General features: G+C 70.8%; 54 protein-coding genes, 1 tRNA gene and 1 other RNA gene (2 of these 56 cut by a window edge). 42 read left to right on the forward strand and 14 right to left on the reverse strand.

From position 1 onward, the window contains the following. Window positions 1-602, reverse strand: partial view of an FAD-binding protein gene (locus DNK54_RS15150; protein WP_110207819.1) — the start only. It extends 853 nt beyond the left edge of the window; 602 of the gene's 1,455 nt are visible here — the first part of the coding sequence; its start codon is at window positions 600-602; its stop codon lies off the left edge, out of view. Between the two features lie 87 nt (window positions 603-689). Between DNK54_RS15150 and DNK54_RS15155 the strand changes: the two genes are divergently transcribed. Next, a complete protein-coding gene (locus DNK54_RS15155) occupies window positions 690-2,198 on the forward strand; it encodes a potassium/proton antiporter (RefSeq protein ID WP_110207910.1) in 1,509 nt (502 codons plus the stop codon). Window positions 2,199-2,210: 12 nt separating this feature from the next. On the opposite strand, the gene DNK54_RS15160 is transcribed toward DNK54_RS15155, so the two are convergent. After that, window positions 2,211-2,729 (reverse strand): LytR C-terminal domain-containing protein, encoded by a 519-nt coding sequence (locus DNK54_RS15160; protein ID WP_110207820.1) that lies wholly within the window; start codon window positions 2,727-2,729, stop codon window positions 2,211-2,213. 4 nt (window positions 2,730-2,733) lie between these two features. Next, window positions 2,734-3,030 (reverse strand): type II toxin-antitoxin system VapB family antitoxin, encoded by a 297-nt coding sequence (locus DNK54_RS15165; RefSeq protein ID WP_110207821.1) that lies wholly within the window; start codon window positions 3,028-3,030, stop codon window positions 2,734-2,736. A gap of 57 nt (window positions 3,031-3,087) precedes the next feature. Here DNK54_RS15165 and DNK54_RS15170 point away from each other — a divergent pair, with 57 nt between their 5' ends. The 3 genes from DNK54_RS15170 (at window position 3,088) to DNK54_RS15180 (ending at window position 6,171) form a co-directional block, all read left to right on the forward strand. After that, a complete protein-coding gene (locus tag DNK54_RS15170) occupies window positions 3,088-4,692 on the forward strand; it encodes a helicase HerA-like domain-containing protein (protein ID WP_110207822.1) in 1,605 nt (534 codons plus the stop codon). Further along, the gene (locus DNK54_RS15175) at window positions 4,689-5,123 is read left to right on the forward strand and encodes a nuclear transport factor 2 family protein (protein ID WP_110207823.1); all 435 of its coding nucleotides are present in this window, start codon (window positions 4,689-4,691) and stop codon (window positions 5,121-5,123) included. Before DNK54_RS15170 ends, DNK54_RS15175 begins: the two co-directional genes overlap by 4 nt. A 226-nt stretch (window positions 5,124-5,349) precedes the next feature. Further along, complete coding sequence (locus DNK54_RS15180; protein ID WP_110207824.1) at window positions 5,350-6,171, forward strand: hypothetical protein; 822 nt, start codon at window positions 5,350-5,352, stop codon at window positions 6,169-6,171. A gap of 71 nt (window positions 6,172-6,242) precedes the next feature. Here DNK54_RS15180 and eccCa read toward each other — a convergent pair whose 3' ends face one another. Beyond that, entirely contained in the window at window positions 6,243-10,217 is a 3,975-nt protein-coding gene (gene eccCa, locus DNK54_RS15185) for a type VII secretion protein EccCa (protein ID WP_239460118.1), read from the reverse strand. A gap of 188 nt (window positions 10,218-10,405) precedes the next feature. On the opposite strand from eccCa, the gene DNK54_RS15190 reads away from it, so the two are divergent. Continuing rightward, window positions 10,406-11,773 carry a ubiquitin family protein gene (locus tag DNK54_RS15190; RefSeq protein WP_110207826.1) on the forward strand — a complete coding sequence of 456 codons (1,368 nt, stop codon included), beginning with the start codon at window positions 10,406-10,408 and terminating at the stop codon, window positions 11,771-11,773. Window positions 11,774-11,822: 49 nt separating this feature from the next. Here the strand turns inward: DNK54_RS15190 and DNK54_RS15195 are convergent, their stop codons facing one another. Continuing rightward, entirely contained in the window at window positions 11,823-12,422 is a 600-nt protein-coding gene (locus DNK54_RS15195) for a hypothetical protein (RefSeq protein ID WP_110207827.1), read from the reverse strand. Window positions 12,423-12,650: 228 nt separating this feature from the next. Between DNK54_RS15195 and DNK54_RS15200 the strand changes: the two genes are divergently transcribed. The 7 genes from DNK54_RS15200 to DNK54_RS15230 all read left to right on the forward strand — a co-directional run bounded on the left by DNK54_RS15200 (window position 12,651) and on the right by DNK54_RS15230 (window position 19,296). Continuing rightward, a complete protein-coding gene (locus DNK54_RS15200; protein WP_110207828.1) occupies window positions 12,651-12,956 on the forward strand; it encodes a WXG100 family type VII secretion target in 306 nt (101 codons plus the stop codon). Window positions 12,957-12,980: 24 nt separating this feature from the next. Then, entirely contained in the window at window positions 12,981-13,277 is a 297-nt protein-coding gene (locus tag DNK54_RS15205) for a WXG100 family type VII secretion target (RefSeq protein WP_110207829.1), read from the forward strand. Between the two features lie 141 nt (window positions 13,278-13,418). Further along, entirely contained in the window at window positions 13,419-13,880 is a 462-nt protein-coding gene (locus tag DNK54_RS15210; RefSeq protein ID WP_162602484.1) for a hypothetical protein, read from the forward strand. Next, on the forward strand, window positions 13,877-15,145 hold the full coding sequence (locus DNK54_RS15215) for a hypothetical protein (RefSeq protein WP_110207831.1): 1,269 nt from the start codon (window positions 13,877-13,879) through the stop codon (window positions 15,143-15,145). The genes DNK54_RS15210 and DNK54_RS15215 overlap by 4 nt, the downstream gene beginning before the upstream one ends. 124 nt (window positions 15,146-15,269) lie before the next feature. Beyond that, window positions 15,270-16,625, forward strand: coding sequence for a type VII secretion integral membrane protein EccD (eccD, locus tag DNK54_RS15220; RefSeq protein WP_110207832.1), 1,356 nt, complete (start codon window positions 15,270-15,272; stop codon window positions 16,623-16,625). Then, entirely contained in the window at window positions 16,625-18,013 is a 1,389-nt protein-coding gene (locus DNK54_RS15225; RefSeq protein WP_110207833.1) for a type VII secretion protein EccB, read from the forward strand. The genes eccD and DNK54_RS15225 overlap by 1 nt, the downstream gene beginning before the upstream one ends. Next, a complete protein-coding gene (locus DNK54_RS15230; protein WP_110207834.1) occupies window positions 18,004-19,296 on the forward strand; it encodes a S8 family serine peptidase in 1,293 nt (430 codons plus the stop codon). The genes DNK54_RS15225 and DNK54_RS15230 overlap by 10 nt, the downstream gene beginning before the upstream one ends. 76 nt (window positions 19,297-19,372) lie before the next feature. Here the strand turns inward: DNK54_RS15230 and ffs are convergent. Beyond that, window positions 19,373-19,463, reverse strand: an RNA gene (gene ffs / locus DNK54_RS15235) — signal recognition particle sRNA small type. A 160-nt stretch (window positions 19,464-19,623) separates the two neighbouring features. Between ffs and DNK54_RS15240 the strand changes: the two genes are divergently transcribed. The 10 genes from DNK54_RS15240 to DNK54_RS15285 all read left to right on the forward strand — a co-directional run bounded on the left by DNK54_RS15240 (window position 19,624) and on the right by DNK54_RS15285 (window position 29,190). Then, window positions 19,624-19,711: transfer RNA gene (locus DNK54_RS15240), tRNA-Ser, on the forward strand. Window positions 19,712-19,829: 118 nt separating this feature from the next. Further along, complete coding sequence (locus DNK54_RS15245) at window positions 19,830-20,441, forward strand: TetR/AcrR family transcriptional regulator (protein WP_110207835.1); 612 nt, start codon at window positions 19,830-19,832, stop codon at window positions 20,439-20,441. Between the two features lie 103 nt (window positions 20,442-20,544). After that, the gene (locus DNK54_RS15250; RefSeq protein WP_110207836.1) at window positions 20,545-21,843 is read left to right on the forward strand and encodes a flavin monoamine oxidase family protein; all 1,299 of its coding nucleotides are present in this window, start codon (window positions 20,545-20,547) and stop codon (window positions 21,841-21,843) included. 68 nt (window positions 21,844-21,911) lie between these two features. Beyond that, on the forward strand, window positions 21,912-22,865 hold the full coding sequence (locus DNK54_RS15255; protein ID WP_110207837.1) for a glycoside hydrolase family 25 domain-containing protein: 954 nt from the start codon (window positions 21,912-21,914) through the stop codon (window positions 22,863-22,865). A 45-nt stretch (window positions 22,866-22,910) separates the two neighbouring features. Beyond that, entirely contained in the window at window positions 22,911-25,142 is a 2,232-nt protein-coding gene (locus tag DNK54_RS15260; RefSeq protein ID WP_110207838.1) for a DNA polymerase III subunit gamma and tau, read from the forward strand. A gap of 42 nt (window positions 25,143-25,184) precedes the next feature. Next, window positions 25,185-25,559, forward strand: coding sequence for a YbaB/EbfC family nucleoid-associated protein (locus DNK54_RS15265; protein WP_110207839.1), 375 nt, complete (start codon window positions 25,185-25,187; stop codon window positions 25,557-25,559). Window positions 25,560-25,562: 3 nt separating this feature from the next. After that, window positions 25,563-26,159, forward strand: coding sequence for a recombination mediator RecR (gene recR, locus DNK54_RS15270; protein ID WP_110207840.1), 597 nt, complete (start codon window positions 25,563-25,565; stop codon window positions 26,157-26,159). Next, on the forward strand, window positions 26,156-26,737 hold the full coding sequence (locus DNK54_RS15275; protein ID WP_110207841.1) for a DUF5063 domain-containing protein: 582 nt from the start codon (window positions 26,156-26,158) through the stop codon (window positions 26,735-26,737). Before recR ends, DNK54_RS15275 begins: the two co-directional genes overlap by 4 nt. A 132-nt stretch (window positions 26,738-26,869) precedes the next feature. Next, window positions 26,870-28,141, forward strand: coding sequence for an aspartate kinase (locus DNK54_RS15280; protein WP_110207842.1), 1,272 nt, complete (start codon window positions 26,870-26,872; stop codon window positions 28,139-28,141). Beyond that, complete coding sequence (locus DNK54_RS15285) at window positions 28,138-29,190, forward strand: aspartate-semialdehyde dehydrogenase (protein WP_110207843.1); 1,053 nt, start codon at window positions 28,138-28,140, stop codon at window positions 29,188-29,190. Before DNK54_RS15280 ends, DNK54_RS15285 begins: the two co-directional genes overlap by 4 nt. An 80-nt stretch (window positions 29,191-29,270) precedes the next feature. Here DNK54_RS15285 and DNK54_RS15290 read toward each other — a convergent pair whose 3' ends face one another. The 4 genes from DNK54_RS15290 to DNK54_RS15305 all read right to left on the reverse strand — a co-directional run bounded on the left by DNK54_RS15290 (window position 29,271) and on the right by DNK54_RS15305 (window position 32,664). Next, on the reverse strand, window positions 29,271-30,380 hold the full coding sequence (locus tag DNK54_RS15290; protein WP_162602485.1) for a hypothetical protein: 1,110 nt from the start codon (window positions 30,378-30,380) through the stop codon (window positions 29,271-29,273). A gap of 85 nt (window positions 30,381-30,465) precedes the next feature. Continuing rightward, window positions 30,466-31,248, reverse strand: a complete 783-nt coding sequence (locus DNK54_RS15295) for a class I SAM-dependent methyltransferase (RefSeq protein ID WP_239460119.1) — start codon at window positions 31,246-31,248, stop codon at window positions 30,466-30,468. Continuing rightward, window positions 31,173-31,811: a VOC family protein gene (locus DNK54_RS15300; protein ID WP_110207845.1), complete on the reverse strand. Its 639-nt coding sequence runs from the start codon at window positions 31,809-31,811 to the stop codon at window positions 31,173-31,175. The genes DNK54_RS15295 and DNK54_RS15300 overlap by 76 nt, the downstream gene beginning before the upstream one ends. 91 nt (window positions 31,812-31,902) lie before the next feature. Beyond that, entirely contained in the window at window positions 31,903-32,664 is a 762-nt protein-coding gene (locus DNK54_RS15305; RefSeq protein ID WP_110207846.1) for a DUF3109 family protein, read from the reverse strand. A gap of 40 nt (window positions 32,665-32,704) precedes the next feature. Between DNK54_RS15305 and DNK54_RS15310 the strand changes: the two genes are divergently transcribed. From DNK54_RS15310 to DNK54_RS15350, 9 genes are all read left to right on the forward strand, one after another. After that, window positions 32,705-33,727, forward strand: a complete 1,023-nt coding sequence (locus DNK54_RS15310) for a Ppx/GppA family phosphatase (RefSeq protein ID WP_110207847.1) — start codon at window positions 32,705-32,707, stop codon at window positions 33,725-33,727. Window positions 33,728-33,743: 16 nt separating this feature from the next. Continuing rightward, complete coding sequence (locus DNK54_RS15315; RefSeq protein WP_420846383.1) at window positions 33,744-34,532, forward strand: sugar phosphate isomerase/epimerase family protein; 789 nt, start codon at window positions 33,744-33,746, stop codon at window positions 34,530-34,532. Then, complete coding sequence (locus DNK54_RS15320; protein WP_110207849.1) at window positions 34,532-35,254, forward strand: ABC transporter ATP-binding protein; 723 nt, start codon at window positions 34,532-34,534, stop codon at window positions 35,252-35,254. Before DNK54_RS15315 ends, DNK54_RS15320 begins: the two co-directional genes overlap by 1 nt. Further along, window positions 35,251-35,988: an ABC transporter permease gene (locus tag DNK54_RS15325; protein WP_110207850.1), complete on the forward strand. Its 738-nt coding sequence runs from the start codon at window positions 35,251-35,253 to the stop codon at window positions 35,986-35,988. Before DNK54_RS15320 ends, DNK54_RS15325 begins: the two co-directional genes overlap by 4 nt. A gap of 104 nt (window positions 35,989-36,092) precedes the next feature. Then, window positions 36,093-36,896 carry a pyrroline-5-carboxylate reductase gene (gene proC / locus DNK54_RS15330; protein ID WP_204164621.1) on the forward strand — a complete coding sequence of 268 codons (804 nt, stop codon included), beginning with the start codon at window positions 36,093-36,095 and terminating at the stop codon, window positions 36,894-36,896. Window positions 36,897-37,069: 173 nt separating this feature from the next. Further along, the gene (locus DNK54_RS15335; protein ID WP_110207851.1) at window positions 37,070-37,273 is read left to right on the forward strand and encodes a helix-turn-helix domain-containing protein; all 204 of its coding nucleotides are present in this window, start codon (window positions 37,070-37,072) and stop codon (window positions 37,271-37,273) included. A 251-nt stretch (window positions 37,274-37,524) separates the two neighbouring features. Beyond that, entirely contained in the window at window positions 37,525-37,626 is a 102-nt protein-coding gene (locus DNK54_RS15340; RefSeq protein WP_008356322.1) for a 30S ribosomal protein bS22, read from the forward strand. A gap of 15 nt (window positions 37,627-37,641) precedes the next feature. Beyond that, window positions 37,642-38,679 (forward strand): NAD-dependent epimerase/dehydratase family protein, encoded by a 1,038-nt coding sequence (locus tag DNK54_RS15345; protein ID WP_110207852.1) that lies wholly within the window; start codon window positions 37,642-37,644, stop codon window positions 38,677-38,679. After that, window positions 38,672-39,775 carry a lysophospholipid acyltransferase family protein gene (locus tag DNK54_RS15350; protein ID WP_239460120.1) on the forward strand — a complete coding sequence of 368 codons (1,104 nt, stop codon included), beginning with the start codon at window positions 38,672-38,674 and terminating at the stop codon, window positions 39,773-39,775. Before DNK54_RS15345 ends, DNK54_RS15350 begins: the two co-directional genes overlap by 8 nt. 62 nt (window positions 39,776-39,837) lie before the next feature. On the opposite strand, the gene DNK54_RS15355 is transcribed toward DNK54_RS15350, so the two are convergent. From DNK54_RS15355 to DNK54_RS15365, 3 genes are all read right to left on the reverse strand, one after another. After that, window positions 39,838-40,953 (reverse strand): DUF5667 domain-containing protein, encoded by a 1,116-nt coding sequence (locus DNK54_RS15355; RefSeq protein ID WP_110207854.1) that lies wholly within the window; start codon window positions 40,951-40,953, stop codon window positions 39,838-39,840. Window positions 40,954-41,065: 112 nt separating this feature from the next. Then, window positions 41,066-41,821: a sigma-70 family RNA polymerase sigma factor gene (locus DNK54_RS15360; RefSeq protein ID WP_239460121.1), complete on the reverse strand. Its 756-nt coding sequence runs from the start codon at window positions 41,819-41,821 to the stop codon at window positions 41,066-41,068. Window positions 41,822-42,020: 199 nt separating this feature from the next. Then, complete coding sequence (locus DNK54_RS15365) at window positions 42,021-42,911, reverse strand: HAD family hydrolase (protein WP_110207855.1); 891 nt, start codon at window positions 42,909-42,911, stop codon at window positions 42,021-42,023. A 172-nt stretch (window positions 42,912-43,083) separates the two neighbouring features. Here DNK54_RS15365 and DNK54_RS15370 point away from each other — a divergent pair, with 172 nt between their 5' ends. The 7 genes from DNK54_RS15370 to hemB all read left to right on the forward strand — a co-directional run bounded on the left by DNK54_RS15370 (window position 43,084) and on the right by hemB (window position 50,962). Continuing rightward, the gene (locus DNK54_RS15370) at window positions 43,084-44,634 is read left to right on the forward strand and encodes a class I adenylate-forming enzyme family protein (RefSeq protein WP_110207856.1); all 1,551 of its coding nucleotides are present in this window, start codon (window positions 43,084-43,086) and stop codon (window positions 44,632-44,634) included. Next, on the forward strand, window positions 44,631-44,870 hold the full coding sequence (locus tag DNK54_RS15375; RefSeq protein ID WP_110207857.1) for a glutaredoxin family protein: 240 nt from the start codon (window positions 44,631-44,633) through the stop codon (window positions 44,868-44,870). The genes DNK54_RS15370 and DNK54_RS15375 overlap by 4 nt, the downstream gene beginning before the upstream one ends. A 373-nt stretch (window positions 44,871-45,243) precedes the next feature. Continuing rightward, window positions 45,244-45,933, forward strand: coding sequence for a redox-sensing transcriptional repressor Rex (locus DNK54_RS15380; protein WP_110207914.1), 690 nt, complete (start codon window positions 45,244-45,246; stop codon window positions 45,931-45,933). After that, window positions 45,930-47,219, forward strand: coding sequence for a glutamyl-tRNA reductase (locus tag DNK54_RS15385; protein WP_110207858.1), 1,290 nt, complete (start codon window positions 45,930-45,932; stop codon window positions 47,217-47,219). Before DNK54_RS15380 ends, DNK54_RS15385 begins: the two co-directional genes overlap by 4 nt. After that, the gene (gene hemC, locus DNK54_RS15390) at window positions 47,216-48,154 is read left to right on the forward strand and encodes a hydroxymethylbilane synthase (RefSeq protein WP_110207859.1); all 939 of its coding nucleotides are present in this window, start codon (window positions 47,216-47,218) and stop codon (window positions 48,152-48,154) included. The genes DNK54_RS15385 and hemC overlap by 4 nt, the downstream gene beginning before the upstream one ends. After that, window positions 48,154-49,827 carry a bifunctional uroporphyrinogen-III C-methyltransferase/uroporphyrinogen-III synthase gene (locus tag DNK54_RS15395; protein ID WP_110207860.1) on the forward strand — a complete coding sequence of 558 codons (1,674 nt, stop codon included), beginning with the start codon at window positions 48,154-48,156 and terminating at the stop codon, window positions 49,825-49,827. The genes hemC and DNK54_RS15395 overlap by 1 nt, the downstream gene beginning before the upstream one ends. A 157-nt stretch (window positions 49,828-49,984) precedes the next feature. Further along, a complete protein-coding gene (gene hemB, locus DNK54_RS15400) occupies window positions 49,985-50,962 on the forward strand; it encodes a porphobilinogen synthase (protein WP_110207861.1) in 978 nt (325 codons plus the stop codon). Window positions 50,963-51,128: 166 nt separating this feature from the next. On the opposite strand, the gene DNK54_RS15405 is transcribed toward hemB, so the two are convergent. Next, window positions 51,129-52,361 (reverse strand): lytic transglycosylase domain-containing protein, encoded by a 1,233-nt coding sequence (locus DNK54_RS15405; RefSeq protein WP_110207862.1) that lies wholly within the window; start codon window positions 52,359-52,361, stop codon window positions 51,129-51,131. Between the two features lie 341 nt (window positions 52,362-52,702). Between DNK54_RS15405 and hemL the strand changes: the two genes are divergently transcribed. The 4 genes in view from hemL to DNK54_RS15425 are tightly spaced (at most 10 nt apart) and all read left to right on the forward strand, a layout consistent with a single transcriptional unit that may run on beyond the window. Next, window positions 52,703-53,971 (forward strand): glutamate-1-semialdehyde 2,1-aminomutase, encoded by a 1,269-nt coding sequence (gene hemL / locus DNK54_RS15410; protein ID WP_239460126.1) that lies wholly within the window; start codon window positions 52,703-52,705, stop codon window positions 53,969-53,971. A 10-nt stretch (window positions 53,972-53,981) separates the two neighbouring features. Continuing rightward, window positions 53,982-54,656 (forward strand): histidine phosphatase family protein, encoded by a 675-nt coding sequence (locus DNK54_RS15415; protein ID WP_110207864.1) that lies wholly within the window; start codon window positions 53,982-53,984, stop codon window positions 54,654-54,656. 1 nt (window position 54,657) lies between these two features. Continuing rightward, complete coding sequence (locus DNK54_RS15420) at window positions 54,658-55,275, forward strand: TlpA disulfide reductase family protein (protein WP_110207865.1); 618 nt, start codon at window positions 54,658-54,660, stop codon at window positions 55,273-55,275. After that, window positions 55,268-55,713, forward strand: partial view of a cytochrome c biogenesis CcdA family protein gene (locus tag DNK54_RS15425; protein WP_110207866.1) — the 5' portion only. Its footprint extends 310 nt past the window's final position; the window shows 446 of its 756 coding nt (coding positions 1-446); the start codon lies at window positions 55,268-55,270; its stop codon lies beyond the right edge, outside the window. Before DNK54_RS15420 ends, DNK54_RS15425 begins: the two co-directional genes overlap by 8 nt.

The following is a 55,713-nucleotide window of genomic DNA, read 5'->3' on the forward strand; positions in this document are numbered from 1 at the left end:
GCCTGCGCGCCGGTCTCGTAGCGGACCTCGGCAGTGGTCTCCGCGAGCCTGTCGCGGAGCAGGTCCATCACCAGCTTGGTGCCTTCGGTGTCGCCGGCGACGGGCACCTTGTGGCCCCGGGGGGCGGGAACGGCCTGCTCCAGGAACGGCCAGACCTTCTCGTTGCCGGTGTACATCAGCCCCTCGGTGCCGGGCTGGATGACCGCTTTCCTGTCGTAGTAGCTCCGCTCGAACTCGAAGCCGAGAGCCTCCAGCCAGGTGAAGTGCTCGACGCTGCCCTCGCAGTAGGCGCGGATCTTGTCGGCGTCCGGGTCGCGCGAGACCGCGGTCAGGTAACGCATCATCTCCTCGACGCTGTCCTCGTGGCCGGTCGCCTGCTGCACCGCGGTGCCGCCACCGAGATAGAAGGCTCCGCCACTCATTGAGGAGGTGCCACCGTGGACCGCCGCCCGCTCGAGGAGCAGTACCCGTGCTCCGGACCGGGCGGCCTCCAGGGCCGCGCAGCCGCCGGAGATGCCGAAGCCGACGACCACGACGTCGTACTCCTCGGCGTCGGCGGGGAGGGCGCTGGATGGCAGGACTTCGGGGAGCTCGGTGGTCATGGCGACAGGCTAGGCAATATCTAGAACAAGTTCTAGATATTGCGGCCGGTAGAATTCACGACGACCCTCACGACCTGGACGGTGCACTTGACCTTCGACCTTCATCAGCTGGACGAGTTCCTGCTGCTGGGGTCCGTGGTCACCCTGGTCGCCATCCTTGCGGTGCGGGTCACCGCTGGTGCCGGTCTGCCCAGCCTCCTGGTCTATCTGTTCATCGGTGTCGCGCTCGGCGACGGTGGCCTCGGAATCAGGTTCGACGATGCCGAACTCGCCCACGCGCTCGGCTTCGCGGCCCTCGTGCTGATCCTCGCGGAGGGTGGCATCACCACCAAGTGGTCGGAGATCCGACCACTCATCCGCATGGGTACGGCGCTCGCCACGATCGGGGTCCTGGTGAGCGTCTCGGTGGTGGCGGTCCTCGCTCACTACCTGCTCGGCTTCTCGTGGCAGCTGTCGATCCTGCTCGGCGCTGTCTGCTCGCCGACCGACGCCGCGGCGGTCTTCTCCGTGCTCCGCGTCGTGCCTCTGCCCCGGCGCATCTCCGGCACGCTGGAGGCGGAGTCCGGCTTGAACGATGCTCCGACCGTGGTGCTGGTCTCGCTGGTCGCGAGCGGCGCCTTCGCCGAGAAGAGCATCGTCTGGGTCGCCGCGATCATCAGCTACGAGTTGATCGTCGGCGCCCTGCTCGGCGCGCTCGTCGGGTACGCCGGGGCCTGGCTCATGCGTCGCGTCGCGCTGCCCGCGCCCGGCCTGTATCCGCTCGCCATCTTCTCCCTGGCGGTCGGCTCCTATGCCTCCGGCGCAGCGGTCCATGCCAGCGGCTTCGCCGCCGTCTACGTGGCGACGCTGATCCTCGGCAACTCCGACCTGCCGCACCGAGGCGCCACTCGTTCCTTCGTCGAGGGCATCGCCTGGTTGGCGCAGATCGGGCTCTTCGTGATGCTCGGCCTGCTGCTCTCGCCCGAACGGATCAGCCTGAGCGTCGTCGGCCTGGCCCTGGCCGCCGGGATGCTGTTGACCTTCGTGGCCCGGCCGCTCTCGGTCCTGGTCAGCGCCATCGCCCAGCCGATGCGGATCGCCGATCTGACGTTCATCTCCTGGGCGGGGTTGCGTGGCGCGGTGCCTATCGTGCTCACCACGATTCCGTTGGCCGAAGGGGTGGACGACGCCGAGCGGCTCTTCGACATCGTCTTCGTGATGGTGGTGGTGTGGACGCTGCTGACCGGACCGACCCTGCCGATCACGGCACGCTGGCTCGGCCTGACCGGACCCACGCACCAGCCTGAGCTCGACGTCGAAGCAGCACCGCTGGAGCGCATCGCCGCCGATCTGTTGCAAGTGCGGATCGGCGTCGACTCACGGATGCACGGGGTCGAGGTGGGGGAGTTGCGCCTGCCCCACGGGGCCTCGGTGGCCCTGGTCATCCGGGACGGCGAGACGATGGTGCCCGAGCGGCGTACCGTGTTGCGGAGAGGTGACGACCTGCTGGTGGTCACGCCGCGGAAGCTGCGCTCGCTGACCGACCGGCGACTCGCGGAGGTCTCCCAGGGTGGTCGCCTGGCGCACTGGTTGCGCGGCGACCCGGAGCCCGAGTAGAGATCGCCCGGCTCAGGTCACCGGCGGGCTGCAGAAGCTGGCCGCGGACTGAGCGGTCACCGAGGCGGGCGCGTCCTTCGGCATCGGCTGGATCTTCGGTCCGATCACGACGACGACCCCGATGCCGGGCAGGGTCTTGTCGGTGACGATCTTCGTGGCAGGACCGAACTGCTTCGCGACCAGCTCGGCGGCCGGATTGTCCTTGGAGTCGGTCCACACCTGCACGAAGGCGACCTCGGGTGCCTTCACGTTGCCGGAGTTGCCCGGCGCGAAGCCGCGTTCGATCAGCTCTTGCATCGTCTTGCTCGCCATGCCGGCCCGGCCGCTGGCGTTGTAGACACTGACGGTGACCTCCTGCGGGCCCACCTTGGTGCCGGCGGAGATCTGCCGGGTCTCGCACGCTGGCTCGGGGTCGGCGACCAGGGACTGGTCCGGCACCGGAGCCGTCACCGCGCGCATCCCGAAGAAGAGGGCGAAGACACAGAGCGCGGCGAGCACACCCATCGTCAGGGTCTGGTGTTGACGCTGCACGGGGTCAGCCCTCCCACTCGTACACGCGGGCGTGGAGCACCTTGCGCTGGTGGAGCGCGGCGCGCAGTGCCCGATGTAGCCCGTCCTCCAGGTAGAGATCGCCGCGCCAGCGCACGACGTGGGCGAACAGGTCGCCGTAGAACGTCGACTCCTCGGCCAGCAGCGAGTCGAGGTGGAGCGTGTCCTTCACCGTCACCAGCTGGTCGAGACGGACCTGCGTCGGCGCGACCTGGGCCCAGGCGGCCGAGGTCATGTGGTGATCCGGGTAGGGACGCCCGGTGCCGATGCGCTTGAAGATCACCCGCAGGAGTCTACTGGGGCGCCGCTGAGCGGGAGCCCGCTCGTCTACGCTCCGACCATGACCGACACCCAGGCGGAGCAGGCGACTCCAGAACAGCATCCGATCCAGGCGGCGATCGCGCCCGGCTACCGGTTCGACCAGGCGGTGGTCGAGCTCGGGGCGCTCATGGTCGACGCCGAGACGGTCACCGACACGGCGATCCGGATCCCGCTGGCGATGTTCAACCGGCATGGACTCGTCGCCGGGGCGACCGGAACCGGCAAGACGAAGACGCTGCAGGTGCTGGCCGAGCAGCTGAGCGCTGCCGGCGTCGCGGTCTTCGCGGCCGATATCAAGGGCGATCTCTCCGGCCTGGGCATGCCGGGTGAGCAGAGCGACAAGATCGTCGCGCGGGCGGCGGGAGTCGGCCAGCAGTGGCAGCCGACCGGTTTCCCGGTGGAGTTCCTGGCGCTGGGCGGTCGTGGCGTCGGTACGCCGCTGCGGGTGACCATGAGCTCCTTCGGGCCGCTCCTGCTCTCCAAGGTGCTCGGCCTCAACGCCACCCAGGAGTCGTCGTTGGGCCTGGTCTTCCACTACGCGGACAAGGCCGGTCTGCCGTTGCTCGACCTCGCGGACCTACGCGCGGTCGTCCAGCACCTGACCAGTCCGGAGGGCAAGCCGGAGCTCAAGGAGCTCGGCGGCCTCTCCTCAGCGACGGCCGGAGTGATCCTGCGTGAGCTGATCGCCTTCGCCGATCAGGGCGCCGACGCGTTCTTCGGGGAGCCGGAGTTCGACTCGGCCGACCTGCTCCGGATCGACACGGACGGTCGCGGTGTCATCTCCCTGCTGGAGCTGCCGGACCTCGCCGACCGCCCCGCGGTCTTCTCCACCTTCCTGATGTGGCTGCTGGCCGACCTCTTCCACGACCTCCCCGAGGTCGGCGACCTCGACAAGCCCAAGCTGGTCTTCTTCTTCGACGAGGCGCACCTCCTCTTCAAGGACGCCTCCAAGGAGTTCCTGGCGCAGATCGCCCAGACAGTGCGTCTGATCCGCTCCAAGGGCGTCGGCGTCTTCTTCGTCACCCAGTCGCCGACGGACGTGCCGGACGACGTGCTCGCACAGCTCGGCTCCCGCGTGCAGCACCAGTTGCGTGCCCACACCCCCAACGACGCCAAGGCCCTCAAGCAGACCGTCAACACCTACCCGCACCCGGCGTACGCCGACCTCGGCCAGGTGCTGACCTCGCTCGGGATCGGCGAGGCGGTGGTGACGGTGATGAGCGACAAGGGCGCCCCGACCCCGGTCGCCTGGACACGGCTGCGGGCACCGGAGTCGTTGATGGCGCCCGCCGACGCCGCGTGGATGGACGCACGGGTGAGCTCCTCGCCGCTGCATGCCAGGTACGCCGACGCCATCGATCGTGAGTCCGCCCACGAGATCCTGGCGCAGCGCCTCGAGAAGGGCGCGGAGAAGGCCGCGGAGGAGAAGGCGAAGTCGGCCGACGACGGATTGGAGCCGCATCAGCGCGAGGCCGAGAAGCTCTCGAAGCGGCGTACTCCGACTCAGCGGAAACCCGAGAAGGACATCGTGGAGAAGGTCGTAGAGTCCGGCGCATTCAAGGACTTCATGCGGACGGCTGCGCGCGAGATCGCGCGGGGCATGTTCAAGACAGGACGACGATGACCGACTTCGAGGCGATCCACGAGATCAGCCAGCTCAAGTACCGCTACCTGCGCGCCTTCGACACCAAGGACTGGGAGCTGTTCCAGTCCTGCTTCGCCCCGGAAGCGACCTGCGCGTACGGCGGCCTCGACTTCGCGAACGTCACGGACCTGATGGCCTACATGCACAAGAACGTCCGCGAGGGCATGTCGACCATGCATCACGTGCACCACCCGGAGATCGAGGTCGACGGCGACACGGCCACCGGCACCTGGTACCTCACCGACAAGGTGATGTACCCCAAGTACGACTACGCGCTTGAGGGCACCGCCTTCTACGCCGACCGCTACCGCCGCACCGAGGACGGTTGGAAGATCACCCACACCGGCTACACGCGGGTGTGGGAGGCGACCTGGAAGCCTTCCGAGTTGCCCAGCTGGAAGCTCCAGTAGCTTCGGGGTTGGCCGGGCTGGCGGTCGTCGTCAGCTGTACGGATCCCCTGACCGGAACCTCTCAGGGTTACCGGTGGGCAATCACCCTGGGGAAGGAGCAGGTGCCCTCCCGAGGGTGAAGCCGACGTCGACGCGGCACTCCTAGCGTGTGACGGAGAACACTCGGCCTCCGCGCCGAGTGACGATCCGTGCCTCTGTTGAGGCCCGCCAGACGCCAGGAGAACGCATGGCACCCGATTCCGTTGTCGACCATCAACTCAATCTCGTCACTCAAGACGTCCTGACCTGGGGCAGCTGGGGACTGACCTTCGTCGTTCTCGGCGTTGCCATCCAGATGGGTCGCAGGGAGCGGACCCCGTTCTATGTGCTGATGGTGTTCGCCGCCGGCCTCGGAGCCTTCGCGGAGCCGATCTACGACATCTTGATGGCTTTGCACTTCTACTCCACCGACGGGATGTTCACGCACTACACCTCGTTCGACGTGGCTCAGCCGGTCTGGACCCACAGCGGCTACGTGGTGCTCTACGCCAGCGCGGCGATGGGGATCTCGCGGCTCATGTCGAAGGGCATGCTGACGCGCAACAAGCTCTTCGCCTTCGCGGGGATCGAGGTCGTCATGTCGTGCGTCTTCGAGATCTACGGCACCAGCATGGACGGCTACACCTATTGGGGGCCGCATGTCTTCCGCATCTTCGAGTACCCGATCGTCTGCGGTGTCCTCGAGGCGGCTCAGGTGATCACCTTCGCGCTGGCAGCGGCGGTGTTGCGCAAGCACGCCACGCAGACCTGGCACCTGCTTGGCCTGCTCGTGGTCTTCCCGTGCACCTTCTTCCTGGTCAACGTCGGCGCCGGGTGGCCCACCATGGTCGGCCTGCACCTGGAGGACACCTCGCGCACGATCGTCACCATCGGCACGTTGATGAGCTTCGGCCTCGCAGCGGCGGTGGTGCGTCTTGCCGGCGCGATGCTGCCCTACGCGGTTCTCACGCCGGCGCCGGTGCCTGCGTCGACGGAGAGTGAACCGCGGGAGGAGCGCACGCTCGTCTGACCGACGAACACGTGAGGCGCCACCGAGCTGGTCGGCCGGTGGCGCCTCAGCGCGTCGTGATCGTGGTGTCGTCAGGCCTGAGGCTCGGTCCACCCCAGCTGGATCACCTCGACGCCGCGCTCGCGGCTGATCATGCGCCCGCGGCCGTGCTGGGAGGGCTGCGGGCGGAGGTTGTTGAGGAGGCCGCCCTCCTCCGGGCTGCCCGAGAGCATGATGCCCGGCATCGCGAGGTCCCGGATCGACTGCAGCAGCGGGTCGTAGAGGCCGCGTGCGGCGCCGCCCATGCGACGGGTCACCACCACGTGGAAGCCCACATCGCGAGCCTGGGCGAGCAGCGGCACCAGGGCGTGCAGTGGGGAGCCGGCCTGCGTAGCCACCAGGTCGTAGTCATCCACGAGCACCCAAGCCTCGGCACCCGTCCACCAGGAGCGGTTGCGCAACTGGTCGGGAGTCACGTCGGGACCGGGCAGCCTGTTGGTCAGGTAGTCGGCCAGCTCCTTGAGCGCCGGCGTCGCCTGGGAGGCATTGGTCAGGTAGTCGAGCTGGTACTCCGCCGGGATCTCCCCCAGCAGTGAGCGCCGGTAGTCGACCGCGATGATCTGCGCCTGCTCCGGGCTCCGGGTCCGCGTGATCTCAGCGACCAGGCTGCGCAGCAGCGCGCTCTTGCCGGACTGCCCGTCGCCCAGCACCAGGAGGTGTGACTCCTGATCGGGGTCGAGGCCGACCGGGGCGAGCGCCCGCTCGTTGATGCCGAGCAGCAGCCGCTGCGAGTCCGGAGCGAGGCGCCGGAGCTCCTCAAGCGTGACCACGTCGGGAAGCAGCCGCAGCTTGGGTCCACTCGGGCCGTGCCAGGCGGCGGCCACCCGCGCAGCGAGATCGGCGGCGCCGTCGCCCACGGTCTGGGGATCCGGCGTGCCGTCGATGCGAGGCAACGCGCCCAGGAAGTGGAGCTTGCCGGGGATGAGGCCCCGACCTGGGCGCCCGGTGGGGACCAGGGCGGCGACCTTGCGGTCGACCTCGGAGTCGAGGGCGTCGCCGAGGCGCAGCTCCAGCCGGGTGCCGAAGAGGTCGCGCAACGAGGCGCGGAAGTCCGCCCAGCGTGACGCCGCCGCGACGAGGTGGACACCGAAGGTCAGGCCGCGCTGAGCAAGGGCCTGAAGCTCTATCTCCAGGTCGTCGAAGTCTGCGCGCAGCGTGCTCCAGCCGTCGACCAGGACGAAGATGTCGCCGTACCCGTCGTCGATGCGTCCCTCCGCCCGCCGCCGACGGTAGGTCTCGATGGAGTCGATGCCGTGCTCGGCGAAGAACGACTCCCGGTGGTCGACGATGGTCTTCACCTCCGCGACCACGCGGCGTACGACGTCGGGCTCGGCGCGGCTGCCGACACCGGCGAGGTGGGGCAGGTCCCGAAGGCCCGCGAACGTGCCGCCACCGAAGTCGAGGACGAAGAACTGCGTCTCCAACGGGGTGGTGGTCAAGGCCAGCGAGGTCACCAGGGTCCGCAGCAGCGTGCTCTTGCCGGTGCGCGGGCCGCCGACGACCGCGACGTGCCCGGCCGCGCCGGCGAGGGAGACCGTGAGGACGTCGCGACGCTGCTCCCGGGGTCGGTCGACGATGCCCAGCGGGACGGTCAGGCCGCCCGCCTGGCGCCAACGCGGCGAGACCAGGCCGAGGTGGGGTTGCTCGACCAGGTCGTCGAAGAAGGAGTCCAGCGTGTCGGGCACCTCGAGCGGAGGTAGCCAGACCCGGTGCGCGGGCGTGCCACGTCCGATCATCCGGCTGACCGCGACGTCGAGCAGCGACTCCTGGTCCTCGGCGGTCGGCGTCGGCACCGCGGGCTCTTCCTCCACCGGGTCGAGCGAGGTGACCTCGGCGATGGTGAAGGGCAGGATGCCGCGGAGGTTGCCACCTTCGTCGCGGCGTACCCGCACCCGGCCCGAGGGCGGACCGGAGACATAGGCGGCCTTGAAACGGAGCAACGTCGACTGGTCGGGCTTGAGATACCCGAGCCCGGGCACGGCAGGCAGCTCATAGGCGTCCGGGACGCCGAGCACGGTGCGTGACTCGACCGCGGAGAAGGTGCGCAGCCCGATCCGATAGGAGAGGTGGGACTCCAAGCCGCGGAGGCGCCCTTCCTCCAGCCGCTGGCTGGCCAGCAGCAGATGCAGTCCGAGTGAGCGGCCGAGCCGGCCGATCGCGACGAAGAGGTCGATGAACTCCGGCTTCGCGGTCAGCATCTCGGAGAACTCGTCGACCACGATGAAGAGCGACGGCAACGGGGCCAGCGGCTCACCGGAGGCACGCGCCTTCTCGTAGTCACGCACGGAGGCGAAGTTGCCGGCCGCCCGCAGGAGCTCCTGGCGGCGGACCATCTCGCCGGAGAGAGCATCCTGCATGCGGTCGACCAGGGTGAGCTCCTCGGCGAGGTTGGTGATCACCGCGGAGACGTGCGGCATCTCCGCCATCCCGGCGAAGGTGGCGCCGCCCTTGAAGTCGACGAGCACCATGTTGAGCTGCTCGGGCGAGTGGGTCATCGCCAAGCCGAGCACCAGGGTGCGGAGGAACTCGGACTTGCCGGAGCCGGTCGCGCCGATCACCAGGCCGTGCGGTCCCATGCCCTGCTGGGCGGACTCCTTGATGTCGAGGTGCACGGGCGCGCCGTTGTCGGCGACGCCGATCGGCACGCGCAGCCGGTCCCGCGCGGGGCGGGGGCGCCAGGCGCCCTCGGCCTCGAAGGTGTGGACGTCGCCCAGCCCCAGCAGGTCGGTGAACTCGCCGGCACCGGCGGACTCGCTGCTGCCCTCGCTGGCGGTGACCACGCCGAGCGGGGTGAGGCGTCGGGCGAACGCCTCGGCGGTGGCTTGGTCCATCTGGTCGGCCAGCCCCTTCACCGGTTCGGCGCGGAGTCGCAGCGCGGTGACGGGGCGCAGTCCGTCCTCGGTCGGGAGCTCCTCCAACTGCATACGGAGGCGGGACGGGTCGTCGAGCTCGTCCCAACGCTCGGGGAGGTCGACGACGGTGACGCCGTGCAGGCCGTCGGGCGGAATCAGATGGTTGCCCGGCGGCAGCGTCGCGCCGTCGAGGACCAGCAGGATGTGGGGCAGGCTGTGTGCCTCCTCGGCGCCGAACCTCGGTCGCTCGCTGAGCTCGCTGGGCAGCAGGAGACCGAGGTCGTCGAGGGAGGTGGTGACCATCCGCCGGGGCCCGACGGCGTCGCTCGCCTGGGTGCTCAGCGCGTGCGGCAGCCACTTCAGCCAGTCCCACGCGGGCAGGTGACGCTCGTGGGTGAGGACGGCGACCAGCAGGTGCTCAGGACTGTGGAACGCCGCCGCCGAGCAGAGCAGCGCACGGGCCTGGGCACGTGCGGCCTGCTCCTCGCCGGTCACCTCGATGCGGTCGAAGGCACGCAGGTCGATCGCGGCGGGCAGGTTGGGCTGCACCCGGTGGACGACGAGCAGACGGTGCAGTGCACTCGCCGCCGTCGGGTCGACTTGCTCCACCGGCGCCGACTCCGGCGGCACCAGCTCCAGCGAGAGGGGCTGGACGGAGAGTCCGTAGCGGACCTGGAGGAAGTGCTCGTCCCCCGGACCGAGCTCCCAGATCCGAGTGCGGTCCTCGGCGAGTGCCGGAAGCGCCTGGGGCGCCGGGTGGTGCCAGGTCAGCGCCGCGCGCTGCTGGCTGGCCGCGTCGCGGGCCACCTGTCGGATCGTGGCCAAGTAGCGCAGGTACTCGGTGCGGGAGCCGACCACCTGCTGCTGTCGCTGCTTGCGCTGCCGGTCGATCTGCACCGCGATGAAGCCGAGGGTGGCGAAGAGGAACATGCCGCCGGTGATGAAGAGGCGGGAGGAGGACGGCGCTCCCGAGCCGCCGGTGCTCATCGTGGCGACCAGGATGATCGAGCCGACGCTGCCGAGCATCGGGATCGCCATCATCATCGCCTGGCCAGGACCCTCGTGCGGCTGGATCTCGGGCGGGGCCTGCACCTTGATCTGCCCGCTGGGCATCTCCGGCGGGTCGAGCCGGACGCCGCTGCGCAGAGTCGTCAAGGGTCCCCCTTCGGGTGGCCGGTTTCCGAGACGCCCGAGAGCGTGCTCCGGGGCTGCGCCGATCATAAGGGCTCGCTCCGACGGGCCTGCCGGAGCGGAACGACGCGGGGCGGGCTCGGGGCGTCGAGGTCGCGGCCCGGTCGGCACGACGTACTACGCTGCCCGACACCGGCTGAAAGGGGTGTGTCGTGTCCGGTGTCGCCCACACCGACATGGTCTCGGTGACCGTCCACGGTCCGGCAGGCGCGCTGGACCTCATCGTGCCTGCGGGAGCCGCCGCCGACGACCTCACCCGCGAGTACGCCGAGCAGTCCGGTTGGCGGCAAGCCTGGGGACCCCAGCCGCTGCTGCTGGTGACGAGCGGAGGACGGCAGGTTCCGGGACGGTCCACGATGGCTGCCGCCGGCATCGTCTCGGGCGCAGTCCTGGTCGCCACGACGAGCGCTCCCGAACCCGCCCCCACCGCACCCTTGCCACCCGTGCGGGTGCCGGGTGGTGCCGCGGTGGGGCCGTGGCTGGTGGCCGCGGTCTCCGCCGTACTGGCGGTGGTGGCGGGTACCTTGGCCGCTGTCCGCCCCGACAGCACGGGCCACACCGTCACCGTGGCGCTGCTGGCGGTGGCCGCGGTGGGCTGCGTCGTGCCGCTCGGCGCGCACCGTGAGCAGCGCGCGATGGTGGCACCGGCCCTGGCTGGCGCTGCCGCCTTCGCGGTGATCCACGAGCCGGGTGCCGTCCACCTGCCGGTCACCGTTGGTCTGAGCGCGCTGGTGGCGAGCGTCGGCGCCGCCGTCGCGAGAGCCTCCGGTGCGGGAGCGCGGGAGCCGCTCAACGTCTGGATGGTGACCGGGCTGGTCTGGTTCGGGCTCTGCTCCGGCGTCACGCTGACGGGCGCGGCTCCGCAGGTCTACTGGGCCCTCCTGCTGCTCGGAGCGTTGCTGGCCAGTCGTTGGGTGCCCTCCGCAGCCGTCGACGTCCCTGACCGGATGCTGATCGATCTCGACCGGCTGGCGGTCACCGCCTGGTCGGCACGTGAGCGTCGTCCCGGCAAGCGCGGCCGCACCCTGGTTCCGCGTGCGGGGGTGGAGGAGCTGCTCGAGCACGGTGCCCGGGTCGTGGACGCGGGTGCGCTTGCCGTGCTTGCCACCGTCGTGGTGGCGACGCCGCAGGTCACCGCGACGGCCACCCTGGGCGTGGACGCCTGGGGCGCGACGTTGCTGTGCCTGGCCGTCGGGACGGCGTTGCTGCTGGTGGCGCGGAACCTCCGGCACCGGGTAGCGCGGGGCGCGCTGCGTCTGGCCGGGGCCGTGGCGCTCGTCGGCGGCGTGGTGCCGCGGCTCGATACCTTCTCGGAGCTGACGCTGGTGTGGTGCCTGGTCGCTGTGCTGGTCGTCTCGGGAGTGGTGATCGCGGCGGGCGTGGCGACCGGCCGTGGCTGGCGTTCGGTCACCTGGGCGCGACGCGCCGAGATCGTGGAGACGCTCGCCGGAGTGTGTGCGATCGCTGCGACGGTGGTCGCCAGCGGTTGGTTCCGGATGGTCTGGGAGTTCCGCGCCTGAGCGCGGGGCGCCGGTCGGCGCCGTCCAGCTACACGGGGGACCTCTGCCCTCAGCGGAGCACGAGGGAGGCGAGCACCTCACGAGCGATGTGCTCGACCTCGGAGGGAGGGGCAACCATGGTGAGCCGGATCGACACCTCGTAGCCGGGAGCCAGAAAGCCGAACTCCTGCATCGACTTCTTCCCGTCGGTGCCTGCCAGATGATAGGTCCGGCGCCCGAAGTGCTCCTCGTCCGGCAGACGGCGGATCTCCTCGAGGATCGACGCCTTCACCATGCTGTCGACGGCGAGGTCGAAGTCGATCTCGCCGGTCTCGACCGGCGTCGGGTCGCTGACCGCCAGATAGGCCGCGCAGCCGTCGGCGCAGCCGACGACCGCCTCCTCTCCGAGCGTGCCGGGTGGCATCTCCGTGAACCCGTCCGGGAGCCGGACCGTGTAGTGCGTGCGGCGAGCCTCCGGCCCGCTCGCCACCGGTGGCTGCGTCGGCGCCGTGCTCGGGTCGCTGGTGGACGGCGTCCCCGGCGTGGTCGGCGACGGCACGGTCGTCTGCTCGGCGCGCGGTGAGTCGCCCCCGGACTCGTCGGTGCAGGCCGCGCCCAGGAGCAGGACGAGTGCGCAGCCGCCGAGGAGCCGGGCGTGGGTCTGGCGCATGGGGACCTCCCGAGGTCGTCGTCCGTGGGCGCATCAGGAGACTAACCGCCCGCGCCGACTCCGGGCCCGGGCGCGCAGCGGGAGAAATTCACCTGTGGAATTCGATCGGGGCAGGTTTGCCGGGGTGACCCCCGGGTATCCAGCGATTGTGACGGTGCTGACCGTCGCGGCACCAGCGAAGTCATCTCGGGCGGAGCGCCTCCGCCGTTGGTTTGAAGGGATCAGCGCATGAGCATCTCGAAATCTGACCAAGTCCTCCTCGACTCGGCCAAGGACGTCCAGCAGGTCTATGACGACGTCAACAGCGACATCGCGGTCCTCCGCGGCAAGCTCTCCCGGCTCGAGGCCGAGTGGGTCGGTCGTGGCGGCACTGCCTTCCAGAGCACCATCCAGCGGTGGGACGACGCCGCGCGCCGCACTACCGCGGCACTGCTCCGCTTCAAGGAGGAGCTGGGCAACGTGGAATCCAACTACACCGTGACCGAAGACCAGGTCGAGCAGGTGTTCAACCGCTACGCAGCCGGACTCGGCTGAACGACGATCGGCTAGGAGAAGAGCATGGGACTGGGAGACCTCAAGGTCGGCTACGAGGCGCTCGACGCGAGCGCCGGAGACATCCTCAACGCCGCCGCACTGCTGGAGCAGAAGGTCAACGACATGGAGAAGCGCATGCAGGCGCGCAAGCCGGAGTGGAGTGGATCCGACTCCGACGCCTTCGATGCCTGCCGTCTCGAGTGGGACAAGGGCATGGCCGACATGCACATGGCTCTCCAGGCGATCGCCAAGGCCGTCAACCTCTCCAAGGAGGAATACATGTCGACCGAGGCCAACAACCGCAAGCGCTTCATCTGGTGATCCGTCCCGGCGGACATCGTTGACGGCATCGGGCCGCCCTTCTCGGGTCGGCCCGAGACCGTGTCCGGGCCACCTCGCTCCGGTGCCCCCGAGCACCGCTGAGCATTCGTCACGACAGCATCTTCACAGGGGGAGATGACCATGGTGTGGACCTCGCAGGCTCCGCTGCTCGCCACCGTCGCGGCCGATGTCGCCGCCGACGCCGGTGGCAGCGCCAGCACCGAGCTCGACCGCGAGCAGGTCGAGTCCGTCGCGGCCGACACGCTCAAGTTCGCTGAACAGCTCGAGGGGTCGACGGAGTTCAAGGACTCGGTCGCCCACGTGAGCAGTGTCGGTCTCGGAGGGCTCGACGAGTCCACGACGCTGGCGCAGCTGCACACGGCGGCGCACGTGATCGTCTTCGACACCCTCAAGGGGCTGCGCGCCGACATCGAGGGGTTCGCCGTCGGGCTCAACCAGGCAGTCGCCGCGGTCGACGAGAGCGACCAGCTGAGCGCCACCGTCCTGAACCAGATCGCCGCCATCGATGCGACCGACCACGCCGACCGGGCGCGGGCCGAGTCGCAGCAGGCGCATGCGCCGATCGGGGGAGCCGAGGCATGACTGCCAGCAACGTCGGTGACAACCCGGAGATGGGCCCGTACGAGCGCAGGCTCGCCGAGGTGATCGCCTCGGCGCAGCCCGGCGAGATCGACAAGGCGGCTGCTGCCTGGCTCTCGGGTGTGACCACGCTCGAGCAGGCGTCCGGCCAGATCGTGGCGCAGCAGACGAAGCTGCAGGACAAGCGCACCTTCGGAGAGCCCGGCCTCCGTGCCGGCGAGGCGTACGCCGTCGTCAACACCCAGGTCGCCGCCCGCCGCGCCGAGATGCAGGAGATCGCCGACGCACTCACCGCCGCCTCGGTAGCGCTCACCGCCGCGCAGTCCACCCAGCTGCCCGCCGTCCTGCCTGGTGCGGACCCCGAGGTGGTCCGCAACGCCGAGGCCGACAACGTCGCCATCCGCGAGCTCGCCAAGAACGATCAGCGCGCCTCCAGCCTCGATGCGCGCGAGCGAGAGTCGAAGAAGGCCCTGAAGTCGTTGCAGACCGCGCTCGACCAGGCGGCCGAGAAGATGCGGCCGGTCGTCGGGGAGTCGCGAGACACCGACCCGATCCCGACGCCCGTCGCTACCGGCCCGGGCACGCCGGGACGCACCCGCACGCCGGCTCCCGGCGTGATCGGCACGCCGACGCTGGTCACGCCGACGACGCCGACCACCCCGGTCACCCCGGTCACCCCGACGATCCCGACCGAGAACCCGCCGCCGGTCACGCACTTCCCGCCGACGAACCCCGCGCCCGACAACGACACGGCGGGCCCGCTTGCGCCCTTCGCGCCGTCGGCTCCGTCGACCGTGCCGGCAGCCACGACGCCCGGCACCACACCGGGAGTCCCTGGAACCAGCGCGGCAACGGGTGTCACCGCGGCACTGGCCAGTACGACGGCCGCGGTGGCGCTGACGCGAGGATCGTCTCCGCTGACCGGCCTGGCGCCCGGCACCTCGACCGCTCAGCTGGGACGTTCGGCCACCTCGGTTCCGCGGGGGACCCTGGGCCGTGCGGGGATGACACCGGGCCAGTCGGCGACCGGCGCACGCGGTACCTCGGCGGGCGCGCGAGGAGCCGCCTCAGGCGGACGCACCGGTATGGCGCCCGGCCAGAGCGGCACCCGAGGTGTCGCCGGGCGGCGCGGGCCGGCTGCGGCCGCGGGCACCGGGGGACGATCGGGTCGGCGGGAGCGCGACGAGGCCGAGCGTGAGGCCCTGGCGTACGACGACCGCGACGCCTGGCTCGACGACGACGATGCCAGCGGCGCGGTGCTCTCCTGACACGGTCGGTGCACTCCTGGGAAGGTGTGGACACGGCTCCCGCACCCTGTCGGTCCGGGCCAGTAGGGTGCAGGGCAGTCACTGGGCCGCGTGGCCCGCTTCTCGACAGGAGTGATGGGGACCGATGACGCAGCCCGGTATGTCGCCCAGCACCTCGGGCCTGGTCCGGGTCACCGTGGCCTCGGGCAGTCGCCGGATCGACCTGGTGCTTCCGGGGGCGGTCCCGGTCGCTGAGCTGGCACCTGAGCTCGCTCGCGGTGTCGGGCTGCTCGATGCCGCCACCGTGCATGGCGGCTACCACCTCACCGCGCCCGACGGCCGCCGACTCTCCGGCGATGCCGGCCTGATCCTCCAGGGCATCGAGGACGGCGCACTGCTGACCGTCGGCGCCGGGGTCAACGACGCGGCGCCACGCGTCTACGACGACGTGGTGGAGGCGATGGCAGACGCGGTGGAGCGCGACCTGCGTCCGTGGTCGCCGGCCGCCGGACGTCGTACCGCGCTCACCACGGCGACCGGGCTCCTGCTGGTCGGTGCGTTCGCTCTGCTCCTGCAGCGTGAGTCGGTGCTGGGCGCCGCCGCTGCCGCGGTGACGGCCTTCCTGCTGATCGTCGGAGGCATCACCTTGAGCCGGGCGCAACGGGAGCGCGAGGCCGCCGTCTGCCTCGCCTGGCTCGGCACCGGGTACGCCGCCGTCGCCGCGGTCATGGCCGTCTCCGACCATCCACTGACCGACCCGGTCACCCTCGCCGCAGGCGGAGGGGGAGCGCTGGTGGCGGGGCTGGTCGGTTTGGTCGGCCTCGACGCCGGGCGAGTGCTGCTCATCCCGGCCGTCGTGGTGGGCAGCATCCTGGCGGCCTGCGGCCTGGTGATGGACGCCGCTGGAGTCGACGAGGTCGCCGAGGCGTTCACCATCGTGCTGGTGGTCGTCGTGATCGCCGGCAGCCTGCTCCCCTGGCTCGCGCTCAGCTCGACCCGCACCCGCGTGGCCCAGGTCTACTCCACCGAAGACATCACGGCGGAGCCGCTGCCGATCCACGCCGACCAGGTCCGCCAGGACGCCCAGATCGGCCACGAGCTGCTACTCGCGGTCTCGGTCACCGTCGGGGCGCTGCTGGTGCTGATCGCGCCGATGGCGGTCTCCCTGGGGCTCTTCGGGAGCCTGGTCGTCGTCGCCGGGTGTGCCGTGGTGATGCTGCGCACTCGCCAGTACCGCTCGGGCAGCCACGTCCTGGTGGGCCTGGCCTCCGGCGTGCTCGGGCTCCTGGTGGCGGCGCTGTCGATCCTGGTCGTGCATCCGGACTGGCGGCCCTCGCTGGCCGTGGTGCTTGCGGCGACCGGCGCGCTGCTGCTGGCCTCGACCCTGGTGCCGAGCACGGAGTCGGTCCGGCGCGGCCGTGTCGGCGACGTCGCCGAGGTGGTCGCGCTTGTCGCGTTGCTGCCCCTGCTCCTGGTCGCCCTCGGTGTGGTCGGCGGCTGATGGCCAGCAAACGGGATCTCGTCGAGGCGCACGCCTTCAGCCGCCGCCGCCTGGTCACCGCCTTCCTGAGCGGAGCCCCGGGCGGCCGTGAGGTGGAGCCGGTCCGTCAGGGCCGCGCGCTGGTCGGAGGAATCGCGCTCTCGGTCCTGTTGCTGGCCGGTGCCGCGATCGCCGGCTTCTTCAAGACGCCGACGCCGGCGGACTGGCGTGATGCCGGCATCATCGTGGGGGAGCGCAACACCACCTACGTCATCCTGGAGGACGGCGCTCCACCCTTGCGCCTGGTCAACGTGACCTCGGGAATGCTGCTGCTCGGCAACGACGTCCAGCTGCGTTCAGTCGCGCAGGAGGAGATCAACAAGGCGGCCTCTGACCGGTTCATCGGAATCTTCGGGGCCCCCGACGATCCTCCGGCCGCGGACGACCTCGTCGACAGTGGGTGGACGGCGTGTGTGGCCGACGCCGGTGGGATGCGGCTGCGCATCGATGATGCGGCGACCGCGACGCCCGCACCGACCGGTGCGTTCTTCGCCCATGGCCCAGGCAAGGACTCCCACTACCTGGTGGTGGAGGGCGAGGGTGGCGCCCACCGGCTGCCGTTGCCGCGCGGCCAGCGCGTGCGCAACGACCTGGCAAGCGCACTGCGAGGGGTTCCCGACCTCGGCGAGGTCCCGGCCACGTGGCTGGACCTGTTGCCGGTCGGGGATGCCCTGACCGAGGAGACCTTCCCGGTCCGGACCTTCGGGGAGCCCGCCTCGTGGGCCCGCGAGGGTTCGCCTACGGTCGGTCAGGTCGTCTCCGTCAACGGGCAGCGTCAGTTGATCGGTGACGACGGGCCGATGCCGCTCGACGCCTTCGCGGAGGCCATCTACCGGACCTTGCTCGATGCACCCGAGGCGACCAGCAGCGGACCGCTCGGAGTCGCGCCGATCCCCGTGCCGGCCACCTGGCCGGCGCAACTGCCCGAGGCTACCGACGTCGACGCAGACGATGACGGCACTGCCGAGGGCTGCCTGGTGCTTGACGCGGCGCCGGGTCGCGCTGCGGTGAGCCGGCTCGCCGTCTCACCTGCGCCGCCGGCCAGTGCCGCCGAGACGGGCGGACGCACCCGGGTCGACGTCGCTGTCGGCCGGGGTGCCTACGTGCTCAGCGCCGACCATGGCGCTCGCGCCGGCGGCCAGCCGTGGCTGATCGACCGCTGGGGGCGCCGCTATGCACTCGGCGGGCCGGCCGGCGACACGGCGGAGCGCCTGGGCTATGGAGGGCACGAGCCGGTCACTGTCCCCGACGCTTGGCTCGAGCTGGTGAGCGACTGCGGCCCCGAGCTCTCCCAGCAACTGGCTCTCGGGGTCCCGGACCTGTCGCAGCAGCAGTCGTCATGCGAGTAGCCGCCACCGCCCCCTCGGGGCGGCGCGGTCGCCGCCTCCTGTTGCCCGGCCTGGTGCTGCTCACCTCGCAGCTGTGGGTGAGTCCGGCTACGGCCGATGTCGACGAGGACGAGGTGTGTGTCGTCGTACGCCCGGAGGGCGACTACCAGAGCCGGCCGCCGGACGCAGAGTCGTCGTCGGCGATCGCCGAGCCGTTGCGACTTGCCGAGGCGCACGGCTGGGCCACGGGCAAGGGGATCGGGGTGGCCGTCCTCGACACGGGTGTCGACCCGGCGGCGTCGACGCACCTCAGCATGCGGAGCCCGGTGAGCGTTCCCGGAGTGCAACGCAAGCTGTACGACGGGCACGGCACCTGGGTTGCCGGCCTGGTCGCCGGTCACGCCGAGGGCGAGGTGCTCGGCGTGGCGCCGGCCGCCCATGTCGTGCCCATCCGGGTGGCCGACGGCGGCCGCGAGCTGGTGGAGAGCTACAGCTCCCAGGTCGCGTTGACCGGCGTGACCGCAGACAACATCGCACGCGGGATCCGCGAGGCACTCGCTCGCCGCAGGGCGCAGAACATCCGCGTCATCAACATCTCGTTGTCGGTGCGTGAGGAGAGCCCGGCGCTGGAGCGGGCGGTGCGCGCTGCCGGCAAGGCGGGCGTGCTGGTCGTGGCGGCGGCCGGCAACCGCCCCCAGCCGGAGGCCGGGGCAACGGGCCCCGACGAGGATGCCTTCCAGCCCGGCGAGGACCGGGTGCCCTTCCCCGCGCGCTACGACGACGTGCTCGCGGTCACTGCGCTGGCGCCGGACCTCAGCCTGGCTCCCTCCTACGTCGAGACCGGTCCGGGTGTCGACGTCGCGGCGCCGGTCGTGGGAGCGAAGACCGTGGGTGCTGAGGGGCAGACCTGCCTCCTGCCCAGCGTCGCCACCAGCTGGGCGACCGCCGAGGTCAGCGGCCTGGCCGCCCTCGTCTTCGAGCGCTACCCCGACCTCACTGCCGCTCAGGTGCGCACCCGCATCGAGGCGACTGCTCGCGGCGTCACCTCGGCCCATGCCCTCGACGGCCACGGGATGGTGCAGCCGGTGGCCGCCCTCACCGCCGAGCTCGACATCGGCCGCGACGGGCGGCTCGTCAGGGGCGAGCCCGAGGTCGAGACGGTGCCTCCGTTGCGCGCGCCCGTTGCGGCGGAGGACGAGCTGGCGGACGCTCGCCGGCAGTTCCGTTGGTGGGGGCTCTTCGCCGGTGGCGCGCTGGTGCTCGCCCTGCTGCTGCGACCGCTGGCCCGTCGACAGCAGCGCTGAGACGCCAGCTTCGTCCGGTCGAGAAACCACAGCTCACGGCTGTTGCCGGCGTACGCACGACTGCGTCCAGAAAGAGAAAGGCCCCTCGTGCACCCGGTAGAGCCCGCCTGCCCTTGCTGCCTTCCGGCCCTGGGGGAGTTCAGCGAGATGCCGCCGCACGAGGGGTTGCCCCAACTCTAGACGATCTCCCGGAGCCACCCCACCTCCGGCTCCCTCCGCGACGGCCACGTCATGCTTTTCGCTCGCGTCGGCTCGCTGAACGCATGACGTCCGACGGCGGGGTGGGCGGATTTCATCCGTACGACGCCCACAGGTAGGCTCCTCCGCGGAGGTATCGCCTAGTGGCCTATGGCGCTCGCTTGGAAAGCGGGTTGGGTTAACGCCCTCGGGGGTTCGAATCCCCCTACCTCCGCCATCGGAACCGTCGTCCGGAATCGGGCGGCGGTTCTCTGCTTCTCCGGGCGGGAGGTGCGCTGGCCCTCAGCAGCGTGGTCGCGGACCGTGCGAGACTCGGCCGCCGAAGGAGGTGCCGCGTGGTGTACGTGAAGGCGACGGAGCGGGAGCAGCAGATCGTCGCTGCCGCGATCCGGGTCCTGGAGGAGGTGGGGGTGCCCGGCGCCACGATGCGTGCGGTGGCTGCTGCGGCAGACGTGCCGCTGGGCACGCTGCACTACGTCTTCCCTTCCAAGGATCAGCTCCTGGCGGCGGTCATCAGCACCGTGGTCGAGGAAGTCGCTGCCTCGCTGCGGTCCGAGGTCTCCCCCGAACACGGGCTGGAGCACGCGCTCAGACACGGCGTCACGCTCTTCTGGGAGGAGTTGCTCGCGAACCGGGTGGGTCTGCAGATCATGCAGTACGAGCTAGCGATGTATTCGGCGCGCAGCGATCGCGGTGGTGCGCTGGCCCGACTCGCGTTCCAGCGCTACACCGCGTTGCTGGCCGAGCTCTGCGAAGAGGCAGCGCGGGCTTCGGGGGAGCGGTGCGCGGTGGGGTTCGACGTGCTCGGACGCCTGCTGCTGGCCGTCCAGGACGGCCTCATCATCCAATACATCGCGTGCCCCGACGCTGATCGGGTGCGGGGTGACACCGCGTACGCCGTCGACATGGTGCTGCGGCTCGCGGACCCACGGCCGGCCGAGGGATAGCGCCGGGAGGACCGCTCGCCCCGGCACCCGGGCGGGCTTGTGGTCGACCGGCGCTGCGGCGTACGCTCTTAAGTCGGACGGACGTCCGACTTAAGGAGTCAGGATGGACAAGACGACGGTGGTCGTGGTGGGGGCCGGGTTGTCCGGGCTGGTCGCCGCCCGCGAACTGGTCAGCGCTGGCGTGGACGTGGTCGTCGCCGAGGCCGCTGATCGGGTTGGCGGGCGGACCCTCGCGGAGACGTCGGTGCTGGGCTCGCGACTCGACCTCGGCGGCACCTGGATCGGCCACGACCATCACCGGGTGACCGAGCTGGCTGCGGAGCTCGGCGCCACCGTCTTCCCGATGCACACCGGAGCGCTTCCGCTGGTGACCGACGGCGCACGTCGTACGACGCCACTCGTCCGAGCCGGCCTGCCGGCCGGTGCGGCGCTCGCGCTCCTGGCGCTCGCCGCTCGACGCGAGTCACGCGCGACGTGGCAGGACCTGACCGTCGCGTCCTGGCTGGGCCGCGTCCCGGGCCGGAGCGCCCGGCGGTTGCTCGAGGTGCTCACGCAGGTCTCGTGGACCACGGACCCTGATCGGCTCTCGGCGCGGACCATGATCGACCTGATCTCCCGGCAAGGTGGACTGCGCACGATGCTGTCGACGCGCGGAGGCGCTCAGGACTCCTTGGTGGCGGAGGGGGTCGGCACGCTCGCTGAGCGGATCGCCGACGAGCTCGGCGAACGCGTGCGCCTGGCACACCGGGTCACCCGCATCGTGCGCGCACCGGAGGGGATCACGCTGGAGACGGAGGGCGGCGGGCTCCGCGCTGCTCGCGTCATCGTCACGGTACCGCCGCCGGTGGCCGCGCGGATCGTGCACGATCCGCCCCTCCCGCCCCGGCGCGCGGCGTTGGAGCAGGGCACCTATCTGGGCACCGTCCACAAGGCGATCGCCGTCTACGAGCGGCCCTTCTGGCGGGAGCGGCGGGGCGGCGAGCTGCTCCTCCTGGGCAGGCCGGGCGGAGCGGTCTTCGACACCAGTCCACCGGGCGGCCCCGGCCATCTCACCCTGCTCTTCGGTGGTGCCGAGGCGCGCGCCCTGGACGCGCTGGAGGGCGGGGTTCGGCGGACCCGGGTCCTCGATGCGCTCGAGCCCCACCTCGGTTCGGAGGTACGCCGCTACGCGGGGTGGCATGAGAAGTCGTGGCACCTCGACGAGTACGCGGGAGGAGGCTACGTGGTGCTCCCCGCTCCGGGCGCCACCGACGGCAGGTACGACCTCGCCTCCGAGCCGGTCGACGGCATCCACTGGGCGGGGGCGGAGACAGCGGTGGACCATCCGGGCTATCTCGACGGCGCGATCGAGTCCGGCCGCCGTGCGGCGCGCACGGTGCTTGCCGAGCTTGGCGGCGGGTGAGTCGGAGAAGCGGGTGCGGTGCGGCGGAGTGACGCCGGCTGTCGACAGTGCCGACTATCCTCACGGCCATGCGTCTCCGCCTGCTCACTGCCGCCGCGCTCACCGGTGTGCTCGCGCTCACCGGGTGTGGCGGTGGCGAGCAGCTGGTCGAGGAGGAGCCGACCTCGGCGGCGAGCGGCTCCGCGCCCGAGGGCGATGCCCCGGGGGCCGTCGTACCCTCCGATCTCGCCTCGCTGGTCGACGAATACAACAAGTCGGCGCCCCCGGTGACCGACGCGAGCGCGGAGGCGCCTCCGGAGACGGTGAAGCTCGGTGCCGATGTGGGCTGGCCGCAGTGCCCCGAGGGGGTCGGCATCCCGGAGAAGCAGGGCCAGGGGCAGCCGATGCCCGACGCGGACTCGGAGTTCGTGATCATCGGGCTCACCAACAGCCCGTCGTTCACCCGCAATCCCTGCATCGAGGAGCAGGTGGCCTGGGCACAGGAGCGTGATCTCTGGATCGGCGCCTACTCGGTGGTCAGCTTCCCGCGGCAGGAGGAGATCGAGGAGTACGGCGGCACCGGCCCGTGGGACGGCAGCTCTGATCTGGGCGCGCTGCGCAACGTGGGGTACGCCGCTGCGCGCTACAACGCGGCCACGCTGCGGAAGCTGCGACTCGACGTACCGCTGGTGTGGATCGACGTCGAGCCTGTGCCGAAGTTCGACTGGAGCGAAGACAAGGCGGCCAACGCGGCGGTGATCGTCGGCATGGCGCGGGGGTACCGAGAGACCGGCTACCGGATCGGCGCCTACTCGCTGCCGTCGATGTGGTCCGCGATCGCCGGTGATCTCCGGCTCTACGCGCCCGAGTGGCGCCCTGCGGGGGACCGGGGCCAGGGAGAGGCCGAGAGCCGCTGTGGCGAGGGCTGGTCGTTCCAGGGCGGCAACGCGGTCCTGGTGCAGTGGGTCGAGGACGGCCGGGACCACAACGTGCCCTGCCCGGGCGTCGAGCTCGAGCCGGAGCGCTGGTTCTTCCGCTACTGAGCCTGCCGCTACCTCTTGTCGGTGGGGCTGGCTAGGGTTCACAGAGTGGATGCACCCCTCGCCCTCTATCGCCGCTACCGGCCCGAGACCTTCGCGGAAGTGATCGGCCAGGAGCACGTCACGGAGCCGTTGCGGGCCGCGTTGGCCAACAACCGGGTCAACCACGCCTATCTGTTCTCCGGGCCGCGCGGTTGCGGCAAGACCACCTCGGCGCGGATCCTGGCGCGCGCGCTCAACTGCGAGCGTGCGCCCATCGCCGATCCCTGCGGCGAGTGCGAGTCCTGTCGTGACCTGGCGCGCGGCGGTCCGGGGTCGATCGACGTGATCGAGATCGACGCCGCGTCCCACGGTGGCGTCGACGATGCCCGCGACCTGCGTGAGAAGGCGTTCTTCGCCCCGGTAAAGAGTCGCTACAAGGTCTACATCATCGACGAGGCTCACATGGTCAGCCCGCAGGGCTTCAACGCCCTGCTGAAACTGGTCGAGGAGCCGCCACCCCACCTGCGCTTCATCTTCGCGACGACGGAGCCCGAGAAGGTGCTGCCGACGATCCGCTCGCGCACCCATCACTATCCCTTCCGGCTGATCCCGCCCAAGCTGCTCTCGGGCTATCTCTCCGACCTCTGCCAGCGCGAAGGCGTGCCGATCGATGCCGCCGCGCTGCCGCTGGTGGTCCGGGCGGGCGGTGGCTCTGCCCGTGACACGCTGTCCGTGCTCGACCAGCTCCTCGGGGGCGCGGGCGCCGGCGGGGTCACCCACCAGCTGGCCGCCGGCCTGCTCGGCTATACGCCCGACAGCCTGCTCGACGAGATCGTCGACGCCTTCGCAGCCGCCGATGGCGCCGGTGTCTTCGGGGTCGTCGACAAGGTGATCGAGACGGGGCAGGACCCACGGCGCTTCACCGAGGATCTGCTCCGCCGCCTGCGCGACCTGGTGATCATCGCCGCCGTGCCCGATGCTCCGGCGACCGGCCTGATCGACCTGCCCCAGGATGCCGCGGAGCGACTCACGGCCCAGGCGGCACGCTTCGGCGTCGCCTCGCTGACCCGCGCCGCCGACCTCTTCGCCTCCGGGCTCACCGAGATGCGCGGCGCCACGGCTCCTCGCCTGCTGCTCGAGCTGGTCTGCTCACGGGTGCTGCTGCCGGCCGCCGACCATGGCGCCGACGGCCTCGCCGCGCGGCTCGATCGGCTGGAGCGACGAGTCGCGATGACCGGCGACGCGTTGCAGGGCTCGCCTGTCCGGGCCGACGTTCCGCCGCAGGCGCCTGCCTCGCCGGCTGTCCCCCCGGCACACGCCCCGGCCCCGGCCGCGGCGCAGGATCCCCCGGCCCCAGAGCCTCCGGCCCCGTCTCGGCACCAGCCGGTCCAGGCCCAAGCGCCGACCGAGACGGCCTCGGCAGAGGTCGGCGCTGCTGACCAACCTGCAGCCGCCTCGCCGGCCGAGAGCACGTCGTCGTCCCCCGGCCCATCGGCGGAGGAGGGCTGGTCGGCAGCGACGACTGCGCCCATGCCTGAAGCGAGCACTCAGCAGGCGCAGCCTGCCGCCGCGCCGCAGCCATCTGCCGCCGTACAGCACGGGCCGTCGGACGGTGCTCCCGCGCCGGAGCCGCCCCGGGAGGAGGCGCCTACCGCTCCCGCGCAGTCCGCTGCCCCGGCGGCCGGTGGTCTGAGCCTTGCCGATGTGCGTCGACTCTGGCCCGACATCGTGGAGGCCACCAAGACCCGGCGCCGGGTGACCTGGATCCACCTGACCCAGAACGCCCAGGTGGTGGCCGTCGACGCGTCGACTCTCACGCTCGGCTTCACCAACGCCGGCGCGCGCGACTCGTTCGTCGGTGGCGGGAGCGACGAGATCGTGCGGCAGGCCGCCATCGACATCGTCGGTCAGGACTGGAAGGTGGTCGCGATCGTCGACCCGGGTGCGCAACCGGGCGAGCCGGCGCCGGTGGCCTCACGTCCGGCCGTGCGTCCCGCTGAGCCGGAGCCGCGGCCCGAGCCGTGGATGGAGGCGCCTCAGGAGCCGGCGCCGCCCGACTGGGCCGGAGCAGAGCCGCCGTCCCCGGAGCCGTCGGCAGCCGTCTCGGCAGCACGCGCAGCCATCGCGCCGACGCGCACCGGCGACGCGCCGGTCGAGCGCGGTGGTGCGCCGGAGCACGATCCTGACGCCGACGCCACCCTCGACGACCCCGAGCTCGAGAACTCTGGACTTGCCGGCCGGGAGCTCATCGAGCGCACCCTCGGCGGCCGGGTGATCGAGGAGATCCGGCATGACTGACCTGTCGCGCCAGCGGCCGGCCCACCGACGAAAGGCATACCGATGACCCAGAACCCCTTCGGCGAGGGCGGCTTCGACATGGGCGCACTGCTGCAGCAGGCCCAGCAGATGCAGCAGCAGCTCATGGAGGCGCAGGCGACCCTTGCCGAGACCGAGGTGGAAGGCACGGTCGCCGGCGGTGCCGTCACCGTGACCATCAACGGTGCCGGCGACCTGCGCGCGGTGCGCATCGCCGCCGGCTCCTTCGACGGCAGCGACGTCGACGACCTCGCCGATCTCGGTGACCTGGTGGTCGCCGCGTTCCGGGATGCGAAGGCGAAGGCCGACGCACTCGCGCAGGAGAAGCTCAACCCGCTGGCTGGTGGACTCGGTGGCTCCGGCGGGCTGCCTGGGCTGCCTGGATTCGGCCAGGGCTGACGCGTGTATGAAGGCATCGTCCAGGATCTGATCGACGAGCTCGGTCGTCTTCCTGGGGTGGGACCCAAGAGCGCGCAGCGGATCGCCTTCCACCTCCTGCAGGCCGATCCGGTCGACGTACGTCGCTTGTCCGACGTGCTCGTGCAGGTCAAGCAGCGGGTCAAGTTCTGCTCGGTCTGCTTCAACGTCTCTGAGGACGAGCAGTGCCGGATCTGCCGGGATCCGCGCCGGGACCCGACGGTGCTCTGCGTCGTCGAGGAGTACAAGGACGTCGTGGCCATCGAGCGGACCCGCGAGTTCCGCGGCCGCTACCACGTGCTGGGCGGAGCCATCTCGCCGATCGACGGGATCGGACCGGAGCAGCTGCGGGTGCGTGAGCTGCTCACTCGCTTGGCCGACGGGCAGATCACGGAGGTCATCCTGGCCACCGACCCCAACCTGGAGGGCGAGGCCACCGCGACGTATCTCACGAGGAATCTCAAGCCTCTGGGGTTGCGAGTCACGCGGTTGGCGAGTGGACTACCGGTGGGCGGTGATCTCGAGTACGCCGATGAGGTCACCCTCGGCCGGGCATTCGCAGGGAGGAGATCCGCGGAATGAACAACGATCTTGACGAGTTCGCGCAGCAGATCGCCGATCAGGTGGAGAGCTTCCTGGTGGCGCTGCAGGCGATCGCCGAGGAGGCGGACAGTGGGCGAGCGGTCTCGCTCCTGCTGCTGGAGGTCTCCCAGGTGCTGCTCGCCGGAGCCCGGCTGGGAGTGCAGTCCGACTTCAGCCCGGCCGAGGAGTTCCAGCCCGACGCCGGCCCGGACCCCGACCTCGACGAGCTCCGGCTGCGCCTGGCCAAGATGCTCGACGGCGTCGACGTCTTCTCCGAGGTCTTCGACCCGTACGTCGACACCGAGGTCGGCACCTCGGTGATCTCCGACGACCTCACCAGCGTCGCCTCTGCGCTTGCGCACGGCTTGCGGCACCTGCGCGCCGGCCGGGTGGAGGAGGCACTGTGGTGGTGGCAGTTCTCCTACGTCGCCTCCTGGGGCAACGAGGCGTCGGGGGTGCTCCGCGCGCTCCAGTCGATCGTCACGCACGACCGGCTCGACATCGACTTCACCGGTGAGGACGAGCAGGTCGCGGCCGCCGACGAGATGCTCGACGAGGCAGCTCCTACCCAAGGCTGAGCGCCACCGTTCCAGCGCCTGCGACCGGGAGGCGGGACGCACGGCTGGCTCGCGGGGGCGCCGACTAGAATCAGCGCCGAAGGCCCGGCAACGTTGCCGGGCGTCTCCTTGCAACCTCGAGAGGGTGGACCCGTGGGCATTGTCGTGCAGAAGTACGGCGGCTCCTCGCTTTCCGATGCCACCGCCATCAAGCGCGTGGCGCGGCGCATCGTGGAGACCAAGAAGCAGGGTCACGACGTGGTCGTCGCGGTCTCTGCCATGGGCGACACGACGGACGAACTGCTGGACCTGGCCGCTGGAGTCAGCCCGCTGCCGCCGGCGCGTGAGATGGACATGCTGCTGACCGCCGGTGAACGGATCTCGATGGCGCTGGTCGCCATGGCGATCTCCGACCTCGGCTACACGGCTCGGTCGTTCACCGGGTCGCAGGCCGGTGTGATCACGGACTCCGTGCACGGCAAGGCGAAGATCATCGATGTCACGCCGGGCCGGATCTCCTCCGCGCTCGACGACGGCCACATCGTCATCGTCGCCGGCTTCCAGGGCGTCTCGCAGGACACGAAGGAGATCACCACCCTCGGTCGCGGTGGCACCGACACCACCGCGGTGGCCCTCGCGGCGGCCCTGGAGGCCGACGTCTGCGAGATCTACACCGACGTCGACGGTGTCTTCACCGCCGACCCGCGCATCGTCCCCAAGGCCCACAAGCTCGACAAGGTCTCCTTTGAGGAGATGCTCGAGCTGGCCGCGCACGGCGCCAAGATCCTGCACCTGCGCTGCGTCGAGTACGGGCGCCGCTACAACATCCCGATCCACGTGCGTTCCTCCTTCAGCCAGCTGGAGGGCACGTGGGTCGTCGACGACCCCACGGAGGGAAACACCATGGAACAGGCCATCATCTCCGGTGTCGCCCACGACACCAGCGAGGCCAAGATCACCGTCGTCGGCGTGCCCGACAAGGTCGGCGAGGCGGCCCGGATCTTCGAGGCGCTGGCCACCGCTCAGATCAACCTCGACATGATCGTGCAGAACGTGTCGGCTGCCGACACCAACCTCACCGACATCTCCTTCACGCTGCCCAGCGCCGACGGGCAGACCGCCATGTCGGTGCTGTCGAAGCTGCAGGAGCAGGTCGGCTACGAGAAGCTGATCTTCAACGACAAGGTCGGCAAGATCTCGCTGGTGGGTGCGGGCATGCGCACCAACCCGGGGATCACCGCCAAGTTCTTCGGGACCCTGGCCGAGGCGGGCGTCAACATCGACATGATCTCCACCTCCGAGATCCGGATCTCCGTCGTGGTGGCGGAGGACGACGTGAACACCGCGGTGCGGGCAACGCACACGGCGTTCGACCTGGACGCGGACGAGGTGGAGGCAGTGGTCTACGGAGGTACCGGACGATGACCCTTCGACAGGCTCAGGGCGGCGCCCGGATCGGTGTGGTCGGCGCGACCGGCCAGGTCGGAGTGGCAATGCGGCAGATCCTGCTCGACCGGGGCTTCCCGGCCGAGGAGGTGCGCTTCTTCGCCTCGGCTCGCTCGGCGGGCACGGTGCTGCCGTTCGGTGACCGCGAGGTGACCGTGGAGGACGCGGCGACCGCCGACCCGAGCGGGCTCGACATCGCGCTCTTCTCGGCCGGCGGGGCGACCTCCAAGGCGCTGGCGCCGAAGTTCGCTGCGGCCGGTGCTGTCGTCGTCGACAACTCCTCGGCCTGGCGCAAGGATCCCGAGGTCCCGCTGGTGGTGGCCGAAGTGAACCCCGAAGCGCTGCGCGAGATCCCCAAGGGCATCGTCGCCAACCCGAACTGCACCACGATGGCCGCCATGCCGGTGCTGAAGCCGCTGCACGACGAGGCGGGCCTGAAGCGGCTCGTCGTGTCGACGTACCAGGCGGTCTCGGGCTCTGGCGTGGCCGGCGTCGAGGAGCTCGCCTCCCAGGTCGCCGCCGCGGGTGACAAGGCGCGCGAGCTGGCCTACGACGGCGCGGCCGTCTCGCTGCCCGCGCCGGGCGTCTACGCGCGCAACATCGCCTACAACGTGCTGCCGCTGGCCGGCTCGATCGTCGACGACGGACTCGAGGAGACCGACGAGGAGCAGAAGCTGCGCAACGAGTCGCGCAAGATCCTCGGCATTCCCGAGCTTCTGGTCTCGGGGCTCTGCGTCCGAGTCCCGGTCTTCACCGGTCACTCGCTTGCGGTGAACGCGGAGTTCGACCGGGCGATCAGTCCGGAGCGCGCCCGCGAGATCCTGGCGACCGCGACGGGCGTCGAGGTGACCGATATCCCCAACCCGCTGCAGGCGGCAGGCAAGGATCCGTCGTACGTCGGCCGGATCCGTCAGGACGAGGGCGTCCCGGGCGGCCGCGGCCTCGCGCTCTTCATCAGCAACGACAACCTGCGCAAGGGCGCGGCCCTCAACACCGTTCAGCTTGCGGAGCTGCTCGCCGCTCGCTGACCGGCAAACGCGAAAGTCCCTGACGTCGCGGCCCTCGGAACTCGGTTCCGAGGGCCGCAGCGTCAGGGACTCTCTGCTTCCTAGGCCTCGTCGATGAAGCGGGCGGTCACGAACTGCGAGAGCAGGTAGGTGCCGACCGAGACGAGCGGGATCACGATGCCCATCGCCGGGGAGAAGATCACGTTGATCAGGAAGAGCAGCGCGATCACGGCAAGGAGCCCGACGGCGAGGAAGCTGGTGCTGGTCGGGTCGGTGATCTGCCAGGCGGCGAGCAGGACGCTGCCCACCGCTACCAGGACCACCATGATCGCGATCAGGATCGGGATGCCGGGGCCGCCGCAGGCCGAGGTGCCCTTGACCGCCTCACAGCCCTGCAGGCCGAAGTAGGTCAGGCCCACGGCGAGGATGCCGACGATCGCGCCGGTGATGGCGGCAGCCGCGGGGTCCGGCAGCGCGGGAAGCCGGAGGTCCGCGAGCGTACGCCGCGGCGTCGTCTCGCGAGGCTCCTCCTCGAAGTCGAGGTCGTCGTCCTCAAGGTCGGCCAGGTCGGCCTCCTCCTCAGCGACGATGAGGTCGTGCTCAGGCAGCTCGGGAAGAGCCTGCGTCGACGTGTCCGCGCCCGGCGCGGGCGCCGCCCCAGCCAGCTGGGGGGTGGACTCTGCGCCGGCTGGCTCGCTGGACACCGCTTCCTGCGCCTCGGGCTGCCGCTCCGCTGCCGGATCCTCCGCACGGCCAGGACCGGGCGTGCTCTCCGCCTCCACGGCGGTGGCGAGCGGCTCCGCGGCCGAAGTGGCTCTGTCCGCCGGGGCGACGCTTCCGGCCTCGCCGGCGGTGGCGAGCGGCTCTGTCAGGACGGCGTCGTCCGTCACGGCGGCTGTCTTGTCGGGGGCCTCGTCTGCGGAGGTGTCCGTGGCAGCCTCAGGAGCAGCCGACTCCGCTGCTTCGGTCGGCTCGGCCGGGGTGGAGGGAGTCGGTTCGGCTGCCTCGGTCGGTGCCTCGGCAGTCGGTTCCTCGGGCTGCGCAGCGGTGGGCTCGGTGGCGGGCTTGCCGCGCACCAGGCGCTCGAAGTCCTCGGCACTGGGCGCGTCGTCGGTGGTCTGGGGCTGCTGCTTGCGCCCCCGCTTGAAGAGCGAGCCCAGGCTGGGCATCTCCAGCGACGGGCCGTCGTCGCGCCGATCTCTGTCTGCCATGAGGGGCAGTCTGCCATGCAGGGTCAGCCGAGAGCGGGCCGTCTTGACCGCACGGACGGGGAACTGCCGATCGACCGGCACGTCCCTAGAACCGTCGCCACCACAGGTTCACGGCGTAGTCGACGGAGGTGCCCCGGTGCTGGGCGCAGATCTCCTCGGCGACCCGGGGCGGGAACTCGATGCGCACCACCGCCTCGAAGTCCGCGCGGCTGTCGAACTCCCAGGCGGTGAGCACCGGCTGCCGTGACCAGCCCCGGGCCTGCCAGAAGCGCTCCACGGCGTCGGGCGCGACGGTCGGATAGCCGCGCCGGAACCACTGGCCGAAGGTCGAGGTGGTCGCGTCGTTGTCGATGACCACCGCGACGCCGCCCGGGCGCACCACGCGGTCGAGCTCGCGCAGTCCCGGCTCGCTTCCGGGGCCGAAGAAGTAGGCCCATCGCACCTGCACGACGTCCACGCTCCGGTCGGGGAGACCGGTCGCCTGCGCGGTGCCCTGCCGCACCGTCACGTTCTCCCACCGGCGGGTACGACGTCGCGCCAGCCCTACCAGGTCGGGGTGCGGCTCCACGCCGGTCACCGACCGTGCGTCGACCGCCCAGGCGGGGAGGTGGAAGCCGGTGCCGCAGCCCAGGTCGAGCACGTCCCGCCCGGTCCAGTCGGCCAGTCCACGCAGTGCATCGGTGACCCTGCCAGGGCGGTCGAACGCCCTGTTCTCCAGCTCGTAGGTGGCGGTGTGGTGCCAGATGTTGGGGCTGGGGACGGTGCCGACCGGCGTGGAGCGCGGGTGGAGACTCAGATCCGGACCAGGCCGTTGGGGGTCTGGAACTGGGCGGCGAGGATGCCCGGCGTGCCGTGCGGCGCGGCCCACTCGACCTTGACGTCCGTCAGTGGTGCCTCGACCGGCTCGCCCAGCCACTCGCTGACACGCAGCGGGTCGCCCGCGATCTCCAGGCAGGCGAGGGAGATCTCCTCGCTGCCGCCCGCGCTGGGGTGGTCGCCGAGGTCGGACTCCCACTGCACGAAGAACGGCAGCTGCGGGTCGGCGATCAGGCCGTTGACGCCGATCTGCTTCCACTTCAACGCATGGCCGTCGGGGCGGTGCCGGCTGCCGTCGACCGCGGCGCGGCCGAGGCGCTGCTCAACCGGCGCGATGTCGTCGACGGCGACGACCCAACCGAGCCAGCCGCCGCCTGCTGCGGAGCGGGCCCGCACTGCCTGGCCGAAGGGAGCCTTGTCGGAGGCGGGGTGGTCGAGCACCTCGACGACCTCGAGATAGGTGTGGTCGGCGAGCGGCAGGATGCGATTGCGCGTCCCGAACCGCGGGTGCACACCTCCGTCCACGAACTCGCGGCCTAGCAGGGCGCCCAGCCGTTCGGCCGTGGCGATCATGCCGTCGGGTCCAGCGGCGTACGAGACGTGATCGAGTCGCATGCCAGCATTGTGTGCTGCGCTCACGGCCTCCCGGACCCCGGGGTGCTTGTCTCTCGACGTCGAGAAGGTTCCCTGCGGCGCCCGGTGGCGGTCAGTGCGGGCTGGCCGGGTGCAGCGCGAGAGCCGAGCGTGACCGGACGTGCGCCTCGCAGTGCCGCACCAGCTCCGCGTACCCGGGAGCTCCCATCATCTCGGTGAGCTCGGCGGCGCTGGTGACGTAGAGGGGCTCGACCGCGACGTGCGCGACCGGGTTGCCGGTGCAGTACCAGTCCAGGTCGTGGCCGCCGGCGCCCCAGCCGCGACGGTCGTACTCGGTGATGGTGATCTCGAGGTAGCTGGTGTCGTCGGGGCGCTCGACCTGCCGGTACGCGCGGCGGATCGGCAGCTGCCAGCAGACGTCCGGCTTCGTCTCCAGCGGGTTGCGGCCCTGTTGGAGTGCCAGGGCGTGCAGCGCGCAGCCGCTGCCGCCGGCGAAGTCGCTGCGGTTGGCGAAGACGCAGGAGCGCTGCCCGTCCGCCTCGATCGCCAGCGTCTTGCGGTCACCGTCCTCGTCCTTCTCGATCCAGTCCTTCTTCTTCACCGGACGGCCGGGGTGGCGCTGCCAGAGCTCCGGGGTGAGCTGCTCGACGTACGCCGCCACGCGCTGCTCGTCGTCGCGGTCGGAGAAGTGGGCCCCGAGGGTGCAGCAGCCGACGTCGGGGGAGTCGGCATAGATGCCGGCGCAACCCTGCCCGAAGATGCAGGTGTAGGCGGAGGTGAGCCAGGTGAGGTCACAGCGGAAGACCTGACCGTCATCGGCCGGATCCGGGAACTCCACCCACGCACGCGGGAACGACAGGCTCACCTCAGGCACGGCGTCACCCTATGCCTGGATGCCGCATTACCCTGGATCCATGAGGTTGGGCGTCTTGGACATCGGCTCGAACACCGGTCACCTGCTCGTCGTCGATGCCCACGGCGGTGCGGCACCGGTGCCGGCCTCCTCCTACAAGGAGGACCTGCGCCTGGCCGAGCACCTCGACGAGGCCGGTGCCGTCAGCCAGGCCGGCATCGATGCGCTGTCCGCCTTCTGCGCACAGGCGCTCGTCGTCGCCGAGGACAAGGGCTGCGAAGAGATCCTGGGCTTCGCCACTTCGGCGGTGCGTGACGCGACCAACACCGAGGACGTGCTCGCCCAGGTGCAGGCCCGCACCGGGGTCGACCTCGAGGTCCTCGCCGGGGAGGACGAGGCGCGGCTGACGTTCCTCGCCGTACGCCGCTGGTTCGGGTGGTCCGCCGGGCGGCTGGCCGTCTTCGACATCGGAGGTGGCTCGCTCGAGATCGCCGCCGGTGGAGACGAGGCGCCGGACGTGGCGTGGTCGCTGCCGCTCGGCGCTGCGCGGCTGGCTCGGGACTGGTTCGGTGCGGGCGTGCCCGATGAGGGCCAGCTCCGCGAGCTGCGTCGGGTGATCCGCACCAGCATCGCCCGCGATGCCGGCAACCTGCTGCGTCACGGCGCGCCGCATCGCGCCGCCGCCACCTCCAAGACCTTCCGGTCGCTGGCTCGCATCTGCGGCGCGGCGCCCTCCGGTGACGGACCGCTCGTCCCCCGCGTGCTGGCGCGCTCCGAGCTTGCGACCTGGATCCCCAAGCTGGTGGGCCTCAACCTGGAGGAGCTGGCCGCGCTTCCTGGCGTCTCGCTGAGCCGGGCGCACCAAGTGGTCCCAGGAGCGCTGGTCGCCGAGGCGGTGCTGGACATCTTCGATCTGCAGGAGCTCGAGATCTGCCCCTGGGCGCTGCGCGAGGGTGTGATCCTGGAGCGCTTCGACCAGCTCAGCGTGTTGGACCTGGACGGGGACGGGGTGCGCGACCTGATCCGGCCGGGCACGTCCCGTGGAGTCGCCGCGGTGGGGTTGGGCGCCACCCCCGTGGAGTAGCAGGCGTCTCGTGCCGCTGATCGGACTCTCCACTGCCTCGGTCTACCCCGAGTCGACGGCGCACGCCTTCTCCTACGCCGCGTTGCTCGGCTACGACGCGGTCGAGGTGATGGTCGGCATCGATGCGCTCAGTCAACAGGTCACGGCGGTGCGCCAGCTCTCCGAGCACCACGAGGTGCCGATCTGCGCCGTCCACGCACCGTGTCTGCTCATCACGCAGCGGGTCTGGGGGACCGATCCGTGGGGCAAGCTGGAGCGTTCCGCCGAGATGGCGGCGGCGGTCGGGGCCGACGTCGTGGTCGTCCACCCGCCGTTCCGGTGGCAGAAGGAGTACGCCCGGGAGTTCGTGCAGGGCATCGCCGGCCTGGAGCAGGCGACGGGTGTCGCCTTCGCCGTGGAGAACATGTATCCCTGGCGCGCCACCCAGAAGCGTGGTGTGGAGGTGTACCTGCCGGGCCGCGACCCCTCGCAGCACGACTATGCCAACGCCACGATCGACCTCTCGCACGCGGCGGTCGCCCAGGAGGATCCGGTGGCGATGGCGGCACGGCTCGGAGACCGGCTACGGCATATCCACCTCACCGACGGCACCGGCTCGGCGAAGGACGAGCATCTGGTGCCGGGGCGCGGCAGCCAGCCCGCCGCGGAGCTGCTGCGCCATCTCACCGAGTCCGGCTTCGGCGGCCACGTCGTCGTCGAGATCAACACGCGGCGTGCAGCGACCGTCGATCAACGCACCGCCGATCTGGCCGAGTCGCTGGCGTTCGCCCGCACCCATCTCGGCCTCGGGGCACCGGAGTCGTGATGCCGGCTGACGCCGTCGACGTGGCAGCGCTGACCGTGGTCCGCGGCGGTCGCCCGGTGCTGACCGACCTCGACCTGCGCGTCCCGGCCGGTCAGGTGACCGGCCTGCTCGGTCCCTCGGGGTGTGGCAAGTCCACGTTGCTGCGCTCGATCGTCGGTGTCCAGCGGATCGGTTCTGGTCGCGTGACGGTGCTCGACCATCCCGCCGGCAGCCGTGCCCTGCGCCGCAGCGTCGGCTACGTCACGCAGGCAGCCAGCGTGTACGACGACCTGAGTGTCGGCGAGAACCTGCGCTTCTTCGCGCGCGTGCTCGACGTGGCCGACGCCGAGGTCGGGCGGGTGCTGGAGGTCGTCGACCTCTCCGACCGGCGCGACCAGGTGGTCGGTGCGCTGAGCGGCGGCCAGCGCTCGCGGGTGAGCCTCGCGGTGGCTCTGCTCGGCTCGCCTCCGCTGCTGGTCCTCGACGAGCCAACGGTCGGGCTCGATCCGGTGCTCCGGGCCACACTCTGGTCCCTCTTCCACGACCTGGCCGACGCCGGCACCACCGTCCTCGTCTCCAGCCACGTGATGGACGAGGCCGAGCGCTGTGACCGCCTGCTGCTGATGCGTGAGGGCGCGATCATCGCGGACGACACCCCGGGCGCGATCAAGGAGCGTGCCGGGGTCGATGACGTCGAATCGGCGTTCCTTGCCCTGGTGGCGGACGCGGAGGGTCCTCGATGACGCCCCGGATCACCCTGGCGGTGGCGGCGCGGGTGCTGCGGCAGCTGCGTCGGGACCGTCGTACGTCGGCGATGCTGCTGGCCGTTCCGTGTGTGTTGATCACGCTGCTGTGGTGGATGTTCCGCGACCTGCCAGCCGACCGGTTCGACCAGTTCGGACCGGGCCTGCTCGCGATGTTTCCCTTCATCGTGATGTTCCTGGTCACGAGCGTCACCACGCTGCGCGAACGCAGCAGCGGGACCCTTGAGCGGCTCCTGTCGATGCCACTCGGCAAGGGCGACTTCCTCGGCGGGTACGCCGTCGCCTTCGGCCTGGTCGCGGTCCTGCAGTCCGTGCTGGCCGTCGGCATCAGTGTCGGGCTGCTCGGGTTGGAGGTGCAGGGCCCGGTGTGGTTGCTGACCGTGGTCGCGGTCGTCGACGCCCTGCTCGGCACCGCCCTCGGACTGTTGGTGAGCGCTTTCGCCCGTACCGAGTTCCAGGCGGTCCAGTTCATGCCGGCCGTGGTGATCCCGCAGATCCTGCTCTGCGGCCTGTTCGTGCCCCGGGCGGCGCTGCCGGACGTGCTCGGCGCGGTCAGCGACGTGCTGCCGCTCTCCTACGCGATGGACGCGATGAGCACGTTGGTCCGCACCAGCGACACGGCCGAGGTCTGGTCCGATCTCGCCGCGGTGCTGGCCTTCACGATGGCGGGCCTCCTGCTCGGCGCCGCCACGCTGCGCCGTCGTACCCCCTGACGGCGTGCGGCTGATGCCGAGGTGTGGGACGGCGTACCTCTCGGCCTGGGGTGAGACGATGCGTGGGTAAGCAGAGACGAAGCACTGGACGAAGTAGGAGCCTCATGAGTCTGACCGCGATCATCGGTGCCGGCGTGATGGGCGAGACCTTGCTCTCCGGCCTGATCCGCGCCGGGCGTCCGGCCGACACCCTGCTGGTGGGGGAGAAGCGCGCCGAGCGTGCCGCCGAGCTCGAGGGCCGGTACGGCGTCGCGGTCGTCGACAATCTGACCGCGGCCACGCGCGCCGACACCGTCGCGCTGGTGGTGAAGCCGCAGGACATGGGCTCCGTGCTCGCTGAGATCGCGCCGGTGCTCCGGCCCGGGCAGGTGCTCGTCTCGCTGGCCGCCGGCATCACCACCGCGTTCATGGAGCGGCACGTGCCCGCGGGTGTCGCGGTGGTACGGGTGATGCCCAACACGCCTGCCCTGGTCGACGCCGGAATGGCCGCGATCTCCCCCGGCTCGCACTGCAGCGAGGCGCACCTCGACGAGGCCGAGTCCCTGCTCTCGGCCACCGGCAAGGTGCTGCGTGTTCCGGAGTCGCAGATGGATGCGGTGACCGCGATCTCCGGCTCCGGCCCGGCGTACCTCTTCTACGTGGTCGAGTCGATGATCGAGGCCGGGGTGCACCTCGGCCTGCCGCGGTCCACGGCCACCGATCTCGTCGTGCAGACGGTCGTGGGCAGTGGCCGGATGCTCCAGGAGACCGGCACCCACCCGACCGTGCTCCGCGAGCAGGTGACCTCGCCGGCCGGCACCACGGCGGCGGCGCTGCGCGAGCTCGAGGTGCACGGTGTCCGGGCCGCCTTCCTTGCCGCGATGGAGGCCGCCCGGAACCGCTCGCAGGCGCTCGCCGGCGACTCCTGAACACGGCCGGCGAGGGTTATCGACCGGGTGAAAGCAATCCGACACGCCGGGAATCTCGGACAAATCTTCCGTCCACCCTTCCCCACCAGTCACATCAGGCTCTATTCTCACGACCACGAGGCACGTGGAAACCGGTGGGGAAGCCGGTGCGTGTCTCACGAAAGTGGTGTTCCATGGCCGGTTCCGGTGACAACATCTCCGAGGCGAAGTTCCTGACGATCGCCGAGGTCGCTGCGCAGATGCGCGTCTCCAAGATGACCGTCTACCGCCTGGTGCATAGCGGGGAGCTGCCGGCCGTCCGGGTCGGGCGCTCCTTCCGGGTCACCGAGCGCGACGTCAACAACTACCTCGAGCGCAGCTTCTACGACGCCGGCTGACCTCGCACGCGTCTCGCGGCTCCCTTCCGTGGCCCTCGCCCGCACCTTGCCGACCTACCAGCGGTCCTGGTCGTCCTGTGGCGGTTTCGGGAGCCGGGAGGGTAGGCGCGCACCGGTACGCCGGCGCCCGGGCGTGCGCTTGCATGCTGGACAGGTGCCCGCGAGTTTCTGCTCGCCTCGGGTGAACGGATAGGCTGTGCCGGTCGCCCGCGTGGACGCGTGGCTGGCATCAGGCTCTGGAAGGAAGAACGTTGGGTTCTGTCATCAAGAAGCGCCGTAAGCGTATGGCGAAGAAGAAGCACCGCAAGCTGCTCAAGAAGACGCGGGTGCAGCGCCGCAAGCTCGGCAAGTAAGGCATCGGGACGGCCATGGGCAGGGTCGTTCTCGTCACGGGCGTCTCCCGTGATCTGGCGCGACAGTTCGCGAAGAACATCGCGGACGACCCTGCTGTGGACCGTGTCATCGGTGTCGACATCGTCCCCCCGCGGGGCGACATCGGCGCCGTCTCGTTCGTCCGTGCCGACATCCGGACTCCGGTGATCGCCAAGATCATCGTGAAAGAGGATGTCGACACCGTCGTCCACATGAGCGTCATCGCTACCCCTGGCGACGTCGGCGGACGGGCGACGATGAAGGAGCTCAACGTCATCGGGACGATGCAGCTCCTCGCCGCCTGCCAGCGCGCGCCGGGCCTACGGCACCTGGTGGTCAAGTCCACCTCGACGGTGTACGGCGCCACGAGTCGGGATCCGGCGATGTTCACCGAGGAGATGGCGCCTCGGCGGCTCGCCCGCTCCGGCTACGCGACCGACGCCTTCGAGGTCGAGGGCTACGTGCGCGGCTTCGCGCGCCGTCGGCCCGACGTCCGGGTGACCATGATCCGCGCCGCGAACGTGATCGGGCCCAGCGTGCAGAGCCCGACCTCGCAGTACTTCCGGCTCCCGGTGATCCCCCGGGTTCTCGGCTTCGACCCGCGTCTGCAGTTCCTGCACCACGACGACCTGATGGCGGTGCTCGGCCACGCGGTCCGGACCGACGTGCACGGCACCTTCAACGTGGCCGGCGACGGGGTCATCCTGCTCTCCCAGGCGCTGCGCCGCCTCGGCCGTCCGAGCGTGCCGCTTCCGGGCTTCGCGCTCGGCAGCCTCGGCTCCACGCTGGGCAAGGCCGGGCTGGTCGACTTCTCGCCTGAGCAGCAGCGGTTCCTCACCTTCGGGCGCGGCGTCGACACCACCCGGATGCGCGAGGTGCTCGGCTTCGAGCCGCGCTACACGACAGCAGGCGCCTTCGCCGACTTCGCTGATGCGCTCGGGCCGGGCCTGCACAGCCCCGGCCGTCTCGCCTCGCCCGACACGGTGCTGTCCGGCGTCTCCGACATGCTCGTGGGGAGGAGCGACCGTGGGTGACGCAGAGATCATTCCGATCGGCACACGAGGCCGGCCTGGCCGAGGGTCCGGCAACCGCCGACCCTCCGCCGCGGCCCGCAGCCTTGTCGGCGGCTCGGGAGGCAAGGCGACCCCGCGCCGTACGCCGGAGGGCCAGGAGGCGGTCATCGAGCCCGCTGCCGAGGTGCTTGCCGCTGCCGCGGAGGCGCCGGCCCCCGACAAGGGCATCCCGATCGGCGACTGGCTGCAGGCGCTCAACGGCGCTGCTCGTGAGGTGTTCGGCGACGACTGGGAGCCGCGGCTTGCCGAGTTCCTGGCGTTCCTGCGCCGACGCGTGACCGGTGACTACGAGGTCGACGAGTTCGGCTTCGACCCCGAGCTGACCCAGCGGTTCCTGCTGGCGCTGATCCGTCCGATCGCCCGACGGTGGTTCCGGATCGAGGTGCGCGGCCTGGAGAACATCCCTGCCGAGGGCGGTGCGCTCGTCGTCTCCAACCACTCCGGGACGATCCCCGTCGACGGCCTCATGACCATGGTGACGCTCCACGACCACACCGGTCGAGCGTTGCGGGCGCTCGGCGCCGACCTGGTCTTCCAGCTCCCGTTCGTCGGCGAGCTGGCCCGCAAGGCCGGCACCACCCTGGCCTGCAACGAGGACGCGGAGCGGATGCTGCGCAAGGGCGAGCTGGTCGGTGTCTGGCCGGAGGGTTTCAAGGGCATCGGCAAGCCGTACGCGGAGCGCTACAAGCTGCAGCGGTTCGGTCGGGGCGGCTTCGTCGGCGCCGCGATGCGCACCGGCGTGCCGATCATCCCGCTCTCCGTGGTCGGTGCCGAAGAGATCTATCCACTGGTCGGCAACATCCCGTCGCTGGCCCGGCTTCTCGGGGTGCCCTACATCCCGATCACGCCGTTCTTCCCGCTGCTCGGGCCCCTCGGGCTCATCCCGCTTCCCTCGAAGTGGATTCTCGAGTTCGGCGAGCCGATCCGCACGGACGCCTACGACGTCACCGCGGCGGAGGACCCGATGTTGGTCTTCGACGTTACCGACCAGGTGCGCGAGACCATCCAGCAGTCGCTCTACCGACTGCTCATGGACCGCAAGTCTGTCTTCGGCTGACCCCGCTGCTGCGCAACGGAGTCGTTCTGGCGTGACGCCGTACGGGTGGAGCGGGGTCTCGGCTACTTGCCGGAACCGCCGCCGAGCAGCCCGTTCTTGCCGAGGAGGCCGCCGAGCAGGTCGCTCAGCAGGCCCTCTTCGCCGAGCAGGCCCTCTTCGCCGGTCAGCGCGTCGGTCAGACCCTTGGTGGGTTCCGAGGACGGCGTCGTGGTGGGCTGCTGCGTGGTGGGCTGCTGCGGCTCGGTCGTCGGGTCCGAGGTGGTCGGGTCACCCGTAGGCCCGGAAGTCTCACGCGGCTCAGCGGTGGTCTCGTCGCTGTAGTCCTGCGCGGGCTCCAAGGTCGGCGCCTCGACGGTCGGCGTGGTCGCCGCCACCGAGCGGAGCGCGGCGAGCCGGTTGGCCAGGTTGGCCGGGAGCTCGCTGATTCCGCCGGTGCAGCCGGGGCACAACGAACTGGCGAGGTCGTCGATCCGGGTCAGCGAGGTAACCGCGTTGCTCAGTGCGTCGAGCGATCCGTGGGGCAACCGGTCGCTGAGGGAAGCGAGGATGTCGATGCTGGAGGCCGCGAACTCGCGCAGCTTCTCCACGCCCTGGCTGTTGCCGCCGTCGGTGTAGTCGTCGAGCAGCAGGTCGGCAGCTTCCTCGGACTGGCTGGTGAAGGCGGCCAGGGTGTCGTTCAGCTGCTTCTCGTCGGTGTTGGCGCGCTTGTTGAGCGCCTCGACCTCGGTGAGTCGGCCGCTGGCGTTGTCGAGCAGGCGGGTGCCCTTGGTGCCCTCGTCGAAGGTCAGCGAGGTGCTGGCACCCTCCAGGGCACGCTTGATCGGGTAGAGGGTGTCGCCCGGCAGGGCGCCCTGTGAGGCGACCGCGACCGACGAGGTGACGCCGACCAGCGCCAGCGATCCGGCGGCGATGGCGATCCGGCGGTCGCGGCGGCTGCGCTGCGTGGCCGGAAGCGTCAGCTTGCGCTCCACGTCGCTGAGCACCAGGTCCGCCTCGGCCATCAGGCGCTCGCGCAGATCGGCGACATAGTCGGCCCGCGGGGTTGCCTCGGGCACCGTACGCAGTGCGCCCACGACCTCGAGCAGCTCGGCATCACGCTCGCTGCCGACCGAGCCGCGCCCCTCGAGGAGGGCAGCGAACTCCTCGGCGCGGCGGCCGTGGGGCGTCAGCGAGATCATGAGGTGGTCCTGGTGGTTCCGAAGGGGTCGTTCAGGCGTAGGGAGCTCTCCCTACGTACCCACAACGACCGGAGGGATCCCAGGGTTACGACGATTCGGTGCGAGCCGCGTCTCATCGGTCGCGCACCCCCTCGGGGAGCAGCTTGGCGAGATTGCGTACGCCGCGCAGCTGCAGCTGCTTGATGGCTCCATCGGAGCGCTGCAGCACCTTAGCGGTCTCCGCGATGCTCATCCCCTGCAGAAAGCGCATGACCAGGCACTCCTGCTGCTCCTTCGGGAGCTTGGTGAGGGCGGTGAGCAGCATCTCGTTGGTGAGCGAAGCCAGCACGGTCGACTCGGGGCCCTCGGTGGCGTCGTCGTGCACGCCCATGTCCTCGGTCGTCTGCTCCAGGCGGGTGCGGCCGGCCTTGAAGTGGTCGGTGGTCAGGTTGCGTGCGATGGTCATCAGCCAGGCGCCGAAGTCCTTGCCCTGCCAGCGGAAGTTGTTCATCGACCGCAGCGCGCGGAAGAACGTCTCCGAGGCGAGGTCCTCGGCCAGCGTCTGCGAACGCGTGCGGTAGTAGAGGAACCGGTAGACCGAGGGGTGATAGTGGTCGAAGAGCATCCCGAACGCCTCGGTGTCGCCGCCGCGGGCGAGCTCGACCAGGGCGATCATGCGTTCGCGGTCGGGCTCCGACTCCTCGGAGGAGGCGGCGAACTCGGAGTCGTCGTACCCGCCGGGGCCGGGGTCCATCATCTCCCGGGCAGCTTCGGAGAGGAGTTGCTGCGGGGCGCCTGCGGTGACGACGCCGCCCTCCATCAGGAGCATCTGACCCAGGGCGTGGCGCAGTGTGGCGAACCCGTGGCTCGACCCAGCCAGCACCCTCACGACGACGTTCCTCCCTCAAGCCCCCCTCAGGACTTCACTTGAGGATAGGGCGGATGTGGGTGTGTGTGAAGGGAAACGGTTCACTCGACCCACTGGCAGGGGGCGCCAATGGCCCGTTTGGACTACTTGGGTCCCGGATCGCGGTGGGTGGTCGGGGCGGTGATCGCGCTCGAGCGGCCTCACGCCTCCTGCGCCGGAGTCAGCCCCGGAGGGTGCGACGCGCTGTGCCCGCAGCGGCCACGGCTCCTGCGACGGCCCCGGCGCCCGCCGCCATCAGGAGCCCGGTGCGGGCCGCCTTCCGCCCGGTGCGGTAGTCGCGGATCCGCCATCCTTGGGCCCGGGCGTGCTCCCGCAGCCGCTTGTCGGGGTTGATCGCGACCGGGTCGCCGACCAGACCGAGCATCGGCAGGTCGTTGGAGGAGTCGCTGTAGGCCGAGCACCGACTGAGGTCGAGCCCCTCGCGCGCGGCGAGCGCCTTGATCGCCTCCGCCTTGGCCGGGCCGTGCAGCATCTCGCCGACGAGCTTGCCGGTGTAGACGCCGTCGACATGTTCGGCGACGGTGCCCATGGCACCGGTCAGGCCGAGCCGGCGCGCGATGATCTGGGCGATCTCGATCGGCGCCGCGGTGACCAGCCAGACGCGCTGGCCCCGGTCGAGATGGAGCTGGGCGAGCGCGCGGGTGCCCGGCCAGATCCGGTGTGCCATCGCCTCGTCGAAGATCTCCTCGCCGAGCTCCTCCAGCTCTGCGACCGTGTGGCCGGCGATGAAGCCCAGTGCCCCGTCGCGTGCCTCCGCCACATGCTCGGGATCCTCGACGCCCACGATGCGGAAGTAGGCCTGCTTGTAGGCCGCTCCCACGATGTCGCGGGTGGTGAAGAACTTCCGCTTGTGGAGCCCCTTGGCGAGATGGAAGATGCTCGCACCCTGCATCACCGTGTTGTCGACGTCGAAGAAGGCGGCAGTCTCGCGGTCCTCCGGCACGTCGAGCGCCGCCTCGACCTCCGCCTCCGCCGCAGCCGCCTCGCCGGCCAGGATCGAGCGTCGTTGCAGGTCGATCCGCCGGGGCCCGGGGCGGTAGTCGTGGCTCACGCTCCCAGCGTAGTCCCGCCTCCCCTCCACCCCACCCCCTTCGCGCCGTGCCCCCACACCTGCCGCGGAAATTGTGTGCCTGGTGCGTGTAGCTACGGCCTACAGGTGGCAGTTTCCCCGCCCGGGCGGGGAAACTGTCTCGGGCCGGAGCGGCGTATGGAAGGATCTCGACATGACGAACACCGTCGCCGATCTGCTCTCCGATGCCGCCCGAGCCCAGGGCGCCGACATCGCGCTGGTGGAGGCTGCCAGCGGACGCTCTCTGACCTGGTCCGCGCTCGACGCGGAGGTCGACCAGGTGGTGACCGGCCTTGGTGAGGCCGGTCTGGTGGCCGGCTACCGCGTGATGTTGGTGCTCGGCAACCGGATCGAGTTCGTGACGGCCTATCTGGGCGCGTTGCGAGCGCAGTTGGTGGTGGTGCCGGCGAATCCACGCTCGACGGCTGCGGAGCTGGGTCGGATGCTCGCCGACTGCGGTGCCCGGCTGGTGATCGCCGACGACGCGTCGGTGGGCGTGGTCCGTGAGGCGGTGAGCCGCGGCGGTGCCGCAGCTCGCGTGGTCGTGGTGGGCACCCCGGGCGAGGGGGAGCTGGGGTACGGCGACCTGGTCGCGCACGGCGAGCACCCGCCGATGCCGCAGTTGGACCCCGAAGCGACGGCGGTGCTCCTCTACACCAGCGGTACGTCGGGGCCACCGCGGGGCGCGATGCTCAGCCACCGAGCGCTGCTCGCCAACATCGAGCAGGTCGCCTCGGTCGACCCGCCCATGCTCACCGCCACCGATGTGGTGTTGGGGGTGCTGCCGCTCTTCCACGTCTACGGACTCAACGCCGTGCTCGGAGCCACGCTGCACCGTCGCGCGAAGCTGGTCCTGGCAGACACCTTCAGCCCCGACGGCACGCTCGACCTGATCGACGACGAGGCGATCAGCGTCGTGCCGGTGGCGCCGCCGGTCTTCGCCCACTGGCTGCCGATGGAGGATCTCGCCGTGCGGCTCGGCGCCGTACGTCTCGTGCTGTCGGGCTCCGCGCCGTTGCCGGCCGAGGTGATCGACCGGTTCGTGGGCCTCGCCAAGGTCGCGGTGCACCAGGGCTACGGCCTCACCGAGGCCGCTCCCGTCGTCACCTCCACGCTCTGCAGCGGCCATGCGGACTCCGGCTCGGTCGGCACGACCATTCCCGGCATCGAGCTGCGGCTCATCGACGAGGACGGTGCGGAGTCGGAGCCGGGTGATCCCGGTGAGATCGAGATCCGGGGGGCGAACCTCTTCTCCGGTTACTGGCCCGACGGCGCCGACGGTCCCGACGCCGAGGGGTGGTGGCGCACCGGTGATGTCGGCCTGCTCGACGACGACGGCGACCTCTTCCTCGTCGACCGGGTCAAGGAGCTGGTGATCGTCTCGGGCTTCAACGTCTACCCGGTGGAGGTCGAGGAGGTGATCTCCGCGGTGCCGGGCGTGCGCGAGGTCGCGGTCATCGGGGCTCCGCACGAGACGACCGGCGAGACGGTCGTCGCCTACCTGGTCATCGATGGCGAGGAGGACGCCGTCCGTGCGGCGGTCGCTGAGGCGTGCACGGCCGCCCTTGCCCGGTTCAAGCAGCCCACCGAGGTGCAGGTGGTGCCCGCCCTGCCGCACACCGCCACCGGGAAGGTGCAGAAGGGCAGGCTGCGCGCCGCCGTACGCCGTCGGGGTCCGGCGCTGTTGGCTGCGGACCCGTCGTGACCGCGCGCGTCACGCTCTACACACGGGCCGACTGCCACCTCTGCGACGAGGCGCGCGCCATCGTGCGGGCGGTCTGTGCGGAGCTGGGGGAGAGCTTCGAGGAGATCGACGTCGACGACGCGGTCGGCCTGCCGGCGCGCTACGACGACGAGGTGCCGGTGACGCTGGTCGACGGCAAGCAGCATGACTTCTGGCGGGTCGACCCGCAGCGGCTGCGCGCCGCCCTGCTCGCCTGACTGGCTGCCCCGCTCCGCGGGGAGGTCGTCCCCCACCCCACCCGGGGAGGTCGTCCCTAACAGATTCGTGGTTGGAATCGCTCTTGACCACGAATCTGTTAGGGACGATCCCCCTTGGTGGGCGGGCGAATGCCGGGAGCGGTGAAGCGGCACCCCCGGGAAAGGTGAGCCAAGTCACGTGTGCTAGGCGGAGGGCTCGCTCATTTTGTTCTCACGTTCACAAACTCCTACAGTGAGCGCGTCACGGAGGACTCGCCGCGCACTCCGGCGCCGGTGATTTGGGCACCGCCGTGGCGTGTCCGGAGACGAGAAGAGCGTGAACGCACCCACATCGGCCGAAGGCGGACCCATCGAGTCCACCCCCGTCGGGGACGTGACGGCCCGTGTCGCGGGACGCGAGATCCCGGAGGCCACCGTGGCCCGCCTGCCGGTCTACCTGCGGGCGCTGCACGCGATGCTCGAGCACGGCACGGTCACCTGCTCCAGCGAGGAGCTCGCGGTCGCCGCCGGCGTCAACAGCGCCAAGCTGCGCAAGGACCTCTCCTACCTCGGCTCCTACGGCACCCGAGGCGTCGGGTACGACGTCGACTACCTCCGGTACCAGATCGCCCGCGAGATCGGCGTCACCCAGGACTGGGCCGTGATCATCGTGGGGATCGGAAACCTGGGCCATGCCCTCGCCAACTACTCCGGCTTCCGCACCCGCGGGTTCCGGGTCGTCGCCCTGCTCGACGCCGACCCGGCGCTGCACGGGCGTCAGGTTGCCGGCCTGCCGGTGCGTCCCTTCGACGACCTGGAGACGGTGGTGCGCGACAGTGGCGTCGCCATCGGGGTGATCGCCACGCCTGCGCTCGCAGCGCAGGACGTCGCAGACCGGATGGTGGCGGCCGGCGTCACCAGCATCTTGAACTTCGCCCCCAGCGTGCTCTCGGTTCCTGCAGGTGTCGACGTACGCAAGGTCGACCTCTCGATCGAGCTGCAGATCCTGGCCTACCACGAGCAGCGCAAGGGGCCCCAGCCCGCCGACGACGCTGCGTCGCGACTCGCGGGGGAGGCGTCATGAGCGTCCTCGTCGTCGGGATCTCGCACCGCACCGCCAGCGTCGACGTGCTGGAGCAGGTCACCCTGGACGCCTCCGGAGTCGACAAGCTGGTGGCCGCGACCATCGGCACTGAGCACGTCGTCGAGGCAACCGTGCTCTCGACCTGCAACCGGCTCGAGGTCTACGCCGAGGTGGAGCGCTTCCACGGCACGGTCGAGACCCTCTCGCGCCTGGTCTGCGACCTCGGACCTGACGACCCGGTCGACCCCGCACTGCTGGGCAGCCTCTACGTGCACTACGGGGACGCAGCGGTCGCACACCTCTTCCACGTCGCCGCGGGCCTCGACTCAATGGTGATCGGTGAGGGGCAGATCCTCGGCCAGGCCCGCGAGGCGCTTCGGCTCGGTCAGGAGCACGGCAGCGTCGGCACGGCGCTCAACCTGCTCTTCCAGCAGGCCTTGCGGGTCGGCAAGCGCTCCCATGCGGAGACGGACATCGACCGGGCCGCACCCACGCTCGTCGGCGCGGCGCTCGATCTCACCGGTGACGTGGCCGGCCGTCGCGCGCTGGTCATCGGAGCCGGCGCGATGGCCTCCGTGGCCGTCGCCACGCTCGCCCGCCGCGAGGTCGCCTCGCTGACGGTCGTGAACCGGTCGCAGGGGAGCGCCGAGCGCCTCGCCAGCGAGTACGCCGCCGCCGTACGCCCGCTCGACGAGCTCGGTGCGGCACTGGCCGACGCCGACGTGGTGGTCTCGTGCACCGGCGCGACCGGGACCGTGCTCACGGCCGCCGAGGTCGCCGCCGCGCGGTCGGGTGCCGTGCAGCCGTTGACGGTGATCGACCTGGCGCTGCCGCGTGATGTCGAGGACGCTGTCGGAGAGCTGCCGGGAGTGCGGCTGGAGAACCTGCGCCGGCTCTCCGAGGAGCTGGCCGACACTGGCCCGGCCAAGGACGTCGCCGGCGCTCGGGCCATCGTGCGAGAAGAGGTCGAGGCGTTCCTGGCCGCGCGTCGGCAGGCGAGCGTCACCCCGACCGTCGTCGCGCTGCGCAGCATGGCCACCACCGTCGTCGATGCCGAGCTGGAGCGGGTGCTGAACCGGCTCCCCGAGCTGGATGAGCAGCAGCGCGGCGAGGTCGAGCAGGCCATCCGCCGGGTCGCCGACAAGCTGCTGCACCAGCCCACTACCCGGGTCAAGGAGCTGGCCGGCGAGGGCGGCGCCGTCTCCTACGCCGCTGCGCTCGCCGAGCTCTTCGCCCTGGATCCCGACGCCGTCGATGCGGTGACCCGACCTGGAGGTCGTTCATGACTCTGCGCCTGGGCACTCGTGCCTCCCTGCTCGCCACCACGCAGGCCGGGCACGTCGCCGACGACATCCGTGCCCGGATGGGCGTCGAGGTCGAGCTGGTGGAGATCACGACCGAGGGCGACGTCAACCGCGGTCCGCTCGCGCAGCTGGGCGGCACCGGCGTCTTCGTCTCCGCGCTTCGCGACGCCCTGCTCGACGGCCGGGTCGACCTCGCCGTGCATTCCCTCAAGGACATCCCGACCGAGCCGGCCGACGGCATCGTGCTGGCCGCCGTGCCGCCGCGGCAGGACCCGCGTGACGTGCTGGTCGCCCGCGACGGCCTGACCCTGGGCGAGCTGCCGACCGGCAGTGTGGTGGCGACCGGCTCGTTGCGGCGCGCGGCCCAACTGCGGGCGCTGGGGCTCGGGCTCGAGGTCGTCGGCCTGCGCGGCAACATCGACACCCGCCTCGGCAAGGTCACCTCCGGCGAGGCCGATGCGGTGGTGCTCGCCCGCGCCGGTCTGGCGCGCACCGACAAGCTCGGTCTCGTCACCGAGACGCTGGACCCGATCCAGATGCTGCCCGCCCCTGGGCAGGGTGCGCTTGCGGTCGAGTGTCGCAGCGACGACGAGGAGCTCACCGAGGCGTTGCAGAGCCATCTCGACGACGCGATCACCCGGGCGGCGGTGACTGCGGAACGGGCCGTGCTCCGCACCCTTGAGGCAGGGTGCTCGGCTCCGGTCGGCGCCCTGGCCGAAGTGGCTGAGGACGCCGACGGCGGCCTCGAGATCTGGCTGCGAGCCGTGGTGCTCGCCGAGGACGGATCCGTGGACATGCGCAGATCGGCGACGGGCCCCATCGCCGATGCTGCGGAGATAGGCACCCGGCTCGGGACCGGAATGCTTCACGAGGGCGCGGCAGAACTGATCGATTCACCAGGGAAAAGGCAGCACTGATGACTGGACGCACTTCCAAGACCACCGCGGACAGCACCCGGGCCAAGGGCTCGGTGGCTTTCGTCGGCAGTGGCCCCGGCGACCCGGACCTGCTCACCGTGCGCGCGGCGGCCCTGCTGCGTGAGGCTGACGTGGTGGTGACCGAGCTTCCCGAGCACGAGGCGCTGGTCCGCGGCCTGCTCGGACTTCCTGAGCCGGTGGCTTCCGAGGACGCCGAGGCGACGCCGGAGGTCGGCGGCCCCGAGTTCATCGACGGAGGCTTCGGTGAGGACGGCCAGCCGCTGACCCACGCCGCTCGCGCCAAGGTCGTGGTCAAGCAGGCCAAGCGCGGCCTCCGCGTGGTGCGGCTGATGAACGGCGACCCGTTCCTCTACGCCTCCGGCCCGGAGGAGGCCCAGGCGTGCGCGAAGGCGGGGCTGCCGTTCGAGATCGTCCCGGGCGTCTCCTCGGCGACCGCCGTGCCGGCGTACGCCGGGGTGCCGCTGACCACCAAGAACAACCGTGAGGTCGCCGTGGTGACCTGCGGCGACAAGGTGGACTGGCAGCAGTACGCCGACAACCGGACGCTGGTGCTGCTCTCCGCGGTCGGATCGATCGGCGACGTCGCGGCTGCGCTGATCGAGGCGGGGCGCCCGGCAGACACCCCGGTGGCGATGACGCAGACGGGCACCACCACCAACCAGCGCACCATCACCTCGACGCTGGAGCGGATCGGTGCCGACGCGCGCGCCGCGCGGATGTCGCCGCCGGCGATCACCGTCGTCGGTGACGTCGTCAACCTGCGCGAGACGCTGTCGTGGTTCGAGACCAAGCCGCTCTTCGGCTGGCGGGTGCTGGTGCCGCGCACCAAGGAGCAGGCTGCGTCCCTGACCAACGGCCTGCGCGCCTACGGTGCGGTGCCCGAGGAGGTGCCGACGATCTCTGTCGAGCCGCCCCGGAACCCGCAGCAGATGGACAAGGCCGTCCGCGGCCTGGTGGAGGGCCGCTACGAGTGGATCGCCTTCACCTCGGTCAACGCGGTGAAGGCGGTGCGCGAGAAGTTCGAGGAGTACGGCCTGGACGCGCGTGCCTTCTCTGGCCTCAAGATCGCAGCGGTCGGCGACAAGACCGCCGCCGCTATCGCCGACTGGGGACTCCGGGCGGACCTGGTGCCCACCGGCGAGCAGTCGGCTGCCGGGCTCCTGGCCGAGTGGCCGCCGTACGACGAGGTGCTGGACCCGATCAACCGGGTCTTCCTGCCGCGCGCCGACATCGCCACCGAGAACCTGGTCGCGGGTCTGATCGACCTCGGCTGGGAGTGTGACGACGTCACTGCCTACCGCACCGTGCGGGCGACGCCGCCGCCGGCGCCGACGCGCGACGCGATCAAGACCGGCAAGTTCGACGCCGTCGTCTTCACCTCCTCCTCGACGGTGCGCAACCTGGTCGGCATCGCGGGCAAGCCGCACGCCACCACCGTGATCGCCGCCATCGGCCCGGCCACGGCCAAGACCGCCGAGGAGCACGGCCTGCGGGTCGACGTGATGGCGTCGGCGCCGTCGGTCGAGGACCTGGTCGAGGCGCTCGCGGACTTCGGCGCTGCCCGCCGTGCCGCGCTCGTCGAGGCGGGGCAGCCGGTCACCAAGCCGTCGGACCGCAAGCCCTCCGCCCGCCGGAAGGCCACCTCCCGCTGACGTCGAGTTCGCGCGTATCGCGTGTTGAGTTCGCGCGTATCGCGTGTTGAGTTCGCGGGTATGACGCGTCGAGTGGTCAGTTCTGTAGGACTCCCGGGGCCTCGCCGACAGGTGGGCCCCGGGAACCCCACGTCGGTGAGCGATCACAATGGTGGGTATGGAACAGCCTGTGATCCGGCCCCGCCGTCTGCGCCGTACGCCGGCCCTGCGGCGGATGGTCAACGAGACGACCTTGCGACCGAGCCAGTTGGTGCTGCCGGTCTTCGTGCGCGAAGGGCTCACCGAGCCCAAGCCGATCAGCTCGATGCCCGGGGTCGTGCAGCACACCCGCGAGAGCCTGAGGCAGGCGGCCACCGAGGCGGCTGAGCTGGGCCTGGGCGGGATCATGCTCTTCGGGGTACCCGAGCTGCGCGACGAGCGCGGCAGCGGGGCGGTGGATCCCGAGGGGATCCTCAACGTGGCGCTCGCCGACGTCGCCGCCGAAGTGGGCGATGCCCTCCCCGTGATGGCCGACCTGTGCCTCGACGAGTTCACCTCGCACGGCCACTGCGGACTGCTGGACGCCTCCGGCGCCGTCGACAACGACGCCACCCTCGAGGTGTACGCCGAGATGGCCGTCGCGCAGGCCGCCGCCGGTGCCGCCGTGGTCGGGCCGTCGGGCATGATGGACGGGCAGGTGGCGGTGGTCCGCCAGGCGCTCGATGCTGCCGGTCACCAGGACGTGGTGATCCTGGCGTACTCCGCGAAGTACGCCTCCGCCTTCTACGGCCCGTTCCGGGAGGCGGTGGACTCGGCCCTGCTCGGCGACCGCCGTACCTATCAGCAAGACCCGGGCAACGCTCTCGAAGGCGTCCGGGAGGTGCTGCTCGACATCGAGGAGGGCGCCGACATCGTGATGGTGAAGCCGGCGCTGGCCTATCTTGATGTGATCCGGCGGGTCCGCGACGTCGTCGACGTCCCGGTGGCCGCCTACAACATCTCGGGGGAGTACGCGATGCTCGAAGCAGCGGCCGCCAACGGTTGGCTCGACCGGGAACCCGCGATCCTTGAGACGCTGACCTCCATCCGCCGCGCGGGTGCCGACGTGATCCTCACCTACTGGGCGAGCGAGGCGGCCCGTCTTCTCACCCGCTGACCTGTTCATCGCGCGGCATGACCCGCGCGATCGTCCCTAACAGATTCGTGGTCGAACGGGCCGGAGACCACGAATCTGTTAGGGACGATCACCTCGGGGCAGAAAGCAAGAGGCCCCGGAGCAGAACTCCGGGGCCTCTCGCTGTGCTAGGTGCGGTGACGCTGGATCACTTGCCGCCGTTGAGGAGGCTGAAGATCAGGTTGGTCACGGTGGAGAGGGGCTTGTTGACGATCAGCAGCTGGCAGGCCGGGCGCAGGAGCGCGTTGAGGCCGGTGAGCTGCTCGTTGCAGATCGTCTTGGCAAGCGCCTCGTTGACGATCGTCTCGACCGTCTCGATGCCGGGCTTGACGACGTCCTCCAGCGGCTTGGTGACGTCCTTCAGCGGGTTGGTCGGCAGGCTCGGGACGTTCGGCGTGCCCGGCGTCGTCGGGTTGTCCGAGTCGTCGGTGCCCGGGTCGGTCGGGGTCGTCGGAGTGCCCGGGTTGGAACCGTTGTTGGCGTTGTCGGCCGCCTTCGGCGGACGCGTCGCCACCTGGCTGCCCAGATTGGGCGAGGCCAGCGTGTAGTCCGGGGTGAAGCTGATCGCCGAGGTGGTGTTGTTGGGCACCGCGGAGTAGTCGCCGGAGAGGTAGGCGTCGCGGATCCGCAGCACCAGGTCGACGTACTTCTCGGAGTGGTTGTAACGGAAGACCGCGGCGCGCCGGCCCTCGTCGGTGCCGAGGTCGTCGGAGCCCGAGCAGAGGTAGACCGCCGACGCGAGCGCGGCGTCGTTGATGTTCTGCGGGTCGCGCACACCGTCACCGTCGGCGTCGACGCCGACAGCGGTCCAGGTGGACGGCACGAACTGCATCGGACCGACGGCACGGTCGTAGACCTGGTCGTTGTCGAACTGACCGGCGTCGGTGTCGCTGATCTTCTGGGTGTTGTTGCTGCCGTCGAGCGGGATCCCGTAGATGCCCGGACGCGAGACGCCGTCGGTGCCCAGGGTGTTGCCGCCGAAGCGACCGTGGTCGGACTCGACCCGACCGATCGCGCCGAGCAGCTGCCAGTCGATGTTGCACGACTTGTCGGCGGAGTTGATCACCGTCGCGGCCCGCTGGTAGGCGGCCAGAGCGGCCGCCGGGATGCCGTTGGTGGACGAGGTGTTGACGATGGAGGCTGCCTGCGACTCCGGAACCCCCAGGCCGATGCTGCCGGGACGGGAGTAGCTGGCCGGGTCCTCGAACGCCGTCGCCGGGACCGAGCCGCCGTCGGGGAGCGCCCCCCGGTCGTCGTCGGCGGTGATCGCGACGGCGGTGCCGCCGACGCCCACGAGGCTGGCCGTCCAGGCAGTGGACAGCAGCGCGAGCGGGACCAGCGCGACGGCCTTCTGGCCGCGGCCGAATCGTGTTGTGGTCATTGGTCTCCCCTGTGCGTGTGTCTTATTGCGCCCCGCTCCCTCAAGCACAGGCACATCGCTCAACGAATCGTGTCACACTGAGTTACGGATCACGAGGGTTTGGGCGAAATTGCCGCTCAGGACGTGGCGTGTCGGGTGGCGCTCTCGTGGGTGGGACGTCTGTCCGCCTCGCTCATGACGCGATCTGGCCCACTTTTTCCGCTGCCTCCGACCCGGCCCGATGTGCGCCCGTTTGGCAGGTCGGCGACAATGGCGCGGTGACCAGCTCGTCCCCGCGCGACCACGCGTCCCCCCAGGCGCGTCCCGCGCAGTCGCAGGCGCTCTTCGAGCGAGCGACCGCGGTGACTCCGGGCGGCGTCAACTCACCCGTCCGGGCGTTCAACGCCGTCGGTGGCACGCCTCGCTTCATCACCTCGGCCGACGGCGCCTGGCTGACCGACGCCGACGGCAACCGGTACGTCGACCTGATCTGCTCGTGGGGCCCGATGCTGCTCGGGCACAACCATCCCGAGGTGCGCGCCGCCGTCACCGAGGCGGTGAGTCGCGGGACGTCGTACGGCACCCCGACGGTGCCCGAGGTCGAGCTGGCCGAGGAACTCGTCGCCCGTACGTCGGTCGAACGGGTCCGCTTCGTCTCGTCGGGCACCGAGGCCACCATGTCGGCGATCCGGCTGGCCCGTGGCTTCACCGGACGCGACATGGTGGTGAAGTTCGCCGGCTGCTACCACGGTCACGTCGACGCGCTGCTCGTCTCCGCAGGCTCCGGCCTGGTCACCCTCGGCGTGCCCGGCACGCCCGGCGTGCCCGAGTCGGCCACCGCGTTGACCCTGGTGCTGCCCTACAACGACCGGGCCGCAGTGACCGCGGCCTTTGCCGAGCATGGCGACCGGATCGCCTGCCTCGTCACCGAGGCCGCCCCCGGCAACATGGGCGTGGTGCCGCCGGAGCCGGGGTTCAACGGCTTCCTCGCCGAGACCTGCCGGGCGCACGGAGCCCTCTTCCTCTCCGATGAGGTGATGACCGGCTTCCGGGCCTCGCGCCAGGGCCAGTGGGGCCTCGACGGCGCGGTCGAGGGCTGGACCCCCGACCTGGTCACCTTCGGCAAGGTGATGGGCGGTGGATTCCCGGCCGCTGCCTTCGGCGGTCGCGCCGACGTCATGGCCCATCTAGCGCCCGAGGGCGGCGTCTACCAGGCGGGCACGCTGTCGGGGAACCCGATCGCCACCACCGCCGGCCTGACCACCCTCCGGCTGGCGACCCCGGAGGTCTACGACCACCTGAACCGCGCCGGCGACGTCGTCAAGCAGGCGGTCGGCGAAGCCCTGACTGCCGCGGGCGTCCCGCACGTGGTGCAGAGCGCCGGCACGATGTTCTCGGTCTTCTTCGGTTGCGACCCGGTGCGCGACTTCGCGGGCGCCAACCGGCAGCACCTGCCGGCGTACGCCGCCTTCTTCCACGCCATGCTCGACGCCGGAGTGCACCTGCCGCCGTCGGCGTTCGAGGCGTGGTTCCTCTCGGCCGCTCACGACGACCAGGCTCTGCAGGCCGTCGTCGATGCCCTTCCTGCAGCCGCGACGGCGGCCGCCCAGACGCTCGACACCCACTCCTGAGGATCTCTGCATGCCCGATCAGACCACCGTCCATCTGCTGCGCCACGGCGAGGTGCACAACCCCCAGGGTGTGCTCTACGGGCGGATGCCCGGCTACCACCTCTCCGACCGGGGCCGGGAGATGGCCGAGGTGGTCGCCGACGCCATCGCCGACCGTGACGTCACGCACCTGCGCGTCTCCCCGTTGGAGCGTGCCCAGGAGACCGCGGCGCCGCTCGCGCGGGTCTTCGGTCTCGACATGACCACCGACGACCGGGTGATCGAGTCCGGCAACTGGTTCGAGGGCAAGCAGTTCGGCGCCGGCGATCACGCGCTGCGCAAGCCGTCGTCGTGGCTCAAGCTCTGGAACCCGCTGCGCCCCTCGTGGGGGGAGCCGTTCAAGGAGGTGGCTGCGCGCATGCTGGCCGCCGTGTACGACGCGCGGGACGTCGCCCGCGGTCACGAGGCGGTGATCGTCTCGCACCAGCTGCCCATCTGGATCACCCGGCTGGCGGTCGAGCGGCGCTCCTTCCTGCACGACCCGCGCAAGCGGCAGTGCAGCCTCTGCTCGCTGACCTCGCTGCACTTCGACGGCGACACCCTCACCTCGCTCTCGTACTCGGAGCCCGCCGGCCACCTGATCCCCGCCCGCGACAAGGCCGCACCCTTCTCCGCAGGCAACGCGCCCGAGGAGCACCGGCCCTGACATGACCGCCCGCCTTCGCGCCCGCCGTACCGGCCTCGTGCGCCCATCGCCCGCCCCCCGCGCCGTGCTGGTCGCGCTGCTGGCCGGTCTGCTGCTCACCGCCTGCAGCGGCCTGCAGGGGACCGAGGGCAAGGGCTACGTCTCCGGCGGCGGCACGGTCCGTGAGATCGACCCCGCCGACCGTGACGGCTCGATCTCCTTCACCGGCGAGGCGGTCGACGGCAGCAAGCTGTCGCTGCCCGAGCAGCGCGGCAAGGTCGTGGTGCTCAACGTCTGGGGGGCCTGGTGCGGTGAGTGCCACGTCGAGGCCGAGGACGTCGTCGCCGCTGCCCAGCGGACGCAGGGTGACGATGTCGCCTTCCTCGGCATCAACGTGCGCGACGCCAGCCGCGACAACGCCGCCAGCTACGAGCGCCAGTACGACGTCCCCTACCCGTCGTTCTACGACCCCACGGGCGAACTGCTGCTGGAGTTCCACGGCACCTTGAGCGCCAGCACGATCCCCAGCACCGTCGTCCTCGACCGCGAGGGACGCGTGGCCGCGAGCGTGCTCGGCATCGTGCCCACCGAGCAGACTCTGGTCTCGCTGATCGAGAAGGTCGTCGCCGAGGATGGCTGACTTCTTCAGCGAGTCGGTGCTCTCCGGCTCGCTCGTGGTGGCCCTGCCGATCGCGATCCTCGCCGGCCTGGTCTCCTTCTTCTCCCCGTGCGTGATCCCGCTGCTGCCGGGCTACCTCTCCTACGCGACCGGACTCTCGGGGGCCGACCTCGCCGACGCCAAGCGCGGCCGGATGCTGGCCGGCTCGATCCTCTTCGTGATCGGGTTCGGTTTCGTCTTCGTCTGCCTCGGTGCGTTGAGCGGCTACTTCGGCTCGCTCGGCTTCATGGTGCGCCAGCGCGAGCAGCTGCAGTTCTGGATGGGCCTGCTCGTGATCGTGCTGGGCCTGGCGTTCGCCGGCTTGGTGCCGTTCCTGCAGCGCGACGTCCGGATCCACAAGCTGCCGGCGGTCGGTCTCGCCGCGGCGCCGCTGATCGGCTTCCTCTTCGGGCTGGGCTG

The organism is Nocardioides daejeonensis (assembly GCF_003194585.1).
Classification (GTDB): Bacteria; Actinomycetota; Actinomycetes; order Propionibacteriales; family Nocardioidaceae; genus Nocardioides; species Nocardioides daejeonensis.

What these genes read in the sequence shown, in the direction of transcription:
- DNK54_RS15170 (WP_110207822.1), top strand. Translation starts at nt 3,088, where the DNA reads ATGACCGACACCCAGGCGGAGCAGGCGACTCCAGAACAGCATCCGATC.
- DNK54_RS15175 (WP_110207823.1), top strand. Translation starts at nt 4,689, where the DNA reads ATGACCGACTTCGAGGCGATCCACGAGATCAGCCAGCTCAAGTACCGC.
- DNK54_RS15180 (WP_110207824.1), top strand. Translation starts at nt 5,350, where the DNA reads ATGGCACCCGATTCCGTTGTCGACCATCAACTCAATCTCGTCACTCAA.
- DNK54_RS15195 (WP_110207827.1), bottom strand. Translation starts at nt 12,422, where the DNA reads ATGCGCCAGACCCACGCCCGGCTCCTCGGCGGCTGCGCACTCGTCCTG.
- DNK54_RS15200 (WP_110207828.1), top strand. Translation starts at nt 12,651, where the DNA reads ATGAGCATCTCGAAATCTGACCAAGTCCTCCTCGACTCGGCCAAGGAC.
- DNK54_RS15205 (WP_110207829.1), top strand. Translation starts at nt 12,981, where the DNA reads ATGGGACTGGGAGACCTCAAGGTCGGCTACGAGGCGCTCGACGCGAGC.
- DNK54_RS15210 (WP_162602484.1), top strand. Translation starts at nt 13,419, where the DNA reads ATGGTGTGGACCTCGCAGGCTCCGCTGCTCGCCACCGTCGCGGCCGAT.
- DNK54_RS15215 (WP_110207831.1), top strand. Translation starts at nt 13,877, where the DNA reads ATGACTGCCAGCAACGTCGGTGACAACCCGGAGATGGGCCCGTACGAG.
- eccD (WP_110207832.1), top strand. Translation starts at nt 15,270, where the DNA reads ATGACGCAGCCCGGTATGTCGCCCAGCACCTCGGGCCTGGTCCGGGTC.
- DNK54_RS15225 (WP_110207833.1), top strand. Translation starts at nt 16,625, where the DNA reads ATGGCCAGCAAACGGGATCTCGTCGAGGCGCACGCCTTCAGCCGCCGC.
- DNK54_RS15230 (WP_110207834.1), top strand. Translation starts at nt 18,004, where the DNA reads ATGCGAGTAGCCGCCACCGCCCCCTCGGGGCGGCGCGGTCGCCGCCTC.
- DNK54_RS15250 (WP_110207836.1), top strand. Translation starts at nt 20,545, where the DNA reads ATGGACAAGACGACGGTGGTCGTGGTGGGGGCCGGGTTGTCCGGGCTG.
- DNK54_RS15255 (WP_110207837.1), top strand. Translation starts at nt 21,912, where the DNA reads ATGCGTCTCCGCCTGCTCACTGCCGCCGCGCTCACCGGTGTGCTCGCG.
- DNK54_RS15265 (WP_110207839.1), top strand. Translation starts at nt 25,185, where the DNA reads ATGACCCAGAACCCCTTCGGCGAGGGCGGCTTCGACATGGGCGCACTG.
- DNK54_RS15275 (WP_110207841.1), top strand. Translation starts at nt 26,156, where the DNA reads ATGAACAACGATCTTGACGAGTTCGCGCAGCAGATCGCCGATCAGGTG.
- DNK54_RS15285 (WP_110207843.1), top strand. Translation starts at nt 28,138, where the DNA reads ATGACCCTTCGACAGGCTCAGGGCGGCGCCCGGATCGGTGTGGTCGGC.
- DNK54_RS15290 (WP_162602485.1), bottom strand. Translation starts at nt 30,380, where the DNA reads ATGGCAGACAGAGATCGGCGCGACGACGGCCCGTCGCTGGAGATGCCC.
- DNK54_RS15300 (WP_110207845.1), bottom strand. Translation starts at nt 31,811, where the DNA reads ATGCGACTCGATCACGTCTCGTACGCCGCTGGACCCGACGGCATGATC.
- DNK54_RS15310 (WP_110207847.1), top strand. Translation starts at nt 32,705, where the DNA reads ATGAGGTTGGGCGTCTTGGACATCGGCTCGAACACCGGTCACCTGCTC.
- DNK54_RS15320 (WP_110207849.1), top strand. Translation starts at nt 34,532, where the DNA reads ATGCCGGCTGACGCCGTCGACGTGGCAGCGCTGACCGTGGTCCGCGGC.
- DNK54_RS15325 (WP_110207850.1), top strand. Translation starts at nt 35,251, where the DNA reads ATGACGCCCCGGATCACCCTGGCGGTGGCGGCGCGGGTGCTGCGGCAG.
- proC (WP_204164621.1), top strand. Translation starts at nt 36,093, where the DNA reads ATGAGTCTGACCGCGATCATCGGTGCCGGCGTGATGGGCGAGACCTTG.
- DNK54_RS15335 (WP_110207851.1), top strand. Translation starts at nt 37,070, where the DNA reads ATGGCCGGTTCCGGTGACAACATCTCCGAGGCGAAGTTCCTGACGATC.
- DNK54_RS15345 (WP_110207852.1), top strand. Translation starts at nt 37,642, where the DNA reads ATGGGCAGGGTCGTTCTCGTCACGGGCGTCTCCCGTGATCTGGCGCGA.
- DNK54_RS15355 (WP_110207854.1), bottom strand. Translation starts at nt 40,953, where the DNA reads ATGATCTCGCTGACGCCCCACGGCCGCCGCGCCGAGGAGTTCGCTGCC.
- DNK54_RS15370 (WP_110207856.1), top strand. Translation starts at nt 43,084, where the DNA reads ATGACGAACACCGTCGCCGATCTGCTCTCCGATGCCGCCCGAGCCCAG.
- DNK54_RS15385 (WP_110207858.1), top strand. Translation starts at nt 45,930, where the DNA reads ATGAGCGTCCTCGTCGTCGGGATCTCGCACCGCACCGCCAGCGTCGAC.
- hemC (WP_110207859.1), top strand. Translation starts at nt 47,216, where the DNA reads ATGACTCTGCGCCTGGGCACTCGTGCCTCCCTGCTCGCCACCACGCAG.
- DNK54_RS15395 (WP_110207860.1), top strand. Translation starts at nt 48,154, where the DNA reads ATGACTGGACGCACTTCCAAGACCACCGCGGACAGCACCCGGGCCAAG.
- hemB (WP_110207861.1), top strand. Translation starts at nt 49,985, where the DNA reads ATGGAACAGCCTGTGATCCGGCCCCGCCGTCTGCGCCGTACGCCGGCC.
- DNK54_RS15405 (WP_110207862.1), bottom strand. Translation starts at nt 52,361, where the DNA reads ATGACCACAACACGATTCGGCCGCGGCCAGAAGGCCGTCGCGCTGGTC.
- DNK54_RS15415 (WP_110207864.1), top strand. Translation starts at nt 53,982, where the DNA reads ATGCCCGATCAGACCACCGTCCATCTGCTGCGCCACGGCGAGGTGCAC.
- DNK54_RS15420 (WP_110207865.1), top strand. Translation starts at nt 54,658, where the DNA reads ATGACCGCCCGCCTTCGCGCCCGCCGTACCGGCCTCGTGCGCCCATCG.